The following is a 55,473-nucleotide window of genomic DNA, read 5'->3' on the forward strand; positions in this document are numbered from 1 at the left end:
CGACAGGTCGCAGCGCCCGTCGCGCTCGCCCTCGTCGCGCTGTTTCTTGCTCATGTGCCGTTCCAGCGCCACCAACTCACCCTGCCAGGCGGCAGCGGCGAGCAGGCCGACGTTGCTGGCTGTGCCGTGCCAGTAGGGCGCCTCGTTGTCGCCCTGCAACTGGTTGAAGCGGTCGATGCAGTCGACCCAGCGCTCGAGGGCCGGGCGCAGGAACTCCAGGCGCGGGTTGTTGATCATCAGGCCTTGCATGCTGCGCTCTCCTTGTCATTGTGATCCGGGTCGGCCGAGTGATGGCTATGTGATATCGCTGCTCTGAGTGTGGCACAAGCTGTTGAATCGGCCATTGATCCAGGCCAGATCGGCCCTCGCTCGATTGACGCTCCCGGTGCAACCCTCTAACCTTCGCGGCGTGCTTCAGGTGCCCCGCGAGCTGCGGTTCGGCAGGGTGAAACTGGGAAGCCGGTGGGCGCCAGTAGGCGCGAGTCCGGCGCTGCCCCCGCAACGGTAGATGAGTCGACGGCTACGCAAGGCCACTGGATGTCCATGTCCGGGAAGGCGCGTAGCCAGGGCCTGCGCCCGCTCATGAGCCCGGAGACCGGCCTGTCACTGCCAAACGGCATCACGGAGGGTGATGCGCGGTGCGATGTGGCCCTCGCCATGCCTCCTGCGCGCTCCTCGTCTGCCTGCCTTTTACCTGTCGCCGCCGCTGCGACAGCCTGCGGAGACCCCTGATGAGCGAATCCATCGAACGCGACGAACGTCACCTGGCGCGCATGCAGCGCAAGAAGGCGATCATCGACGAGCGCATCGCCAATTCCCCCAATGAATGCGGCCTGCTGCTGGTGCTGACCGGCAACGGCAAGGGCAAGAGCAGCTCGGCCTTCGGCATGCTTGCCCGCGCCCTTGGCCATGGCATGCAGTGCGGCGTGGTGCAGTTCATCAAAGGCCGCAACAGCACCGGCGAGGAGCTGTTTTTCCGCCGATTTCCCGAGCAGGTGCGTTATCACGTGATGGGCGAGGGTTTTACCTGGGAAACCCAAGACCGCCAGCGCGACACCGCCGCTGCCGAGGCCGCCTGGGCGGTGTCGCGGCAGTTGCTGCAGGACCCCTCTATCCAGTTCGTCGTGCTCGATGAGCTGAACATCGCCCTCAAGCACGGCTACCTGGACCTCGACCAGGTGCTATCGGATATCCAGGCGCGTCCGCCGATGCAGCATGTGATCGTCACGGGGCGCGCTGCCAAGCCGGAGATGATCGAACTGGCTGACACCGTCACCGAGATGGGCATGCTCAAGCACGCCTTCCAGGCCGGTATCCGCGCGCAGAAGGGCGTCGAACTGTGAGTGAGTCGCGCCAGTGTCCCGCCGTGCTGATCGCGGCCCCGGCCTCGGGCCAGGGCAAGACCACGGTCACTGCCGCCCTGGCCCGCCTGCACCGCAACCTCGGGCGCACGGTGCGGGTGTTCAAGTGCGGGCCTGACTTTCTCGACCCGATGATCCTCGAGCGCGCCAGCGGTGCCCCGGTCTACCAGCTCGACCTGTGGATGATCGGCGCCGAGGAGAGTCGCCGCCTGTTGTGGGAAGCGGCGGGCGAGGCCGACCTGATCCTGATCGAGGGCGTGATGGGCCTGTTCGACGGCACGCCGTCGAGCGCCGACCTGGCGCGCCACTTCGGCGTGCCGGTGTTGGCGGTGATCGACGGCACGGCCATGGCCCAGACCTTTGGTGCCTTGGCTCTAGGCCTGGCGCGCTACCAGCCCGACCTGCCGTTCGCCGGGGTGCTGGCCAACCGGGTCGGCAGCCTGCGTCATGCGCAACTGCTCGAAGGCAGCCTGACCGAAGGCCTGCGCTGGTACGGCGGGTTGTCCCGCGAGCGCGGCATCGAACTGCCCAGCCGTCACCTTGGCCTGGTCCAGGCCAGCGAGTTGAACGACCTGGATGCACGCCTGGATGCCGCCGCCGAAGCCCTGGGCGCCAGTTGCGATGCCGCGCTGCCGCCACCGGTCCGTTTTGCCGAGCCTGAGCCTGTGAATGTGACTGCGTCGCTGGCCGGAGCGCGCATCGGTGTGGCCCGCGATGAGGCCTTCGCCTTCACCTATGGCGCCAATCTTGACCTGCTGCGTGGCCTCGGTGCGCACCTGGAATTCTTCTCGCCGGTGCATGACCGCGAGCTACCCGTGGTGGACAGTCTCTACCTGCCCGGCGGCTACCCCGAACTGCATCACCAGGCGCTGGCCGCCAACGCGCCGATGCTGGAAGCGATCCGCGCCCATCATGCCGCCGGCAAGCCGTTGCTGGCCGAGTGCGGCGGCATGCTCTACCTGCTCGACGCGCTGACCGACGTGGCGGGCGAGCGCGCCACGCTGCTGGGCCTGCTGCCGGGCGAGGCGACCATGCAGAAGCGCCTGGCGGCCCTGGCCCTGCAGGCGGTCGAACTACCCGAAGGCACCCTGCGAGGCCACACCTACCACCACTCGCTGACCAGCACGGAGCTTGCGCCGATCGCCCGCGGCCAGAGCCCCAACGGCGGTCGGGGCAACGAGGCGGTCTATCGTCTGGGGCGTCTGACCGCCTCCTACGTGCACTTCTACTTCCCCTCCAACCCTGACGCGGCGGCGGCGCTGCTGCGACCATGAGCCGACACGCCTACAGCGAAGCCGAACGCCAGGCCATCTACCGGGCCATTGGCGAACGCCGCGACATGCGCCATTTTGCCGGGGGCGAGGTGGCCCCCGAGTTGCTCGGACGCCTGCTCGCCGCCGCCCACCAGGCGCCCAGCGTGGGCCTGATGCAGCCGTGGCGGTTCATCCGTATCAGCCAGCGTGCCTTGCGCGAGCGGATCCAGGCGCTGGTGGAGCAGGAGCGGGTGCGCACCGCCGAGGCCCTGGGCGAGCGCTCCGATGAATTCATGAAGCTCAAGGTCGAAGGCATCAACGACTGCGCCGAAGTGCTGGTGGCCGCGTTGATGGACAAGCGCGAGGCGCATGTCTTCGGCCGCCGCACCCTGCCCGAGATGGACTTGGCCTCGCTGGCCTGCGCCATCCAGAACCTGTGGCTGGCGGCACGCGCCGAAGGGTTGGGCATGGGCTGGGTATCGCTGTTCGACCCCGAGGCCCTGGCCGAACTGCTGGGCATGCCCGCGGGCGCCAAGCCCATGGCGGTGCTGTGCCTGGGGCCGGTGACCGAGTTCTATCCGGCGCCGATGCTGGTGCTGGAAGACTGGGCCGAACAGCGGCCCTTGAGCGAGATGCTGTACGAGAACCATTGGGGAGAGCGTCCATGAGCGTGGCCTTGCTGACCGTGGCGGGCGTGGCCCTGGATGCGCTGCTGGGCGAGCCGCGCCGGCGTCATCCGCTGGTGGGCTTCGGCAACTTCGCCTCGCGCCTGGAGCAACGTTTCAACGCCGGTGGGCGCGGCTGGCGCAGCCATGGCGTCACCGCGTGGTTCCTGGCGGTGGTGCCGCTGACCCTGCTGGCGCTGATCCTGTCCTGGCTGCCGTACATCGGCTGGCTGGTGGATGTGCTTGCGCTGTACTGCGCCCTGGGCCTGCGCAGCCTGGGCGAGCATGTGCTGCCGGTGGCCCAGGCCTTGCGCCAGGGGGACCTGGCCGAGGCGCGGCGGCGTGTCGGTTACCTGGTCAGCCGCGAAACCCGCGAGCTGGACGAGCCCGCCGTGGCCCGGGCGGCCACCGAGTCGGTGTTGGAAAACGGCAGCGACGCGGTGTTTGCCGCGCTGTTCTGGTTTGTCGTGGCCGGTGCGCCGGGGGTGGTGCTGTACCGCCTGAGCAATACCCTGGATGCCATGTGGGGCTATCGCAACGAGCGCTTCGAACGCTTCGGCTGGTGCGCGGCGCGCATCGACGATGGGCTGAACTATATTCCCGCCAGGCTGGTGGCGCTGACCTATGCGCTGCTGGGCAAGACCCGCCTGGCCCTGGCCTGCTGGCGCAACCAGGCGCCGCTGTGGGATAGCCCCAACGCCGGCCCGGTGATGGCCGCGGGTGCCGGCGCGCTGGGCGTGGAGCTGGGCGGCCCGGCGGTGTATCACGGCGAGCTGCATGAACGACCGCGCCTGGGTGAAGGGCCGATGGCCGACGCCCAGGCCATCGAGCGCGGCTGGAGCCTGGTGCAGCGCGGCGTGTGGTTGTGGGTGCTGTTGATCTGCGTGGGAGCCTATCTGAATGCTTGAACACGGTGGCCGCCTGCTGCGGGCGGTGAAACAGTACGCCATTCCACGGGAGCAGTGGCTCGACCTGTCCAGCGGTATCGCGCCATGGTCCTATCCGATACCGCCGATTCCGCTGGAGGCCTGGGCCCGTCTGCCGGAGACCGAAGACGGCCTGGAGACGGCGGCGCGAAAGTACTATGGCGCGCAGCCGTTGCTGGCGGTGGCCGGCTCCCAGGCGGCGATCCAGGCCTTGCCGCACCTGCGCCCGAGCGGGCGGGTCGGGGTCCTGTCGCCGTGCTATGCCGAGCATCCGCATGCCTGGGCACGGGCAGGGCACACGTTGGTCGAACTGGACGAGACCGAGGTCGAGGACGTGCTCGACAGCCTTGACGTCCTGGTGCTGGTCAACCCCAACAATCCCACCGGCCGTCGGGTAACCCGCGAACGCCTGCTGGCCTGGCATGCGCGTCTGGCCGAGCGCGGTGGCTGGCTGCTGGTGGACGAAGCCTTCATGGACAATACGCCCGAACACAGCGTGGTCGAGCAGGCCGGGCAACCTGGCCTGATCGTGTTGCGCTCGTTCGGCAAGTTCTTCGGCCTGGCCGGTGTGCGGTTGGGCTTCGTCGTCGCCCAGGCGGATGTGCTGCGACGTCTGGCCGAGGCACTCGGGCCCTGGGCCGTCAGCGGCCCGACCCGAGTGCTGGGGCAGGCCTGTTTCGCCGACGACGCGGCGCACCTGGCGCAGATTGCCCGTTGCGCCCAGGCCAGCCAGCGCCTGGCCTCGTTGCTCGACGGCGCGGGCCTGCCACCCAGTGGCGGCTGCGACCTGTTCCAGTACGTGCGTGATGAGCGCGCCGCGCACCTGCATGACTTTCTCGCCCGCCGCGGCATTCTGGTGCGCCTGTTCGATCAGCCGCCCGCGCTGCGTTTCGGCCTGCCCGCCACGGCCGCTGACGAACAACGCCTGGCCCAGGCCCTGGCGGACTATCAGAAGGAATCGGCATGACCACCCTCATGGTGCAAGGCACCACCTCCGATGCCGGCAAGAGCACGCTGGTGACCGCCCTGTGCCGCTGGCTGCTGCGCCAGGGCATCGCCGTGGTGCCGTTCAAGCCGCAGAACATGGCGCTCAACAGCGCCGTGACCGCCGACGGTGGCGAGATCGGCCGCGCCCAGGCGGTGCAGGCCCAGGCCTGCCGGCTGGCGCCGCACACCGACATGAACCCGGTGCTGCTCAAGCCCAACAGCGACACCGGCGCCCAGGTGATCGTCCATGGCCGCGCGGTGACCAGCATGAACGCCGTCGCCTACCACGACTACAAGGCCATCGCCATGCAGGCGGTGCTGGCGTCCCACGAGCGCCTGAGCGAAGCCTACCCGGTGGTGATGGTCGAAGGCGCCGGCTCCCCGGCGGAGATCAACCTGCGTGCCGGCGACATCGCCAACATGGGCTTCGCCGAGGCGGTCGACTGCCCGGTGATCCTGGTGGCCGACATCAACCGCGGCGGCGTGTTCGCCCACCTGGTCGGCACCCTGGAACTGCTGTCGGCGAGCGAGCAGGCGCGGGTCAAGGGCTTTGTCATCAACCGTTTCCGTGGCGACATTGCCTTGCTGCAACCGGGCCTGGACTGGCTGGAGCAGCGCACCGGCAAGCCGGTGCTGGGCGTGTTGCCCTACATCACCGACCTGCACCTGGAGGCCGAGGACAGGATCGATACCCGCCAGGGGGCGAAGGGCGAGCGCGTGCTCAAGGTGATCGTCCCGGTGCTGCCGCGAATCAGCAACCACACCGACTTCGACCCGCTGCGCCTGCATCCGCAGGTGGACCTGCAGTTCATCGGCCCGGGCCAGCCGATCCCAGCCGCCGACCTGATCATCCTGCCCGGCTCCAAGAGCGTGCGCGGCGACCTGGCGCAACTGCGCGAGCGTGGCTGGGATACCGCCATCGCCCGGCACCTGCGCTACGGCGGCAAGCTCATCGGCATCTGCGGTGGCCTGCAGATGCTCGGCGAGCAGGTGCATGATCCACTGGGCCTGGAAGGGCCCGCCGGCTCCAGTGCGGGCCTCGGCCTGCTGGCCTACAGCACCGTGCTGGAGGCCGAGAAGCAGCTGCGCAACGTGGCCGGCACGCTCGATCTCGAGCAGGTTCCGGTGTCGGGTTACGAGATCCACGCCGGGGTTACCCACGGTCCGGCGCTGGAGCGTCCGGCGGTGCTACTAACCGATGGCCGCGCCGACGGGGCCATCAGCGCCGACGGGCAGATCCTCGCCACCTACCTGCATGGCCTGTTCGAGGGCACCCAGTCGTGCGCCGCGCTGCTGCGCTGGGCGGGTCTGGCCGATGTGCAGGCCATCGACTACGAGGCCCTGCGCGAACGCGATATCGAGCGCCTGGCCGACCTGGTCGAGCAGCACCTGGACACCGCGCGTCTGCGCCAACTGTGTGGAGTCGTCTGACATGCGCAGCCTGATCCTCGGCGGCGCCCGTTCGGGCAAGAGCCGCCTGGCCGAGCAACTGGCCGAGACCAGCGGCCTGCCGGTGACCTATATCGCCACCAGCCAGCCGCTGGATGGCGAGATGAATGAACGCGTGCGTCTGCACCGCGAGCGCCGTCCGGCCCATTGGGGGCTGGTGGAGGAACCCCTGGCGCTGGCTGATGTGCTGTACGCCGAAGCCGCCGAAGGGCGCTGCCTGCTGGTGGACTGCCTGACCCTGTGGCTGACCAATCTGCTGATGCTCGAGGATGACCTGCGCCTGGCGCAGGAGCGCGATGCGCTGCTCGATTGCCTGGAACAGCTGCCGGGCACCCTTGTCCTGGTCAGCAACGAAACCGGCCTGGGCGTGGTGCCCATGGGCGAACTGACCCGTCGCTACGTCGACCTGGCGGGCACGCTGCACCAGGCCGTGGCCGAGCGCTGCCAACGCGTGGTGCTGACTGTCGCTGGTCTCCCTCTCATGCTCAAAGGACCTGCCCTATGACCCAGATGTGGTGGCGTGACGCCTGCCAACCCCTCGACACCGCCGCCATGGACCAGGCCCGCGCTCGTCAGCAGCAGCTGACCAAACCGGCCGGCTCCCTCGGCCAACTCGAAGGCCTGGCGATACGCCTGGCCGGCCTGCAAGGGCGCGAGCGTCCCAGACTGGAGCGGATCGCCATCACGATCTTCGCCGGCGACCATGGCGTGGTGGAGGAGGGCATCTCTGCCTACCCGCAGGCGGTGACCGGACAGATGCTGCGCAATTTCGTCGGCGGTGGCGCGGCGATCAGCGTGCTGGCGCGCCAGCTGGACGCAGACCTTGAGGTGGTCGACCTCGGTACCATCGACCCGACGCTGCAACTGCCCGGTGTCCATCACCTGAGTCTTGGGCCTGGCACGGCCAATTTCGCCTGTCAGCCGGCGATGAGCGATGCGCAACTGGCTGCGGCGCTGCAGGCCGGACGCGACAGCGCCCTGCGTGCACTCGACAACGGCGCCCAGCTGTTCATCGGCGGGGAAATGGGCATCGGCAACACCACCGCGGCGGCGGCGCTGGCCAGCACGTTGCTGGGCTGCCCGGCGCGTGAGCTGAGCGGCCCGGGCACCGGCCTGGACAGCGCCGGCGTGCGGCACAAGGCCGAAGTGATCGAGCGCGCCCTGGTGCTGCACGGTCTGCGCGCCGACCAGCCGTTGCAGGCGCTGGCCTGTGTCGGCGGCTTTGAGATCGCCGCGCTGGCCGGCGCCTACTTGGCGTGCGCCCAGCATGGCGTGGCTGTACTGGTCGATGGTTTCATCTGCAGTGTCGCCGCCCTGGTGGCGGTACGCCTCAATCCACAGTGCCGCCCCTGGCTGCTGTTCGCCCACCAGGGCGCCGAGCCGGGGCACAAGGCCTTGCTGGCGGCCCTGGAAGCCGAGCCGCTGCTGACCCTGGGCTTGCGCCTGGGCGAGGGCAGCGGTGCGGCGCTGGCGGTGCCGCTGATCCGCCTGGCCTGCGCGCTGCATGGGCAAATGGCAACCTTCGCCGAGGCGGCGGTGGCGGATCGCCCGGCATGATCCTCGACCTGCTGCGCCACGGCGAGACGGAAAAAGGGGGTGGCTTGCGCGGCAGCCTCGACGACGCCTTGACCGAGACTGGCTGGGCGCAGATGCGCCAGGCCGTCACCGACGTCGGCCCCTGGGACGTGCTGGTCAGTTCGCCGCTGCAGCGCTGCGCGGCGTTCGCCGATGAGCTGGGCGCGCGCCTGAACCTGCCGGTGCTGCGCGAGGCTGGTGTGCGCGAGCTGCACTTCGGTGAGTGGGAAGGGCAAAGCGCTGCGCAGATCATGCAGGTCGACGCCGATGCCCTGGGGCAGTTCTGGAATGATCCGTATACCTTCACCCCGCCGGGCGGCGAACCGGTGCTGGCCTTTGCCGAACGGGTGCTGGCGGCGGTCGAGGGTTTGCGCCGTGTGCATGCAGGCAAGCGCGTGCTGCTGGTCACCCATGGTGGGGTGATGCGTCTTCTCCTGGCACGGGCACGTGGCTTGCCGCGTGAGCAATTGCTGCAGGTCGAGGTCGGGCACGGCGCGCTGGTGCGACTGATGCTGGATCACGACGGGCAAATGCGCGAGGTAGGTTGAGATGCTGCCGTTCTGGATCGCACTGCAGTTCCTCAGTAGCTTGCCGGTCCGCTTGCCGGGCATGCCGGAGCCCCGCGAGATGGGGCGCTCGCTGCTGTGCTATCCGCTGGTGGGGCTGCTGTTTGGCCTGTTGCTGTGGCTGGCCAGCCATCTGCTGCAAGGCACTGCGGCGCCCTTGCACGCGGCCTTGTTGCTGGCGCTGTGGGTGCTGCTCAGCGGCGGGCTGCACCTGGACGGCCTGGCCGACAGCGCTGATGCGTGGCTGGGGGGCTTCGGTGATCGCGAACGCACCTTGCAGATCATGAAGGACCCGCGTAGCGGGCCGATTGCCGTGGTCACGCTGGTGCTGGTATTGCTGCTGAAGTTCTGCGCCCTCTGGGTGCTGGTCGAGCGGGGCGCTGACGGCCTGTTGGTGTTGGCTCCGGTGGTGGGGCGGGCGGCGATGCTCGGGTTGTTTCTCGGCACGCCCTACGTGCGCGCGGGCGGGCTGGGCGCGGCCTTGGCCGAACACCTGCCCCGGCGCGGTGCGGGCTGGGTATTGCTGGGCTGTACGCTGGTCGGCCTGGCGCTGGGAGGCTGGGCGGTGTTGTGGCCGCTGCTGGCGGCGTTGCTCGTATTCGTGTGGCTGCGTCTGCTGATGTGCCGTCGGTTGGGCGGAACCACAGGGGATACGGCTGGGGCGTTGCTGGAACTGCTGGAACTGACGGTGGTGGTTACCCTGGCGCTGTTAGTCTAGCAGCCCTTGGGTTTGTGTCGCTTCCACAGGGGGCAGGATGTGCCCTGCATGGATCTCGGAAACCAATTCCACGTATTGCGCTTATCCTCGTTCGCTCCTCAAAACCACCAGGAGCCCCTGCCATGCACCCCTGGATGCTCGCCAGTCTGCTGGCCACCAGCAACTGCATTGGGCCTTCTACAGCTTCCGTGAGGACAGTTGGGATGGCATGGATTACGAGCTGGGTTCGGCCAAGGTGCCGTGGCGCTATTGGCAAGCCATCGAGAACGCCGCGCCGGCCCCCTTGCCGCGCAAGGCCACGGCTGAGTTCGAGCCGATCCGCCAGCGCCTGCTACCCAAACCGACACCGTGAAGTTTCTTGCAACATCCATAATGCGGGTATATACACGTATCCATGCTGACCAGTGAATGCATCTGTACCCATTTGCGTCGCGCCGCCCGTGGGGTGAGCCGACATTACGACGAGGCCCTTGCCGGCTTCGGCATCAATGTCGCCCAGTTTTCCCTGCTGCGCCAGGTGCAGCGCCTCGACCGTCCCAGCATCACCTGCCTGGCCGAGGCCATGGGCCTGGAGCGCAGTACCTTGGGCCGCAATCTCAAGGTGCTCGAGGCCGACGGCCTGGTGCGTCTTGCCGACGGCGACGACCAGCGCAATCGCGTGGTGCTGCTGAGCGAAGCGGGCAGGGCGTGCCTGGACGCCGCCTACCCGGCTTGGCAGCAGGCCCAGAGGCAGTTGGTGGAACGGCTGGGCGAAAGCCAGCGTGACGAGTTGGTGCGCTTGCTGGAGCAGCTTGCCTGAACGACTACGATAGAAAGCGGGTATATACCCGCATAAACCTTGCGATGGGCTGGAGACAACGACAATGACTTCCCTTTGGCGGAGCAGCGGTTGGGTACTTCTGGGGGCGGCGCTGATCCTGGCGCTGTCGCTGGGGGTGCGACATGGTTTCGGCCTGTTCCTGGCGCCGATGAGCGCCGAGTTCGGCTGGGGCCGTGAGGTGTTCGCCTTCGCCATCGCCTTGCAGAACCTGATCTGGGGCCTGGCCCAGCCGTTTACCGGCGCCCTGGCCGACCGCCTGGGCGCGGCCAAGGTGGTGGTGATCGGCGGCATCCTCTACACCGCTGGCCTGGTGATGATGGGCATGGCCGACTCGGCCTGGTCGCTGTCGCTGAGCGCCGGCCTGCTGATCGGCATCGGCCTGTCCGGCACCTCGTTCTCGGTGATCCTTGGGGTGGTCGGGCGCGCCGTGCCGCCGGAAAAGCGCAGCATGGCCATGGGTATCGCCAGCGCCGCCGGCTCCTTTGGCCAGTTCGCCATGCTTCCCGGCACCTTGGGCCTTATCCAGTGGCTGGGTTGGTCGGCGGCCTTGCTGGTGCTGGGCCTGATGGTGGCGTTGATCGTGCCGTTCGTAGGCCTGTTGCGTGATAACCCGCTGCCTAGCCATGGCGCCGAACAGAGCCTTGGCCAGGCGCTGCGCGAAGCTTGCTCGCACTCCGGCTTCTGCTTGCTGGCGCTAGGCTTCTTCGTCTGCGGCTTCCAGGTAGTGTTCATCGGCGTGCACCTGCCGGCCTACCTGGTCGACCAGCACTTGCCGGCGATCACCGGCACCACCGTGCTGGCGCTGGTCGGCCTGTTCAATATCGTCGGCACCTATACCGCCGGCTGGCTCGGCGGGCGCATGTCCAAGCCGCGCCTGCTGACCGGCTTGTACCTGCTGCGCGCCGTGGTCATCGTGCTGTTCCTCTGGGCGCCGGTGACCCAGTTCAGTGCCTACTTGTTCGGTATTGCCATGGGCCTGCTGTGGCTGTCCACGGTGCCGCTGACCAACGGCACCGTTGCCACGCTGTTCGGCGTGCGCAACCTGTCGATGCTCGGCGGTATCGTGTTCCTGTTCCACCAGCTGGGCGCGTTCCTCGGCGGCTGGCTGGGTGGGGTGGTCTATGACCAGACCGGCAGCTATGACCTGGTGTGGCAGATCTCGATCCTGCTCAGCCTGCTGGCCGCGGCCCTTAACTGGCCGGTGCGCGAGCGCCCGGTCGCCCGCCTGCAGGCCCAGGCCGCGTGAACGGCCTGCTCGGGCGTGGCTTGCTGCTGATCGCCGCGATACTGGTGCTGGCGCTGGTGTGGTGGGGCTGGCACAAGGGCGGGCTGGCGTTGATGCAGTTGGGCATGAGCCTGTGTTAAGCGCTACCCTGCACAATCAAGGAATCATGTGCAGGAGACCGCTATCATGCATGCCCGCTGGCTAACCCTCCCTTTGCTGGCCCTGGCCGCAGCCACTTCGAGCTGGGCAGCCGATTGTCCGGCGTTGCTCCAGGGCAGCCTGCCGGAGCTGCGCGGCAAGGAGCAGATTGACCTGTGCCAGCGTTTCGCCGGCAAGCCGCTGGTGGTGATCAACACCGCCAGCTACTGCGGCTTCGCCCCGCAGTTCGAAGGCCTCGAAGCTACCTATAAGGACTACCGCGAACAGGGCCTGGAAATGCTCGGCGTGCCGTCCAACGACTTCAAGCAGGAAGACGCCGACAGCGACAAGACCGCCAAGGTCTGCTATGCCAACTACGGCGTGACCTTCACCATGACCAAGGCCCAGCCGGTGCGCGGCAAGGACGCGATCCCGCTGTTCGTCGAGCTGGCCCGGCAGAGCAGCGCGCCGAAGTGGAACTTCTACAAGTATGTGGTGGACCGCAAGGGCAAGGTGATCGGCAACTTTTCCAGCCTGACCAAGCCTGATGATCCGGCGTTCAGGGCGGCGATCGACAAGGCGATTGCTTCGCAGCCTTGAGGACCATGAGCGGCCTATCCGAACTGGTATATAGGCCAGTTTCGGCAGGAGGATGTTGATGGCTTCACTGAGCCAGTAATTGCCCGGATACGCGCCTGCTGGTTAGCCAACTGGTGAAGCTGCAATTATTTTTGCCCAGCTACGAAGTGACATTGTCTAGCTAGTAGATAAGCGCCTCGCTTACTCAGGGTGCACAGTCAGCGCAACCAGTCGAATGACTACGGGTCGCACCATCAATACACAGAAGAACGCTACGGGCATCGCCAGCTGGTACGCCTTGAGTACGTTGTGCAGGTAGTCGGCAGAGACCCCGCCATTGGCGGCGGTAATCACGAAGCACATCAACAATGCCATGATCGCTGACATGTAGAACGCGAACACATAGGGTGTGGCGCCTGCGCGCAATTTGCGACGATTCCGGATCGAGGACAATTCGTTCATGGGGGCCTCTGTTCGAATGAATGAGCGTGCAGGTTAACAAGGGCTGTACGCGACGCTGTAGACGCTGTTCACTGAGTTCTTTATAAAGAGAAACTTACGAATCAGCCAGGCATCCCATGGACCTGCTCAACGCCATCCGCAGTTTCATCAAGGTCGTCGAAGCCGGCAGCATTGCCGGCGGTGCTCGCAATCTGGGTCTCAGCCCCGCAGCCGTTAGCCAGAACCTGGCGCGGCTGGAGACGCATCTGCAGGTGCGCTTGCTGACCCGCACCACTCGCAGCATGGCCCTGACGCCGCCCGGCAGCCTGTACTACGAGCGCGTACGGCATATCGAGCGTGATCTTGCCCAGGCCGAGCTTGCGGTCACCACGCCGGACAGCGAGCCTCAGGGGCGCTTGTGCATTGCCTCGACATCGGCCTTCGGACGGCACGTGCTGGCGCCGCTCATCCCGGCATTTAGCGCCCGTTATCCGCTGCTTTCGATAGAGTTGGTGATGGCTGATCGCAAGGTCAATCACGCCCGCGAAGACGTGGATGTGAGCCTGCGCATCACGCCGCAGCTGGAAGACCACTTGTTGGCTAGGCATATAGCCCGTATTCCTTTCATCTGCTGCGCAGCACCCGGCTACCTGGCCAGGGCCGGTTTGCCGGCCACACCAGAGGCTTTGCACGATCACAGTTGTTTAGTGTTCCGCTACCCGGTGGATGGCCGATTCCTGCCCTGGGGATTCATGCGTGACGGTATGCGCTTCGAGGCCCGCTTCGGTCGGGTGCTGATCAGTGATGATATCGACGCATTAACCCAGATGGCGCTGAATGATGGTGGTATTACCCGCCTGGCCGAGTTCGTCGTGCGCCCGCACCTGGATGCCGGCCGGCTGGTGCCGCTGTTTGAATTCGGCGACAGCGGGCAGGCCTATGCCCAGACCGAGCCGATGGATATATACCTGTGCCTGGCTGACCGCTTTGCACTGACGACCAAGGTGCGAGTGTTCATGGAATACCTGCAGCAGTGCCTGGGCCAGCAGTGGTGCGCACAGGCATGAAAAAACCGCCACGAGGGCGGTTCTTCATGCTGCGACAGTGACTCAGAAGCGATAGGTCAGCGAAGCACCGACGCCGTGAGCGCTGTTTTCGTACTTGGCCTGGTAAGTACCCTTGGTCGGGCTTGCCAGGTTGACCTTGGTGTCTTCCTCCCACAAGTAGGAGTAGGCCACGTCGATGGTCATGTCGTCGTTGGGGCTCCAGCCGGCACCCAGGCTGAAGATCTTGCGATCGCCCGTGGGGATGCGCGGCGAACGGTCCTGGTTGTTGGTTGGCGACTGGTCGACCGAGAAGCCGGTACGCAGTGTCCACTGCTTGTTCACCTTGTAGGACGCACCAACCGCGCCTGCCCAGGTGTCATGCCAGTTTTGTTCCTCGGTGATGGTGCCGAATTGCCCACGCAGCGCCGCTGGGACTTCGTTGTCGACGGTGATGTCCTTCAGGCGGCTCCAGCGCGTGAAGGTGGTACCTGCGTACAGGGTCCACTGGTCGTCGAGCTCATGGGTGACCGAGAAGTCCACCGACTCAGGGGTCTTGATCTTCAACTCGGCATCGAACTTACTGCCACTGTACGGGCCGATCAGGACGCTGTTGACCTTGGTGTTGCCTTCGAGCTTGTAGTCCACCATCGAGTGGTAGGTCAGGCCGAGGCGGGTGTGGTCGGTGGCCTGGACCAGGATGCCGATGTTGTAGCCGACCGCGGTATCGTCGCCCTTGATTTTCACTTCGCCATCGTTACGGCCAGGGGTGAAGCGGTTGACGATGTTCGAACCCAGCTCGCCCTTGATACGGTTGATTGTCGGGCCGAAGCCTATCGACACCTTGTCGTTGAATGCATAGCTGATGGTGGGCTGGAAGGTCACCACTTCGACATGGCTCTTCTTGCCCCAGTAGCGTGCGGCATCGCCGCTGCCGTAGTCGGTCACCAGGCCAAAGGGTACATAGACGCCGAAACCGAGAGCCCAGTGGTCATCGATCGGCTTGACGTAGTAGCCCATCGGCACGCCGACGGTCGGGACCATGTTGCCGTCGGTTTCCCCCCCGAAGTTGCTGCCACGGCCTGAAATATCGGACTTGGCGAAGATGGCTGCGCCACCCACGGTGACTTCCTGACGTTTGAGGCGTGACATGCCTGCCGGGTTTCCGTAAACGGTGCTGGCATCATCGGCAGAGGAAGAACGCCCCGCAAAACCTGTTCCCATGCCGCTGACACTTTGTTCGTTCAGCGCGAAACCGCTGGCGAGCAAGTGGCTGGAAGCGAAGGCAACGGCAATACCGAGAGAGGTTTTGAGCAATACTTTTTTCATTATTAGAAACTCCTTGGGATCTCCGAGGCGGAAAGCTACCAATAAATTCCACTCCACGCTATAGGCTAGAACGCAGGAGATAGAGCGGTTTTGTAGGACAATCCGACCAAAATTCCGTTTTTTTGGGTGTAGGACGCGTTGGCTCAGGAGGCTGGGGTGAGCATTGGCTCGATACAGTGGTGCCAGGCGTGGGTGAAGTCCCGCAGGCGCCCTTGGGGCTGGAAGGTCTGCCGCCAAATCCGTGCCAGGCCCAGCAGATCGTCGGCCGCCGGCAAGGGCAGGGCTTGCTCTTCGATCAGCATCCAGGCGATGGCGGTGGCGTAGCGCAGGTTGACGGTGAGTTCGAGGTGCGGGCCGCCGAGGAAGGCGTGCTGGCTGGCCAGGCCGCGCACCAGGCTGGCCAGTTCGGGGTCGCGGGCAAGGTATTCGTCCCACAGGCAACGGTGACGATTCCCACCGATCCGGTAAAGCCCATGGCCACGTCGGTCATGCAGGGCGGCCCCCAGCGCAGACTGGCTCGCGGCAACGCCCAGTAACAAAGCTTCGGCGCTGTCGCTGTGGCGACCCAGGTAGATCAGGGTCGGCCGAATCACATATCGACTCAACTCGTTCGCAGCGATGCCCATGATGCCCTCTGCTGAAAAGGGCCGACGGGCGCTGGAGCTTGGCAGCTGGTGAGTGATCAGGCCCGCCGGAAGCGGCAGATGCCGCTCGAGTTGAAGTGTAGTGTGATAACAGTGGTGTAAAAGGCTGTTTTTAAATCGATTGCAGCCCGAAGGCGCAGGGCATATGCCCATTGGCGATTAGGCCAATTACCTTCAGGCTGGGTTTTGCATGGCGTATTCATGGCGTGAATTACCCGCCATTCATTCATGCGGTCAGCGACTGGCGGGTGCGCTCGATCACCGCTTGCAGCGGTTCTGCCCGGTTGTACTGCTCCGGATAGAGGCGCTCGCTGTGGCAGGCGATGCCATGCTCGTCGACCAGGGTGAAGCTAAAGCTGCCCTTGCGTGGGGCAACGATGAGGCACTTCAATGGGGCGAAGGCCTGGGAAAGGGTGCCGAAGGCAACCTGGATTTGTTGATGGTTACTCATATTGTTGGATGTTCCTGCGTAAGACACGGTGTTTGATCCGTGCACAATAGAAACGTTCCAGTGACGTCTTTATTAAGGAGACGCAGAACCTGACTGGAACAGGGCAGCCAGAGGGGCGCATGCAATAAGTGGGCGCTGGGCTGACTGGTAGGTACGACAGAAGGCAGGCAGCACACCGACACCAGGGTTCTGGGCGTCGGGGAAGATCCTGATCAATCTGAAACGTGATTCGTGCTGGGCAAGGTTTGCCGAGTGAATCATCGAATGGGCCGGTCCCGATGGGGCAGTGCTTGCTCGTTACCGAGCACTTGGGCTGCAGGGACTGAGTGGCCAGAATGACTTCAGCTGGGTACTAACGGGGCGCAACCCTACACGAACTTTTCGGGGTTGGCAAGTTTTTGGCTTTTCTAGCGGTAAGCCGATAATTATGTCGTCAATCGCGCCTGGTGTGAAGAGGGTGAAATGTTCAGCCAACCACCCTCCCGTACTGATTCCGTGCACCGCGATGCCATTTGTTGGTGCGGTTGTACACACTCAGTTGAACAGTTGTAACCCTCTTGCAACGTCCTGTGGACGGCTCGCCAATGACTTGACTGGGGGCTTAAGTCAATGAAAAAAAACACTAATTTTTGCTGGTGAAAAAATCGTCAGTTTGACTGAAAGCCCCATTTCACAGGGGTTTGCGAGCTACCTCAAGGGGTTGTCCACCGAGTTATCCACAGGTTCTGTGGATTGTCCCGGGCGCTTGCTCTAGGACGGGCGTGCCAGCTGTTTCATCCATTGTCCGACAATCGGTGGGTAGTGGTGGCATCGGCATTTTCCTTGGGAAAACGTCAAGAAAAAATCGTGGAAAAAAATGGCGATCAGCCGAAAGTCGCCCAGGTCAGTCCACAAAAAAAGGAGTAGAGTGGCGCGCCTCTCGAATCACCCTTGCTGTAGGTCATGAAGCTTCGCGGTAAACACCTCGCCAGTCCTGATGCCTCGCCATCGCTGCCTTCCTCCAAGCGTTTTTCCCTGAAAGTGGCCCTGTGGCTGCTCGACAGCCCGCGCCTGGGGGACAAGCCCAGCGTCAAGCACCTGGCCGGGCGCATGCTCAAGCAGCCGGCGCGCCAGGGCGTGGTGGTGGCCCAGAGCCGCCTGGGGCAGATGCTCTGCCGCGACTGCGGCAATGCCCGCGACCGGCGCATCGGTCATGAACTGCTGCGCCAGGCGGCCCGCGCCGGTGATCGCCGGGCCCAACTGGAGTATGGCCGGTTGTGCCAGGCCCAGGAGCCGGAGCAGTCCCGCTATTGGCTGGAGCTGGCGGCGGGGCAGGGCTCGCAGGAGGCGCGGCGGTTGTTGCGCCAGTGGTTCGGTAGTTAACCGGAGCAGCTGTGTATAACCATTTGTTGGGGGGCGCATGGCTGAGGTGCTCTCTTGCTGGGTACTGACCACCCAACCCTGTCACCAGGCTGATAAGCTGCGCAGCATTCGTCAATGTTCGATCGGGGTAGGCATGACAGTGGATCTGACCAGCATTTTGCTGGGCTTGGTGGCGGGCGCCGTGCCCTGCCTGGGCTGGGTCATGCAGGTTCAGCGCGGACAGGGGGCGCGCAAGGCCGAGCAGGCCTTGCTCGAAGAGCGCCTGAATGCCGCCCAGTTGACCCAGGCCGGCCTGCTGGCCCAGCTGGAGGCCAGTCGCGACGAGATCAGCGACCTCAGCGAGGCCAACACCATCAAGCAGACCCAGCTGGCCGCCCAGGGCAGGGAACTGGAGCTGCTGCAGATCGACCGCGACAACGCCCGTGATGCCGCCCATGCCTGGCACCTGGAGCGCGCCAACCGCGAGGCCGAGCTGCGCCGTCTCGAGGCCCAGGCTGCACGCCTGGAAGCCGAGCTGCGTGAACAGCAGGAGAGCCATCAGCAACGCCTCGAAGACCTGCAGGAAGCCCGCGACACCCTGCGCGCGCAGTTCGCCGACCTTGCCACCAAGATCTTCGACGAGCGCGAGCAACGCTTCGCCCAGACCAGCCAGCAGCACCTGGGCCAGTTGCTCGACCCGCTCAAGGAGCGTATCCAGGCGTTCGAGAAGCGCGTCGAGGAAAGCTACCAGCAGGAGGCCCGCGAGCGTTTCTCCCTGGGCAAGGAACTCGAGCGCCTGCAGCAGCTCAACCTGCGCCTGTCCGACGAGGCCACCAACCTTACCCAGGCGCTCAAGGGCCAGAAGACCCAGGGCAACTGGGGCGAACTGATCCTGGAGCGGGTGCTGGAGCACGCGGGCCTCGAAAAGGGCCGCGAATACCAGACCCAGGTCAGCCTGCGCAGCGCCGATGGCGAGCGCTTCCAGCCCGATGTGCTGATCATGCTGCCGGGCGACAAGCAGGTGGTGGTGGATGCCAAGGTCAGCCTGACGGCCTACCAGCAGTTCGTCGGCAACAACGACGAAGCCGCGCTCAAACAGCACGTACAGTCGCTGCGCAATCACGTCAAGGGCTTGTCCAGCAAGGATTACAGCCGCCTTGAGGGCTTGCACAGCCTCGACTTCGTGCTGCTGTTCGTGCCCATCGAGGCGGCTTTCTCGGCGGCACTGCAGGCCGAGCCCAACCTGTTCCAGGAGGCCTTTGACCGACAGATCGTGATCGTCAGCCCGACCACCTTGCTCGCCACCCTGCGGGTGATCGACAGCCTGTGGAAGCAGGAACGCCAGGGGCAGAACGCCCGCGAGATCGCCGAGCGCGCCGGCTGGCTGTACGACAAGTTTGTGCTCTTCATTCAGGACCTGGACGAGCTCGGCGCACGCCTTGCCCAGGTGGACAAGGCCTACGCCGCGGCACGCAACAAGCTGTGCGAGGGGCGCGGCAACCTGGTCAGCCGCAGCGAGCAGCTCAAGCTGCTCGGCGCCCGGGCCAGCAAGAGCCTGCCGGCTGAGTTGATTGAGCGCGCCCTAAACGATGAGGCGCTTACTGAACCAGGCTCAGATGCCGATTGAGCAGGGCGCGCAGGGCTGCCGGCTTGACCGGCTTGGCCAGGTAGTCGAGGCCTGCGGCATGCACCAGGGCGATGGTCTCGTTGCGCCCGTCGGCGCTGATCACCACCCCGGGCACCGGCTCGCCCAGGCGTGTTCGTAGCCAGCCCATCAGCCCGGTACCGGTCTCGCCGTCATCCAGGTGGTAGTCCACCAGCGCCAGGTGCGGGCGCAGGCCCTTGCCGAGCAGGGCCTCGCATTCGGCCTGGTTGCGCGCGGTCCACACCTGACAACCCCAACGGCTGAGCAGGCTGTTCATGCCGATCAGGATGCTGTCCTCGTTGTCCACGCACAATACCTGCAGCCCGGCCAGCGGCTGCCCGGCCTGCTCCACGGGGGCGGGCGTCGCGGGCGCTGGGCTGTGGGCGATGGGCACGCTGACGCGGAACACGCTGCCCTTGCCCGGCCAGGAGCGTACCTCCAGCGGATGCCCGAGCACCCGGCACACGCCGTCGGCGATCGCCAGGCCCAGGCCCAGGCCTTTCTCGGCGCGGGTCTGGTGGCTGTCCAGGCGCTTGAACTCCTGGAAGATCACCTGCAGCTTGTCGTCGGCGATGCCCGGGCCACGGTCCCACACCTCCAGCCACAGGCGTCCACTTTGTCGCCGCGCACCCAGCAGCAGCGGGCTCTTGCCGTAGCGCAGGGCGTTGGTGAGGAAGTTCTGCAGCACCCGGCGCAGCAGTTTCATGTCGCTGTCCACCCGCAGGCGGCTGCCGCGCAGGCGGAACTCCAGGCCCTTCTCGGCGGCCAGCACCTTGAACTCGGCGCCGAGGGTGTCAAACAGCTCGTTGAGGGCGAAGGGCTTGATGTCGGGGGTGACCTTGCCGTTCTCCAGTCGCGAGATATCGAGCAGGTCGCTGATCAGCTCCTCGGCCGAGCGCAGCGAGCTGTCCATGTGCTGCACCAGTTGCCGGGCCTCGTCGTTCATGGCCTCGGCTTGCTGCGACAGAGCGGCGGAGAACAGCCGGGCAGCGTTGAGCGGCTGCATCAGGTCGTGGCTGACGGCGGCGAGGAAGCGGGTCTTGGACTGGCTGACCGCCTCGGCGCGGCTCTTGGCCTCGGTCAACGCCTGGTTGAGCTGCGACAGCTCGTGGGTGCGCTCGGCGACGCGTTGCTCCAGGCCCTCGTTGGAGTCGCGCAGGGCCTGTTCGGCCTCGCGGAACGGGGTGATGTCGGTAAAGCTCATGACGAAGCCGCCGCCAGGCATCGGGTTGCCGATCAGCTCGATCACCCGGCCATTGGGGAACAGCCGCTCGGAGGAGTGGGCCCGGCCCTGGCGCATCCAGTGCAGGCGCCGCGCCACATGCACCTGGGCCTCGCCCGGCCCGCACAGACCGCGCTCGGCGTTGTAGCGGATGATGTCGGCGATCGGCCGGCCGACGCTGATCAACCCGTCGGGGTAGTTGAACAGCTCCAGGTAGCGGCGGTTCCAGGCCACCAGGCGCAGGTTCTGGTCGACCACGCTGATACCCTGATTGATGTTCTCGATGGCGCCCTGCAGCAGCGCGCGGTTGAACTGCAGCACCTCGCTGGCTTCGTCGGCGATGCGCACCACATCCTCAAGCTGCATGTCGCGGCCTTCGATGGCGGCCTTGACCACGGCGCGGGTCGAGGAGGTGCCGAGCACGCCGGCCAGCAGCCGTTCGGTGTGCTCGATCCAGTCACCATCGGCGTTCTGATTGGGGTTGAAGCCCTTGCCCTGGCGGTAGGCGAAGCGGATGAAGCTTTGCCGGGCGCGCTCCTCGCCGACGAAGCGCGCGGCGAGCTTGAGCAGGTCGTCGATCTGCACCGCCAGCAGGGGTTTGCTGGAGGGGCGGGCGCTGGTCTGCTGGCCGATGAAGCGCCCAGCCTGCCAGTGCTCGGAAACCCGTGTGCGGGACAGGATCGAAACCCAGGCGAACAGGGTGAAGTTGCCCGCCAGCGACAGCACCACGCCCTGGGTGAGCGGGGTGATCGGCAGGTTGAGCGGGTTGCCGTGCAGCCAGGCCAGCCCCGGGAACAGCTGCAGCGACCAGCCCAGGCTGTGGGCGGCGATCGGCAGCACCAGGGTGTAGAACCACAGGAAGATGCCGGCGGCCAGGCCCGCGAACACGCCGCGGCGGTTGGCCTGCTTCCAGTACAGCGCGCCGAGCATCGCCGGGGTCAGCTGGGTCACCGCGGCGAAGGCGATCTGGCCGATGGTCGCCAGGCTCGCGGTGGAGCCAAGCAGCCGGTAGCTGACGTAGGCCAGCAGCAGGATGACGACGATGGTCACCCGGCGCACCGAGAGCATCCAGTGGCGGAACACCTCGAACGGCCGCTCGGCGTTGTTGCGCCGCAGCAGCCAGGGCAGCAGCATGTCGTTGGAGACCATGGTCGACAGCGCCACGGCCTCGACGATGACCATGCCGGTGGCCGCCGAGGCGCCGCCGATGAACGCCAGCAGAGCCAGGCTCGGGTGGGCCTCGGCCAGCGGCAGGCTGATCACGAACGAATCGGAAATCACCGTGCCCGGCAGCAGCATCTGCCCGGCCAGGGCGATGGGCACCACGAACAGCGCGGCCAGGGCCAGGTACAGCGGGAACACCCAGCGGGCCAGGCGCATGTCCTGGGGCTCGATGTTTTCCACCACGGTGACGTGGAACTGCCGGGGCAGGCAGATGATCGCCATCATCGCCACGGCGGTCTGCACCACCATCGACGGCCAGTTGATGGTCTCTTCCCAGTAGTCGCTCAGGTGCACCGACTGCCGCGCCTGGGTGAACAGGTCGTCGAAGCCGTCATACAGGTTGAACACCACGAAGACGCCCACGGCAAGGAAGGCCAGCAGCTTGACGAGCGATTCGAAGGCAATCGCCAGGACCATGCCGCGGTGGTGTTCGGTGACGTCCAGGCTACGGGTGCCGAAGACAATGGCGAACAGCGCCAGCACCAGCGATACCACCAGCGCGGTGTCCTGCACCCGGCTGCCGGTGGCATCGGCGTTGGCGCCGATCAACAGGTTCACCCCCAGCACGATGCCCTTGAGCTGCAGGGCGATGTACGGCAGCACCCCGACCAGGCAGATCAGTGCCACCACCACCGCCAGGGTCTGCGACTTGCCATAGCGGGCGGCGATGAAGTCGGCGATCGAGGTGATGTTCTGCTGCTTGCTGATCAGCACCATCTTCTGCAGTACCCAGGGGGCGAAGATCAGCAACAGCACCGGCCCCAGGTAGATGGGCAGGAACGCCCAGAGCTGCTCGGCGGCCTGGCCGACCGCGCCGAAGAAGGTCCAACTGGTGCAGTACACCGCCAGCGACAGGCTGTACACCCAGGCGCGCAGGCGCGGCGGCAACGGCGTGCTGCGGCGGTCGCCATAGAAGGCGATGGCGAACATGATGGCCATGTAGGCCAGGGCGACCACGGCGATCAGCCCGCTGGACAACGACATGCAAACTCCGGAGCAAAAAAGAAAACGCGGTCCCGATCAATCAGTCTGGCACGCAGGGCGCGGTTCGTCAGCGCCGACGATGGTCGCAGTGGCAGGACGTCGCAGGGCCCGCGATCGGCCGGTATTGCCAACTAAGGCCGGCGGGCGGTGCGTGTTCCCAGCCAGTAGAACACCGCCGCCAGCATCACCGACCCGATCAACAGATAGAACACCGTCACCGGCACCACATGCCCCAGTGCCAGGCCTACCAGGATCGGCCCGAGCCCAGCGCCCAGGTTGGAGAGGTTCTGCGCGCCATAATAAACCCCGCGCAGATGCTCCGGCGCAATCAGGTCGATGAACATGAACTCGGCCGGAATCACGATGATCTCGCCCAGGGTGAACACCAGCATGGCCAGGCACCACGCCGGCGCCGAAGCAGCCACGGAGAACCCCAGCAACCCGGCAGCGAACATGGCCATGCCAGCCATCAGCCAGGGCATCAGGTGCTGACGGGTGATGCGTCGGCCGATCAGGTATTGCAGGCCGATCACTCCCAGGGCATTGGTGGTTACCAGGTAGCCGGCCAGGCGCGCCACCTCGGCGGGATCGTTCAGGGTCACCACCAGGTACTGCGAAAGGTAGGCGGTGAACTGGCCGAACACCACGGCACTGAGCACGCCGCCCAGGGTGAAGCACACCAGGCGCCGGTCGCGCAGCATGCCCAGGGCGACCTGGGCGAAGCCCGCTGCCGGCCGGTCATCGCGCAGGCTCAGCAAGCTGCGTTCGCCAAGGCGGTAATAGACCAGGCTCAGGCCGAGGCCGATCAGGGCCGAAACCACGAACGGCAGGTGGTCGTCCGCCTCGATCAGCAGCACCCCAAGCATCGGCCCCGCGGCCCAGGCGATGTTGTTGAAGGTGTACTTGATGGCGAATACTTCGCCGCGTCGGTTCTCTGCCAGCAAGGCGCAGAACCCGGCCTTGGCGGCAATGTCGACCACGGTCTGGGCCAGGTAGGCCACCACCAGGAAGCAGAAGAACAGCGCAGCCGAAGTGCTGGCCACGATGCCGACGAAGGCCAGGGCGAACACCGAGGTGCAGGCGACGATCAGCGTATGACTGCGCAGGGTGTCGACCAGGTGTCCGCCATAGAGGCTGAGCATTGATGCCAGGAGCATCGCGCCGCCGACCAGCAGGCCGGTCTGGCCGACCGACAGGCCCAGGTGCGTTGACAGGTACACCACCAGATAGGGCAGGGTGATCGCCCGGGCCATGGTCAAGGTGAAGGTGGTGAACAACAGCAGGCGAACCGCAGCGGGGTAGCCTTTAAGGGCGCGGAGCATCGACCGATCCTTGTCATTGTCAGCGGTCAAGCATATGCCAGGTGCCGGCCTGGCTGCTATATCTTTAAAATCGATAACAGATAGAGAAATTACCCGTTATATAGATATTCTTTGCAGGCATAAGATATCTCTACCTTACACAAGGCCAGGAGACACCTTATGCCATGCATCCAGACCCGCGCGCCTTCCTGGCGCCCGTTCAGCCAATTGGCCCACCCCCGCGAAGTGATCCGCCAGTTCACCCCCAACTGGTTCGCCGCGACCATGGGTACCGGCGTGCTGGCCCTGGCCTTTCATCAAGTCCAGGTGCCGGGGTTGGACAGCGTGGCCGAGGGCCTTTGGTGGCTGACCATCGGCCTGTTTACCCTGTTCTGCGTCCTGTACGGCGCCCGTTGGGTAATGTTCTTCGATGAGGCGCGGCGGATTTTCGCGCACTCCACCGTGTCGATGTTCTTCGGCACCATCCCCATGGGGCTGGCCACCATCCTCAACGGCGCCCTGGTGTTCGGCATGGCGCGCTGGGGTGAGGCCGTGGTGCCGTGGGTTGAAATGCTTTGGTGGCTGGACGTGGGCCTGGCGCTGCTGTGCGGCGTGGCCATTCCCTACCTGATGTTCACCCGCCAGGAGCACAGCATCGACCAGATGACCGCGGTGTGGTTGCTGCCGGTGGTGGCTGCTGAAGTCGCCGCCGCCAGCGGCGGGCTGCTGGCGCCGCACCTGGTGGATATGCACCGGCAATTCCTGGTGGTAATCACCAGCTATGTGATGTGGGCGGTGTCGTTGCCGGTAGCGTTCAGCATCCTCACCATCCTGATGCTGCGCATGGCCCTGCATAAACTGCCGCCGGCGAACATGGCCGCTTCCAGTTGGCTGGCGCTAGGCCCGATCGGTACCGGTGCTTTGGGCATGCTGGTGCTCGGCGGCGATGCCCCTGCAGTGTTCGCCGCCAATGGCCTCGGCGGCCTCGGCGAGGTGGCACACGGGTTGGGCCTGGTGGCCGGCATCGTGCTGTGGGGCGCGGGGTTGTGGTGGTTGCTGACAGCGGTGCTGATCACCTTGCGCTACATGCGCCAGGGCATGCCGTTCAACCTGGGCTGGTGGGGGTTCACCTTCCCGCTGGGGGTGTACTGCCTGGCCACGTTGAAACTGGCTGCCTGGCTGGAGTTGGGCTTCTTCACTGTGTTCGGCCAGGTGCTGGTGGTGGCGCTGGCGCTGCTCTGGCTGCTGGTGGCCAGCCGGACCCTGCGCGGGGCCTGGCGCGGCGAGCTGTTTGTGTCGCCATGCATCGCGCAGTCTTGAGGGTGATCCAGTAGGGGCGGCTTGCCCGCTCCTACAAGTTCCTTGTGCCTATGGACATTCCCGTGCAGATTTGTGGCTTATCACGCTGTACGTGCCTCCAATGACAAAGCCCAACCAGGTACAAGGACGATGAGTCACCCCTCGCAATTCACCCTGCTCGGCAAACGGCGCTTCCTGCCGTTCTTCATCACCCAGTCGCTGGGCGCCTTCAACGACAACCTGTTCAAGCAGTCGCTGATCCTGGCGATCCTCTACAAGCTGAGCCTGGAAGGCGACCGCTCGATCTGGGTCAACCTCTGCGCCTTGCTGTTCATCCTGCCGTTCTTCCTGTTCTCGGCGCTGGCCGGGCAGTTCGGCGAGAAGTTCGCCAAGGACCGGTTGATCCGCGTGATCAAGCTGGCCGAGATCGTCATCATGGCCATCGGCGCGACCGGTTTCGTCACCCATCATCTGGAGTTGATGCTGGTGGCGCTGTTCGCCATGGGCACCCACTCGGCGCTGTTCGGCCCGGTGAAGTACTCGATCCTGCCCCAGGCCCTGCGCGAGGAGGAACTGGTGGGCGGCAACGGCCTGGTGGAGATGGGCACTTTCCTGGCGATCCTGGCCGGGACCATCGGCGCCGGGATGCTGATGTCCTCCAGCCAGTACGCGGTGCTGGCCGCCGCCGGGGTGGTGGGCACTGCGGTGCTGGGCTACCTGGCCAGTCGCTGGATCCCCCGCGCCGCCGCCGCCGCGCCGCAGATGAAGCTGGACTGGAACATCTTCAAGCAGTCCTGGCTGACCCTGCGCCTGGGCCTTGGCCAGACCCCGGCGGTGTCGCGCTCGATTGTCGGCAACTCGTGGTTCTGGTTCGTCGGTGCCATCTACCTCACGCAGATCCCGGCCTACGCCAAGGACTGGCTGCACGGCGACGAGACCGTGGTGACTCTGGTGCTAACCCTGTTCTCGGTGGGCATCGCCGTCGGTTCGCTGCTGTGCGAGCGCCTGAGCGGACGCAAGGTGGAGATCGGCCTGGTGCCGTTCGGCTCGTTCGGCCTGACCCTGTTCGGCCTGCTCTGGTGGTGGCATTCGGGGGATGTGCCGGTCGGCGTCGTGCCCCATGACTGGCTGGCGTTGCTGGGCATTAGCCAAGCCTGGTGGATCATGCTGTCGATCGTTGGCCTGGGCATCTTCGGCGGCTTCTACATCGTGCCACTGTACGCGCTGATCCAGGCACGCACGCCGGAAGACCAGCGGGCCCGGGTGATTGCCGCCAACAACATCCTCAACGCGCTGTTCATGGTGGTGTCGGCGATCATCACCATCGTCCTGCTGAGCCTGGCCAAGCTGAGCATCCCGCAGCTGTTCCTGGTGGTGTCTTTGCTCAATATCGCGGTCAACGCCTACATCTTCCGCATCGTGCCGGAATTCACCATGCGCTTCCTGATCTGGCTGCTCAGCCACTCGATGTACCGGGTCGAGCACCGCGAGCTGCAGCGCATTCCCGATGAGGGCGCGGCGCTGCTGGTGTGCAACCATGTGTCGTTCGTCGATGCGCTGTTGATCGGTGGGGCGATCCGCCGGCCGATCCGTTTCGTCATGTACTACAAGATCTACAATTTGCCGGTGCTCAATTTCGTGTTCCGCACCGCCGGCGCCATCCCCATCGCCGGGCGTGGCGAGGACGAGGCCACCTACGAGCGCGCCTTCGCCCGTATCGCCCAGTACCTGGCCGACGGCGAGCTGGTGTGTATCTTCCCCGAAGGCAAGCTGAGTTCGGACGGTGAGATCGATGTGTTCAAGGGCGGGGTGAACCGCATCCTGCAGGAGACGCCGGTGCCGGTGATTCCGCTGGCGTTGCAGGGGCTGTGGGGCAGTTTCTTCAGTCGCGACCCGAACAAGGGTTTCTTCAAGCGCCTGTGGTCGCGGGTGACCCTGGTGGCCGGCGCCGCTATCCCGGTGGAGGCGGCGCAGCCCGAGGCGCTGCGCGAGCAGGTGAGCCTGCTGCGCGGCGACGTTCGCTAAGGGAAACGGAGGGAGGTCAGCTGGCGCTGACCTTCAGGCCGACCAGGCCGGTGATGATCAGGGCGACACTGGCCAGGCGGATGAGCGCCATGGATTCGCCGAACAGGATGATCCCGGCGATCACCGTGCCGACCGCGCCGACACCGGTCCAGATGGCATAGGCGGTGCCCAGCGGCAGTTCCTTCATGGCCAGGCCCAGCAGGCCGAGGCTGATGACCATGGCGCCGACGGTGAGAATGGTCGGCAGGGGGCGGGTGAAGCCGTCGGTGTACTTGAGGCCGACAGCCCAGCCGACTTCGAACAGGCCGGCGAAGAACAGGATGATCCAGGACATGGTAAGTCTCCATCGATTCAATGATGGGGCCGTCCCCGGTATGTTCACGCACAGCGTCGTGAGGCCGTCCTCACAGTGCGCACTATACTGCACATTTGCCGCGGGCGAGGCAAGCGTGACGGATCAATGGTGCTTGTACCGGCCATCGTCACTGGCTGGCCGGTACGCATGTACACCTACGTCAAGACCAGCTCAGGATGGGCCAGCCATTGGTCTGCGCATGCTCGCGCAGCACCTGGTCCGGGTTCACCACGTGCGGGTGATCGACCTTCAGCAGCAGCGGCAGGTCGTTGCGTGAATCCGAGTAGAAACTCGCGCCCTCCAGGTTTTCCTGTTCCTGGTCCAGCCACTCCAGCAGGCGGGTGATCTTGCCTTCGCGGTAGGTGAGCACGCCGTGGGTCTTGCCGGTGAACACGCCGTTGACCGCCTCCAGCTCGATGGCCAGGTACTCGTCGACGCCCAGGCGCGCCGCGATCGGTCCGACCAGGTGGGTGCCGCTGGCCGAAATGATCAGGATCCGGTCGCCGCGCTTGCGGTGTTCGGCGATGCAACGGCAGGCGTCGCCGTAGATGATCGGCTCGATCACATCTTCCACCCAGGGCTCGACCAGGTGCTCGACCTCTTCCAGGGTACGCCCGGCGATGGGCTCCAGGCTGAAGGCCATGTAGTCCTCCATCGCCAGGTGGCCCTTGCCGTAGGCTTCCATCAGCTCGTGGTCGCGCTTGAGGAAAGCCTTGCCGTCCACCCAGCCCAGCCGGGCCATCTGCTCGCTCCAAAGCGACGCGCAGTCGCCGTGGATCAGGGTTTCGTCCAGATCGAAGATTGCCAGTGCCATGCGTTGATGCTCCTTAGGCCACTTCCCGTAGCGCCGTGGGGTCGATCGACAAGGATACCCGCTGCCCGTCCGCGTGCAGGTCGGCCGCGCAGCGGTTGAGCACGTCGACCACCAGCTCGACGTCGCGCACCCGCACCCGATAACGGATGACGTTGCCCAGCAGGCTGTGGCTGAGGATCTCGCCGTCCAGTTCGCCGTTCAGGCCCAGGGTGATGGATTCCGGGCGGATCGCCAGGCGACCGTTGACCGGGCGTCGCAGCAGGCGGCTGGCGCTGTCGGCGTCGAGCAGGTTGTAGTTGCCGATGAAGCCCGCGGCGAACAGGTCCACGGGCGCGGTGTAGAGGGTCTCGGCATCGCCGCTCTGGACGATGCGGCCCTGGTTCATCAGGACGATGCGGTCCGACATGGTCAGCGCCTCTTCCTGGTCGTGGGTGACGAAGATGGTGGTCAGCCCCAGCTCGCGCTGGATGGCGCGGATCTGCTCGCGCAGGTGCTTGCGGATGCGCGCATCCAGTGCCGACAGCGGCTCGTCGAGCAGCAGCAGGCGCGGGCGGGTGACCAGCGAGCGGGCCAGGGCCACGCGTTGGCACTGGCCGCCGGACAGCTGGTGCGGGTAGCGCCCGGCGAAGCTGCCCAGCTCCACCAGGTCGAGTACTTCGCGCACCCGCGCCTGGCTCTCGTCGGCCTTGACCTTCTGCATGCGCAGGCCGAAGGCGACGTTCTGTTCCACGGTCATGTTGGGGAACAGCGCGTAGCTCTGGAACACCATGCCGATGCCACGCTTCTGCGGGCTCAACGGCACGATGTCCTGGCCGTCGAGCAGGATCCGCCCGCTGTCCACCGGGGTCAGCCCGGCGATGCAGCGCAGCAGGGTGGACTTGCCGCAGCCGGAGGGGCCGAGCAGGGTGACGAACTCGCCGCGCTCGATCTGGCAGTCGATGTTCTCGAACACCGGGCTGCCGGCGTAGCTCTTTTGCAGTTTCTGTACGCTGACGAAGCTCATGTCAGGTCTTGTCCTTGTTCAGGCGGTTGGCGACCCAGGTCAGCACCAGCACGAAGGCGAAGTAGGAGATGACCAGCGCGCTGTTGAAGTGGCCGCTGCTGTTGCGCATGTTGTTCAGGTACACCTGCAGGGTCTCGTAGCGGGTGCCCACCAGCAGGTTGGCGAACACGAACTCGCCGAACAGGAACGAGAACGACAGCAGCAGCGCCACCATCAGGCCCTTGCGCAGGTTGGGCAGCACCACCAGGAACGCCGCCTGCCAGGTGCTGGCGCCGAGCAGCTGGGCGGCGTCCATCAGGTCGCGCAGGTTGATGGCCTGCAGGTTGTTGGTGATGGCTCGATACATGAACGGCAGGGCGATGGTGAAGTAGCAGCCGATCAGGATCCACGGCGTGCCGACCATGGCCATCGGCCCGCTGCCGTACAACTGCAGCAGACCCACCGACGACACCACCGGCGGCACGGCGAACGGCAGCAGGATGAGGACGTTCATCAGCGCGTCGAGCTTGGGGAAGTGGTAGTGCACCACGAACAGCAACGGCAGGATCAGCAGCACCGAGAGCAGCAGCGCGCCGACGCATACCAGCAGCGACTGGCCGAAGGCGGCGAGAAAGCGCGGCTCGCTCCACAGTGCGACGTACCACTTGAAGGTCAGCCCGCTGGGCAGCAGGGTCGCCGACCAACTGGTGGCCAACGAGTAGAGCAGGGTGCCGGCCAGCGGCAGCAGCAGGATCAGGAACAGCAGGTACACCACCACGCGGTGGTAGAGCCCGCCAGCGTTGTTTTCAGCGCGCATGGTAGCTCCTCTTGAGCAGCCATTGATGGACCACCGTGACCACGGTCATCAGGCCCACCAGCACCATCGCCAGGGCGCTGGCCAGGTTCGGGTCGAGGCTGATGTCGCCGGCCACCAGGCCCGCGATGCGGATCGGCAGCACGTTGAAGTTGCCGGTGGTCAGGGCGTAGACAGTGGCGTAGGCGCCGAGGGCGTTGGCCAGCAGGATGACGAAGGTGCCGAGCAGCGCCGGGGTCAGCACCGGCAGGCCGATATGCCGCCAGAACTGCCAGTGGCTGGCGCCGAGCAGTGCGGCGGACTCGCGCCAGTCCTCGCGCAGGGCGTCGAAGGCCGGGTAGAGCAGCAGCACGCCCAGGGGGATCTGGAAGTAGGTGTACACCAGGATCAGGCCGGTCTTGGAGTAGATGCTGAAGTCGCCGAGCAGGCCCATCTGCTTGAGCAGCAGCGTCAGTGCGCCATTGAAACCGAGCAGGATGATGAAGGCGAACGCCAGGGGCACGCCGGCGAAATTGCTGGTCATGTTGGCGAAGGCGCTGACGAAGTCGCGCAGTTTCGAGTCGACCTGGCGCAGTGAATAGGCGCCCAGGGTGGCGATGACGATGCCGAACAGGCTCGACCAGAAGCTGATCTCCAGGCTGCGTTGCAACGCCTGCAGGTAGAACTTCGAGGCGAAGATCTTGCTGAAGTTGGCCAGGCCCCAGCCGCTTTCGCCCTGCAGGCTGTTGAGGGCGACCCAGGCCAGCGGCGCGACCTGGAAGATGATGAAGAACACGGCGAACGGCAGCAGGCAGAGCAGGGCCAGGTAGCGGCCGCGATGGCTTGCATTCACTTGAGCAGCTCCCGGCAGACCGGTTTGTCGTGGGCGGCGCCGAGCAGCTCGCAGATCGTGCCGCACAGCTCGGTCTGCAACGGCTTGGCCGCGGGATCGAGGCTGAACGCCTCGCCGAACACGAACAGCGGCACTTCGCGTTCCTCGGCCAGCAGGCCGTTGTGCGAGCGGTCGTTGTTCATGCCGTGGTCGGCGGTGACCAGCACCTGGTAGCCCTCTTCGAGCCAGCGCGGCAGGTAGTCGGCCAGCAGGATGTCGGCGCTGCGGGCGGCGTTGCGGTACTGGCTGCTGTCCAGGCCGTGGCGGTGGCCGGCGTCGTCGATGTTCATCGGGTGCACCAGCAGGAAGTTCGGCGCATGGCGGCGGCGCAGGTATTCGGCGTCGGCCAGCAGGTGCGAGTCGGGGTAGTGGTCTGCGTAGTAGAACAGGCCGTGCTGGATCGGCAGCTTCGGCGCGTGGGTATGGCGGTCGCGCAGGGGGTCGAAGGGTGAGCGGTTGTACAGCTCGCTCATCCAGTGATAGGCCGCGGCGGCAGTGCCCAGGCCGGCCTCGCGGGCGTAGTGGAACACGCTGCGCTGGTTGGACAGGCGGTTGACGTTGTTATGGACGATGCCGCTGTCGATCGGCGGCACGCCGGTGAGGATGCATTCGTACAGCGGTCGCGACAGTGACGGCAGCTCGCACTCCACCCGGTACAGCGCGGCGCGGTCGGCCTCGACGTAGGCGTGCAGGTGGCCCATGGCATGGTGCGCGACCTGGTGGTTGAGGCCGTCGAGCAGGACCAGGATGACGTTGTGGTTCATTTATGACTCCGAAAAAGCGGGGAGGGCTTTGCCCTCCTTTCGCGACGCAAGGCCGCTCCCACAGAGGTAGTGCAAACCTCTGGGGCGACGTGGGCCCTGTGGGAGCGGCCTTGCGTCGCGATGGGCTGCGCAGCTGCCCCGGGTTGGCCCAGCCTTACTCCATCTCGATGATCACCTGCTCCTGCCACTTCTGCGGCAGGGCCTTGGAGGTCGCTTCCCAGGCTTCGGCGTTCTTGATCGGCTGGGCGGCCTTGTACTGCTCGTTGGGCAGCAGCTTGGCCTGCACGTCCGCTGGCAGCTTCAGGTGCTCGGCGCGGATTGGCCGGGCGTGACCGATGGCCAGGTTGGTCTGCCCGGCATCGCTGAAGATGTACTCACGGGCAAGCTTGGCCGCGTTCGGGTGCTTGGCGTATTTGTTGATGATGGTGGTGTAGCCGGAGGTGATCGAGCCGTCCGATGGGATCAGCACCTCGAAGCGTTTCGGGTCGATCTGGTCGCGGTAGCTCAGGCCGTTGAAGTCCCATACCACGCCGACTTCCACCTCGCCCTTCTCGAGGGTCTGGATGGTCGGGTTGGCCAGCGACAGGCGCTTCTGCTGGGCCAGCTTGGTGAACAGCTGCAGGCCCGGCTCGATGTTGCTCTCGTCGCCCTTGTAGGCGATGGCGGCGGCGAGCACGCCGTTGGCGGCCTGGGCGGCGGTGCCGACGTCACCGATGGCGACCTTGTACTTGCCCTTTTCCAGGTCGTGCCAGGTGGTCGGGCGTTCGCCTTCCTTGACCAGGTCCTTGTTGATGATGAAGGCGATGGTGCCGGTGTAGGCCAGCGCCCAGTGGCCGTCCTGATCCTTGGCCCACGCCGGCACCTGGTCCCAGGTGCTCGGCTTGTAGGGCTGGGTGACGCCCTTGGCGACCGCGATCGGACCGAAGGCGGCGCCGACGTCGCCGATGTCGGCGCTGGCGTTGTCCTTCTCGGCGTCGAACTTGGCGATCTCCTGGGCTGAGCTCATGTCGGTGTCGCTGTGCTTGAGGCCGTATTTTTTCGCCAGGTCGTCCCAGGTGCCTTTCCAGTTGGCCCAGGCATCGGGCATGCCCACGCTGTTGACGGTGCCTTCCTTGCGGGCGGCGTCTTCAAGGGCCTTGAGGTCCTGGGCCATGGCCGAGGTGCAAAAAGCGATGGCCGAACCGAGCAGTGACGCCATGAACAACTTTTTCATCCGAAGCTCCTTTGGTGGGTGCCTTGCATTCGTTGTTATGAACAGAAGCGGTGCTTGCGAACCCCTGGTCTAGGTCAGCAAACCTTGAGCCAAGGTAGGCCTGTTGCGTGACAGTTTGATGTAAGAAGAAGGAGTGGGTGGCAGGCCGATGGCTCTCGGGATACAGCGTAGACCACATCGAAAGCCTTGAATCGCGTGGCCTGGCCCGGATCTGGCAAGTCCCTGGGCGAGACTTTGTCACAGGATGTTCATCAGCCTTGCCTAGGCTTGTAGCCATCGCCACATGCCCCTTTATGGGGCTGGACTAGTCCAGATAGGTAACCTTTGATGCAAGCGACGCCACCGCGCGCGGTAACAGCCATCTGCCATGCCCTGCAGGAGCAGATCGAACACGGCCTGCTGGCCCCCGGCGGCAAGCTGCCGGCCGAGCGTCGGCTCAGCGAAGTGTTCGACACCACGCGCATCACCCTGCGCGAGGCACTGGTGCAGCTGGAGGCCCAAGGGCTGATCTACCGCGAGGAGCGCCGTGGCTGGTTCGTCGCGCCCGAGCGTCTGACCTACGACCTGATCGAGCGCAGCCACTTCCATGCGATGGTGCGCGACCAGGGGCGGGTGCCGAGCACCGAGTTGCTGTCGGCACGCCTGCAACCGGCCTCGGCGGCGATCTGCGCGCGCCTGCGCCTGCCGGCGTTGTCCAGCGTGGTGCGGATCTGCCGTTTGCGGCGCATCGATGGGCGGGCGGTGCTGTACGCCGAGCACTATCTCAACCCGCGCTACTTCCCGGGGATCCTCGAGCTGGACCTGGCCCGGTCGCTGACCGAGATCTATGCGCGGGAGTACGCCATTCACTATGGGCAGGTGTGCTTCGAGATCCTGCCGACCGCGTTGCCAGTGGCGGCGGCAGGGGCGCTGAAGGTCTCGACGGGCAGCCCGGGCTTGCACATCACCCGGGTCAACAGCGACCAGCATGGGCATCTGATCGACTGTGACCTGGAATACTGGCGGCACGATGCGATCCGCATCCGCGCCGAGGCGGGTTAGGGGCGCGAAGCGGCCCTAACTGCTAGCGCCTCCGGTCTCAGCCATGCCGCCACCGCCAGCCGTCACCACCTGCACTGACAGCCGTGGCGTCGCCAGGTCCAGACCGGCTTCATCGAGCTGCCGCTTCAAGGCCAGGTTGAACGCCCGCGACACCTCCCACTGCTTGATCGGCGCGGTCTTGAACCGCGCCCGCAGGATCGCCGAGCCCGACTCGAAGCTCTCCACCCCCTGCAACTCCAGCGGCGACCAGATGTTGCGGCGCATCAGCGGGTCGTTGCGCAGCTTCTGGCCCACTTCGCGGACCAGCGTGATGGCCTGGTCGATGTTCATGCTGTGCGGGATGGCCACGCGGAAGATCGCGTAGCCGAACTCCCGCGAGTAGTTCTTGATGCTCTTGATCTCGCTGAACGGGATGGTGTGCACGATGCCGTCGATGTCCCGCAGGCGCACGGTACGGATGGTCAGGCCTTCGACCGTGCCCAGGTGGCCGCCGACGTCGACGTAGTCGTCGATGGCCAGCGAGTCCTCGATGATGATGAACAGCCCGGTGATCAGGTCGGCCACCAGCGACTGGGCGCCGAAACCGATGGCCAGGCCGATGACGCCGGCACCGGCCAGCAGCGGGGTGACGTTCATGCCCATGTTGGCCAGGGCGACGATCACCGCGATGATGAAGATCACCACGAACATCACGTTGCGGATCAAGGGCATCATGGTCTGTGCCCGGGCGTTGGCCAGTCCGCGGCGCGAGCGCACCAGGGCATGGTGCACGGCGGTGTCGGCGAGGATCCACACCAGCCAAGCGACGATCAGCGTGCCGGCCAGGCCCAGCAGGCGCAGGCTCACTTCATGGCCGTCGCCCTCGGCGAAGCTGATCATCGAGCGGCCCCAGACGCGCAGGCCCAGCTCGATGAACACCAGCCAGATGAACAGGTGCACCAGCACGTAGCCGAAGTTGCGCAGGCGTTCGGTGTAGACCGCCTGGCGCTTGTTGGCGCGCCGGGGTTTGGCGGCGTGGCGCCGCACCAGACCGTTGAGCACCATGCACACCACTACCAGCACCGTGCACATCAGCGACTGGCGCAGGGCAGTGCTGGTGTCGCCGGCGGAAACGAAGGTGGCGAACAGCGAGATCGCCACCAGGATCAGCGCCGGGAGGTACCAGAAACTGCCGAGCAGCTCGATGGTGTCGCTCAGGGTGCGCCGGGTCAGGCGTCGGGACAGGGGCTGGTTGCGGATCAGGTGGGCGATCGGGCGGCGAAAGCGCAGGATGAACAGCCCGGTGCACAGCGCCGCGACGACATTGGCCAGGGTGGCCAGGGCGTGGGCCAGGTGGCTGCCCAGGGCAGTGGTCAGGCGTGGGTCGCTCATCGCCTCGCCGAACGCGGCGAAGCTGCCGATCAGCCACAGCGGGCGGAACGCCTGGTGCCGCAGGATATGCAGGGCGCGGTGGCGATGCGGGCCGTCGAGCAGCGAGAAAGCGATCACGCAGATCGCCGAGAACAGTGTGCCGACCACCAGTGCGTAGGCCAGCACCATGGCCATCGACTTGCCCAGCGAGGAGGGCAGGGCGAAGCTCAGGTACACGGTGAACACCAGCGCCACCAGCCACGGTCCCAGCTTGCGCAGGGCGAAGCGCACCAGGTCCCAGGTACGCGGGTGCTGGGGCAGTTCCTCGGTCAGGCCGAAGCGCAGGCGCACGCGGTGGCCGATCCAGTTGAAGGTGTAGGCCAGCAGGCTCCAGACCAGGATCACCCCGGCAAAGCCGAACAGGATCGCCGGCCACTGGTGCACCGGCACCACCAGCGCGGCCAACTCATCCTGCGCCTGGTCGATTTCCAGCGACCAGCGCTTGAACGGACTGGCATCGCCGCTGAACTGCTGCTCGAAATCGTGCAGGGCGCCACCGATCAGGCCGAGCACGCCCTGTTCGACCGTGGGTTGCGATTGTTTGCTGGCGTCGCGCAGCTTCTTCAGGTCGGCCAGCAGCTTGGCCCGTTGCTGGTCGTTCTCCAGGCTCTTGATCACCTCGTCCAGCGACTTGCCCAGCGGTTCGCTGGCTTCGGGCTGGGCGGGTGTGCTGGAACCGAGCAGGCCCGGCAGGCCGGCGGCGTGCACCGGGGTGATGAACAGCAGGAACAGCAGCGTGATGCAACGCAGGAGGGCTGGCACCGGAAACTCTACCTCAGGTCAAACGTTTGCCCGAGTGTAGTGGTTTACGACGGCAGTTTCTCGAGGATCTTCCAGCAGGTAAGGCCGAAAATGCCGAGGGTGCCGATCCACATCATCAACACGCCGACATTGCGCTCGCGCAGGCTGAAGCCGATGGTCAGCAGCATCAGGAACAGGAACACCGGCACGAACAGGGACAGGAACGGCGATGACATGAACAGCATCCTTCTGTTTTGGGGGCCATGTATCAAGCATAGCGCTTTGCAAGCGAGGCGGATTGACCGGGGGCAGGCGGTGGGCAAGGCGCGTCGGCACACCGCCGCTCCCACGGGGCCGCGTGGGAGCGGGTTGGCCGTCAGGGCAGTTCGCGGCTGCGGTAGAAGGCGCTGAGCACCTTCACCAGGTGCGCCAGGTCATGGCTGCCGCACAGTTCGCGAATCGAGTGCATGGCGAAGGTCGGCAGGCCGATGTCGACCGTGCGCACGCCCAGGTGGCTGGCGGTGATCGGGCCGATGGTCGAGCCGCAGCCCATGTCACTGCGCACCACGAAGCTCTGCACCGGCACTTCCTCGGCCATGCACAGGTGGCGGAAGAACCCAGCGGTTTCGCTGTTGGTGGCGTAGCGCTGGTTGTTGTTGACCTTGATCACCGGGCCGGCGTTGAGCTTGGGCCCGTGGTTGCCGTCGTGCTTGTCGGCGTAGTTGGGGTGCACGCCGTGGGCGTTGTCGGCCGAGACCATCAGCGAGCGCTGGATGGTGCGCACGTAGTCGTCGCCTTCGGGCAGCAGGCGTTGCAGGGTCTGCTCGAGCATGGGGCCGTCGGCGCCGCAGGCCGAGCAGGAGCCGACTTCCTCGTGGTCGTTGCACACCAGCACGCAGGTCTCGTCGCTGTCGGCACCCAGCAAGGCCTGCAGGCCGGCATAGCACGACAGCAGGTTGTCCAGGCGGGCGGCGGCGATGAAGTCGCCGTTCAGGCCGATCAACGCGGCGTCCTGGGTGTCGTAGAAGCTCAGCTCGTAGTCGAGCACCACGTCGGCGTTGAGGTCGTGCTCGCGGGCCAGTTGCTCGGTGAGCAGGGCGCGGAAGTCGACGCGCTCGTCGCCGGCCACCTGGGCCAGGATCGGCGGCAGCTCGGTCTGCGGGTTGATCTGCCAGCCTTCGTTGGCGGTGCGGTTGAGGTGGATCGCCAGGTTGGGGATTACGGCGATCGGCAGCTTGAAGTCGATCAGCTGGCTCTCCACCTTGCCATCACGGCGGAAGGTGACCCGGCCGGCCAGCGACAGGTCGCGGTCGAACCAAGGGGCAAGCAGGGCGCCGCCGTACACTTCCACGCCCAGTTGCAGGAAGCCCTGGCGTTGCAGCTCGGGCTGCGGCTTGACCCGCAGGCACGGGCTGTCGGTGTGGGCGCCGACCATGCGGATGCCGCCCAGCAGCGGCGAGAGCTTGCCGAGCTTGATGGCGATGATCGAGGAATCGTTGCGGGTCACGTAGTAGCGACCACCGGGCACGGTGGCCCAGCTGTCGCGTTCGTCCAGACGCTGGTAGCCGGCGGCCTCGAGGCGCTGCGCGAGGCTGGCGGTGGCATGGAACGGCGTCGGGGAGGCCTTGAGGAATTCGATCAGGCCGGCATTCAGGGCATCGCGCATAAGTCACTCCAGACAGCAGTGGCGCGAGTTTAGCGTAACTGCTCGAAAATTTGTGCCGGCCCTGTTGCTGGCACTATACGGCTCGAGTAATCAGAACGGCGCCGGACACTCGAACTTCAGGCGTTCGCCAGATACCGGGTGGGTGAAGCTCAGCATCGACGCATGCAGGCACAGCCGCTCATGGGCCGCCAGCGCCTCGGGGTTGGCGTACAACCGGTCGCCCAGCAGCGGGTGGCCGATCGACAGCATGTGCACGCGCAACTGGTGCGAGCGCCCGGTGATCGGTGTCAGCTCGACCCGGCAATGATCGGCGCAGCGTTCTACGATGCGCCAGAAGGTCAGGGCGTGCTTGCCCTGTTCATGGTCGACCACATGGCGCGGCTTGGTCGGCGGGTCATAGCGCAGCGGCAGGTCGATGCTGCCGCTGTCCAGGGTCGGTTGGCCCCAGCACAGCGCGGTATAGGCCTTTTCGGTCTCGCGGTCGTGGAACTGGCGCGACAGCTCGCGGTGGCTGTCTGCGTCGCGGGCGAGCAGGATGATCCCCGAGGTTTCCCAGTCCAGGCGGTGGACGATCAGGGCATCCGGGTAGCCGTTTTCCTGCAGGCGGGTGATCAGGCAGTCCTTGTTGTCCTCGGCGCGGCCCGGCACCGACAACAGCAGGGTCGGCTTGTTGATCACCAGGATGGCGGCGTCTTCGTGAAGGATCTGGATGTTCGACAGCGGCATGTTCAGGTGTTCTCTGCAAAGCATTGTGGGAGCGGGCTTGCCCCGCGACGGCCATTGGAGGCAATCGCGGGGCAAGCCCGCTCCCACAAGGTAACCCTGAGCTACTGAAAGATCAGCGCTCGGGCAGGGTGATGTTCAGCTCCAGGATCGAGCAGCTGCCCTGGTTCTCCAGCGCCACCTGCACATCGTCGTTGCCGATGTTGACGTACTTGCGGATCACCTCGACCAGCTCCTTCTGCAGGGCGGGCAGGTAGTCCGGGGTGCTGCGCTGGCCGCGCTCGTGCGCCACGATGATCTGTAGACGCTCTTTCGCTACCGACGCGCTGGTCTGTTTCTGTCTGCCACGAAAGAAGTCAAAAAGGTTCATGGTTTACTTGCCTCCAAACAGACGCGCGAAGAATCCTTGCTTCTGCACGTCGATGAACCGCAGGGGCTTCTCTTTGCCCAGCAGACGGTCGACGGTGTCACTGTACGCCTGGCCGGCATCGCTCTGGTCGTCAAGGATGACCGGGATGCCCTGGTTGGAGGCCTTGAGAACGGCTTGCGACTCGGGAATCACACCCTTGAGCTTGATCGCCAGGATCTCTTCGACGTCGGCGATGCTGAGCATTTCGCCCTTCTCGACGCGCTCGGGGTGGTAACGGGTGATCAGCAGGTGTTCCTTGATCGGCTCCTCGCCGTTCTCGGAGCGGCGCGACTTGCTCGACAGGATGCCCAGCATGCGGTCGGAGTCGCGTACCGAGGACACCTCGGGGTTGGTCACGACGATGGCTTCGTCGGCGAAGTACATTGCCAGGTGCGCGCCTTTCTCGATACCGGCCGGCGAGTCGCAGATGACGTAGTCGAAGGTTTCCTTCAGCTCCATCAGGACCTTTTCCACGCCTTCCTGGGTCAGGGCGTCCTTGTCGCGGGTCTGGCTGGCGGCCAGCACGAACAGGTTCTCCAGGCGCTTGTCCTTGATCAGGGCCTGCTGCAGGTTGGCCTCGCCGTTGACCACGTTGACGAAGTCGTACACCACGCGGCGCTCGCAGCCCATGATCAGGTCGAGGTTACGCAGGCCGACGTCGAAGTCGACGATGACAGTCTTGTAGCCGCGCAGTGCGAGGCCGGTACCGATGGCGGCGCTGGTGGTGGTCTTGCCCACACCCCCCTTGCCGGAAGTGACGACGAGAATCTTGGCCAAGGTGTTTCACCCCTAAATAAACGGGACGCGTGTCCCTGCAAATACAAAAAACGGCAACGGGAAAAAAGTTGCGCTAAAAATGCCGGCAAGTATCCGTTAAAGACGGGTGATGTTCAACACGTCGCCGGACAGGCTGACCTGCACGCCCGAGCCCCACAGCGGGTCGCGGCGCAGGTCTTCGCACACTTTGTACTGGCCGGCGATGGAGACCATTTCCGCGGTCATCTGCTGGCAGAAGATGCGCGCCTTGGTGTTGCCCTTGATACCGGCCAGGGCGCGGCCGCGCATGGCGCCGTACACATGGATGTTGCCATCGGCGAGAAGTTCCGCGCCGGGGCTGACCGAGCCTGTCACCACCAGGTCGCCGCCCTGGGCGTAGATCTGCTGGCCGCCGCGCACCGGCGAGGTGATGATGCGGGTCGGGCGCACCTCGGGTTCGGCCGGCGCCGGTGGCGGAGCTGGCGCGGGTTCGGGCTTCTTCGCTTCCGGTTCGGGCTCGAGCGGGCGTTCACGGGCACCCGACGGCGGCAGCACCGGCAGGTCGATGGCGATCGCCGCGGCGATGTCCTCGATGCGGCTGGCGCGGATCGCCAGGGTGCGCAGGCCATGGTGACGGCACACGCGCATCAGCCCGGGCAGGTCGATGGCGCCCGAGTCATGGGGCAGCTTGTCCAGGGCCAGCACCAGCGGGGTGTTGCTGAAGAAATTCGGCGCCTGCGCCACCTTCGCCGCCAGCTGGCGGTCGAGGGATTCGAGGTCGTTGCGCGCCAGTTCCAGCACGGTGATGGCAAGCATGCTGCCCTTGAGCTGGAACACGGGGGCGTTGTCGGGTGTCTGGTTGGGGCTCATGGTCTGCATAGACGGCTTGTTGCGAAAAAAGTGCCCTGACTTATAGCGATAAGACCGATTGCCCGCAACCGATGTAGAATGCCGGGCTCATGTCTTGCCGGAAGCTTCAATGGAACGCCCGCGTTTTCGATCCTCTTTCCTCCACCCGCGATTCTGGGGGCTGTGGCTGGGCCTGGGCCTGCTGTGGCTGGTCGCCCAACTGCCGTACCGTGCCCTGCTGGGCCTGGGCCGCGCCCTGGGCGCGGTGATGTACCGGGTAGCCGGCGAGCGCCGGCGCATTGCCGCGCGCAACCTCGAGCTGTGTTTCCCCGAACTGTCCGGCGACGAACGGCAATATCTGCTCAAGGAAAACTTCGCCTCCACCGGCATCGCCTTCTTCGAGATGGCCATGAGCTGGTGGTGGCCAAAGGCCCGGCTGGCGCGCCTGGCCCACATCGAGGGCATCGAGCACCTGCAGACCGCCCAGCGCGAAGGCGAGGGTGCCATCCTCATGGCCGTGCACTTTACCACCCTGGAGATCGGCGCCGCGCTGCTGGGGCAGGCCCACACCATCGACGGCATGTACCGCGAGCACGGCAACCCGGTGTTCGACTTCGTCCAGCGCCGCGGTCGCGAGCGCCACAACCTCGATTCACTGGCCGTGGAGCGCGACGACGTGCGCGGCATGCTCAAGCTGCTGCGCAAGGGCCGGGCGATCTGGTACGCGCCGGACCAGGACTATGGCATCAAGCAGAGTATCTTCGTGCCGCTGTTCGGCATTCCCGCGGCCACCGTCACCGCCACCACCAAGTTCGCCCGGCTGGGCAAGGCCCGGGTGATTCCGTTCACCCAGCGGCGCCTGGAGGACGGCAGCGGCTATCGTCTGGTGGTGCATCCGCCGCTCGCTGACTTCCCCGGCGAAACCGAGGAGGCCGACTGCCTGCGCATCAACCAGTGGGTAGAGGGCGTGCTGCGCGAGTGCCCGGAGCAGTACCTGTGGGCGCACCGGCGCTTCAAGTCGCGGCCCGAGGGCGAGCCACGGCTGTACGACAAGAAGAAAAAATGACACTGGGGCCGCGTGGTAGCGGGCTGGCCCCGCGATAGGGCGGTCACTGGCAAGCACTGATTCCAGGGAGGAGCAATGACCTCAACCACCGGCCTGATCCTCTCCGGCGGCGGTGCCCGCGCGGCCTACCAGGTCGGCGTGCTGGCCGGCATCGCCGAGCTGCTGCCCCCTGGGGCGGCCAATCCCTTCCCGGTGATCGTCGGTACCTCCGCTGGCGCGATCAATGCCGTCAAGCTGGCCAGCGGGGCTACCCGCTTCGCCGAATCGGTGCAGCACCTGACCGCCTTCTGGCAGAACTTTCGCAGCCACCTGGTGCTGCGCAGCGACTGGCCCGGGGTGATCCGCCAGGCCAGCCGCTTCGTCGGCCACAACCTGCTGGGGCTCGGCGGCCAGGTGCCGGTGGCGCTGCTCGACAGTCGCCCGCTGCGCCGCCTGCTGCATGAGCACCTGGACCTGGACGGCATCGCCCACTCCCTGGCGGCCAATCAGTTGCGCGCCATTGCCGTGACCGCCTTTGGCTACGAGTCCGGCCAGGCGGTGACCTTCTACCAGGGGCGCGACACCATCGAGCCCTGGCTGCGCCACCGGCGCATCGGCATGCCCACGCCGTTGACCATCGACCACCTGCTGGCCAGCTCGGCGATCCCGCTGTTGTTCGCGCCGGTGCGCCTGGGCGATGAGTTCTTCGGAGATGGCGCGGTGCGCCAGTCGGCGCCGATCAGCCCGGCCCTGCACCTGGGCGCCAGCCGCGTGCTGGTGGTCGGCGTCAGTGGCAACCCCCAGCGCCCGGCGCCGCCCTTGCCCACCCAGCGCGTGTTCAGCGGCCAGCAGCCGAGCCTGGCGCAGATCGGCGGGCATATGCTCAACAGCACGTTCATCGACAGTCTCGAGGACGATATCGAGTTGCTGCAGCGGCTCAACCATCTCAGCCACCTGATGCCGGCGCACCTGGACGCCCGGCGCCTGGGGCTGGCGCCGATCGAGGTGCTGGTGGTGGCGCCCAGCCAGCCGCTGGACGAGATCGCCGCCCGTCATCGGCGCGAGCTGCCAGCGGCGCTGAGGCTTTTCCTGCGTGGGCCTGGCGCTACCAAGACCAGCGGTGCGGGGGTGCTGAGCTACCTGCTGTTCGAGGCGAGCTATTGCAGCGAACTGATCGAGTTGGGGCGCAAGGATGCGTTGGCCAAGAAACGGGAGCTGTGTCAGTTCCTCGGACTGCCTGGCTGAACACTCCTGTGGGAGCGGCCTTGCGTCGCGATAGGGCTGCGAAGCAGCCCCAGGATGTGTGCCCGGTTCAAGATTGCCGGGGCCGCTTTGCGGCCCTTTCCGACCGGTCCGACGCCTCGGCAAGGCCGCTCCCACAGCGCTTATTCGGCGATCTGCAACTTGCGCGCCTGGGTATACACATACCGTAGCTTCTCGTATTCGAACGGCGAGTTGGTCTGCCCGTAGCGGAAGTTGGTGCTGTAGCGCTTGTCCACCGCCCGCAGCACGGTGAGCTCCGGGTGGTCGCTGGCGGTGTCGGGCACGTTCAGGTAGTTGATCTCCTTCTCCCCCACGTAGTCGACCACCAGTCCGGTGGTATCGCGCAGGTTCGATGGCCCGAGGATCGGCAGCATCAGGTATGGCCCGTCCGGTACCCCGTAGAAGCCCAAGGTTTGGCCGAAGTCCTCGCTCTGCCGGGGCAGCCCCATCTTGGTCGCCGGGTCCCACAGGCCGCCGACACCGATGATGGTGTTGAACATCAGCCGCGCGGTGATTTCTGCTGAACGCTTGGGCTTGAGCTGCAGCACGCTGTTGAACAGGTTGGGCACGTCGCCCAGGTTGTTGAAGAAGTTGCTCACCCCGGTGCGCACGAAGCTGGGAGTGACGTAGCGGTAGCCATCGACCACCGGCAGGAACACCCACTGGTCGAAGCGGTAGTTGAAGTGGTAGATGCGCCGGTTCAGCGACTCCAGCGGGTCGTAGATGTTCAGCGCGGCCAGGGTCGAGCGTTCGAACTCGCGCTGGTCCAGGCCGGGGTTGAACTTGAGTTCGCGCAGCGGATCGACGAAGCCGTCGGCCTCCACGGTCAGGGTTTCGGTCTTGTCGGCCTCGACCACGCTGGCACGCGGCGCGACTTCCTCGGCCAGGGCGCAGCCGCTGGCGAGCAGGGCGGTGACGAGCAGCAGTCTGTTAACCACGGAAGAACTCCAGCATGGCGTCGCTGTTGACGCGGTAGTTGAGGTTGCCGCAATGGCCGCCATGGGGGTAGAGCGTCAGCCGTTCGCCGAACACCCGGCGCAGGAAACCGATGTCGCCGGGGCCGAGGATCACGTCGTCGGCGTTATGCATCACGGCGATCTTGGGGCTGGCGCGCAGGTAGTCCTCCAGCGCGTACAGGCTTACCTGGTCGACCAGTTGCAGCAGGCTGTTGCCGTCGGTGCGCGCCCGCCACATGGGGATCACCTGCTCGGTCAGATAGCAGTCGAAGTCGCATTGCAGCGCCCGTTTGAAGAACGGCTCCAGGCTGCTGCCCTCGGTAATCGGGAACTTAGGCGGAATGATCAGGCCACGGCGGTTGATCAGGTCGGAGGTGAAGGCAATGTCGGCGGCCGAGAAGCGGAACGAAGTGCCGATGAGCATGGCCATCTGTTCATTGGACAGGTGTTGGCGCGACTTCTGGAAGTCATACAGCAGCGCTTCGTTGAGGTCGATGTAGCCCTTGTCCTGGAAGTAACGGGTCAGTTTCTCCAGCATCAACTCATAGAAGGTGGTGCTGCGGTCGATGCCCTTGACCCGGGTCTGCACCAGCTTGTCCAGGTTGGTGATCGAGGTGTACAGGTTGACCGGCGGGTTGAGCAGCAGCACGCGCTTGAAGTTGAAGCTCTGGCGGGTTTCGTCGAGCTTGCTGACGAACGCCGCGTCCAGCGCCCCGAGGCTGTAGCCGGTGAGGTAGTACTCGCTGACCGGCAGGCGTGCCTGCTGGGCGCGCACCGCCTGCATGACCCGGTACAGGTCCTTGGCGTCCTCGCTGGTCACCCCGGGAGTGGCGAAGCGCGAAGCGGCGCTCATGAAGTCCCAGCTGGTCGGCGATGACAGCTGCACCACGTGGTAGCCGGCCTGGTAGAACAGTTTCTTCAGGTACTCGTTGATGCTGCTGGAGTAGGGCGCGCCGGTACCGGCGATCAAGAAGATCAACGGCGCCTCGTGGTCCTGCTTGGCCAGGCGGTAGCGCAGTTTCTTCACCGACCAGAAGTTGTCGGGCAGGGTGAACTCGCGCTCCGGGCGCAGGGTAAGGCTGTAGTCGGCCTGGTCGATATCGTCGTCGCTGGGCAGCGTCGGGCGCTGTTCAGGCGGCGTGGTGGCGATGGTCGCCTCGAACGGGTTGGTCAACGGATAGCCGTAGCTCGCCGCGTCGATATCCCGCGCCGATGCGGCCGCAGCCAGGAGCAGGCCGCCGAGCAGGGCGGCGAGGCGCAAAGATCGAAGCATGTAGTCCCCCAAGGAAAACGCAAGGTCGTGCAATATGCAGGCTAGGACCACGGCGTGTTGGACAAAGTTGCCCGTTGCCCTGTCGTTCGTCGCACAAGATGTTGCCGCGCCGGACAACATTTGTCTTGTGCAACATAGCTGCAGGGCCATGATTTTGCCTTGTCGCGGCCCGTGGGCGATCATGCAATGCTTAGATTACCGCTATTGGAGATCCGCATGGCGCGTTGGTGGCCGGTCGTTGCCCTGTTGCTGTTCCTGCCCTTGTGGCTGGCCGCCAGTTATGGCGTGCGTTATGGGCTCATGGAGGATGCCCGGTGGGTCGGGCTGTGCAGCGTGCCGGGAGAGGTTTGGCAATGCCAGGCGCGTTCGCTGCTGGGCTTGGGGATACATTTCCAGGCCATTGCCTGGGGGGCATTGGGGTTGGCGTTGCTCAGCCAACTGACGTCTGGCCGAGGCGGGTGGTGGCTGGCGGCGCTGGCGCTGCTGTTCGGGATTCCGGCACTGGTGCTCTATACCGCGAGCATCGCAGTGTTTGCCGTGGTATTGGCGGGATTGCGGCTGGTCCGGCAAGCCGGCTCTCACAGGGCATGACGCCTGGCCTGTGGGAGCCGGCTTGCCGGCGAATCGAGGACGAAGTCCTCGCAATCGGTTCACGCCAAGCGCAGTTTGAGGCTTCGCCATAACGCGCCAGCCATCAACACGCTGACCACCGCCCAGCCCCATGCCTGTCGATTCGCCAACCCTTCCTGGAACAACTGCGGTGCCACTCCAGCGCCCACGATAAAGGCCAGCAACGCCACCTCCGCCCGCCGCGCCGGCACCGGTCGCAGCAGATAGACCACCGCCGGCAACAGCAACGCCGCGCTGGGAAAGCTGCGATAACGCGGGTCGAACACCATCGCCAGCATGCTCACTGCCGCGGCGAATCCCGCCGCCAGCAACCAGGTGCCCGCGTGCGCCTCGAGCCAGGTGAACAGCCGCTGGCGCCAGCCGTCTGGACGAGCCAGGGCCAGTGCGCCGTGGGCCAGCACCAACAGGTTCAAGCCAGCCAGGGCACCCGCCCACAGCCACTCCCCGACAAAGCGGGCATTGGTGCGCATCAGTTCCCCCCACAGCCCCAGGCTGCCGGCACCCAGGGCCGCCAGCAACGGCAGCAGCAGGGCGGCACGGCGGCTTGCCGGGCGCCCGGCCAGGGTCAGGGTCGCCAGCATCAGCAACACGCTGGCCAGCAACCACTGCGGCCACAACGCCAGGTTGCTCACCGGCCCTTCGAGCACGCCCTTGTCCTGGCGGTCGGCATCGTATAGCCCCCAGTAGCCGCCCACGGCGCCTTCGCTGGCACGTTTCCAGGGCTGGTCGAATGCCTCGATCAGGTTGTAGCGCCAGCCGTTGGCTTCGGCCAAGGCGACGAAGCCGCGGATGAAACGCGCCTCGTTGACCCGGCTCGGCTCGGCGGTTTCGCGCTGGCGTCCTTCGCTGGGCCAGCCGGTCTCGCCGATCAGGACGTCCTTGGGCGCGAAGCGGTTGCCGAATACCTGGCGCACCTCGGCCACATGGGCCAGCGCCGCATCGATGCCACGCGGGTCGTCTTCCCAGTAGGGCAACAGGTGGATGGTGAGGAAGTCCACCGCCGGTGCGATCTGCGGGTGTTGCAGCCAGAATTCCCAGACGTCGGCGTAGGTCACCGGCACCTTGACCTGGCTTTTCACTTTCTCGATCAGCCCGGCCAGGCGCTCGCCGGTGACTTCCTTGCGCAGCAGCGCCTCGTTGCCGACGATCACCGCGCTGACCACGTCGGGGTTGGCATTGGCCGCGGCGATAAGCCGTTCGACTTCCTTGTCGGTGTCCACCGGGTTGGCGTTGACCCAGGCGCCGAGCATCACCTTCAGGCCATGCTTGCGGGCCAGCGCCGGGATTGCCTCAAGGCCGGTCATCGAATAGGTGCGGATGCACTGGAATCGCTCGCTCAGCAACGCCAGGTCGGCGTCCATGCGCGCCGGGCGTAGGCGAAACGGCTGGTCGAACGGCGACTGGTCCTTGTCGAAGGGGGTGTAGGACGCGCACTGCAGCTTGTGCGTCGGGCTCGCTGCATCAGGCAGGTGCACCGGCTTGCCGAGGCCGTACCAGAGCGCCCACAGGCCGCCAAGGGCGAGCAGGCAGGCGAGCAGGTACGCAGGCAGGAGCAGTCGGGTGTTACTGGGCATCGGGCAGTCCGTCGTCAAGCACAAAGGGCTAGATGATAGCCGCAAATGACCGGCGCCAAGCCTTTGGCATGCAAGGATCGCGCAGGTCGATCGAGTGCCATGGCGTTAATGGCACAGTGCTGTCGCTGATCGTTCGCTGGAGGTCGCTGACAGAGCAGGTCGTGCGCGGGGGCAGGTCGATGATGCTCTCTCCAAGACCTGACGAGGGATGCTTTGATGGCGACTTTTACAAGAGTACGACGTTTCCTGAGTGTGGGCGCCGCCCTGGTATTGACCATGAGCACTGCGCAGGCCATGGCCAAGGAAGTGAGCATCGGTTACGTGGATGGCTGGTCGGACAGCGTGGCCACGACCAACGTGGCCGCCGAAGTGATCAGGCAGAAACTCGGCTATGACGTGAAGCTGCAGGCCGTGGCCACCGGGATCATGTGGCAGGGCGTGGCCACCGGCAAGCTCGATGCCATGCTTTCGGCCTGGCTGCCGGTGACCCATGGCGAGTACTGGGCCAAGAACAAGGACAACGTCGTCGACTACGGACCGAACTTCAAGGATGCCAAGATCGGCCTGATCGTCCCCGAGTACGTCAAGGCCAACAGCATCGCCGACCTCAAGACCGATGCCAGCTTCAAGAACAAGATCGTCGGCATCGATGCCGGCTCCGGGGTCATGCTCAAGACCGAGCAGGCCATCAAGGACTACGACCTGACCGGCTACAAACTGACGGCCAGTTCCGGCGCGGCGATGACCGCCGAGCTGGGCCGCTCCTACGCCAAGCAGCAGTCCATCGCCGTGACCGGCTGGGTACCGCACTGGATGTTCGCCAAGTGGAAGCTCAAGTTCCTCGAGGATCCCAAGGGCGTGTACGGCGCCGCCGAGACGGTCAACAGCATCGGCAGCAAGGAGCTGGCGAGCAAGGCGCCGGAAGTGGCCGAGTTCCTGAAGAGGTTCCAGTGGCAGTCCAAGGACGAGATCGGCGAAGTGATGTTGGCGATTCAGGAAGGCGCCAAGCCGGAGGCCGCGGCCAAGGACTGGCTGGCCAAGCATCCGGAGCGGGTCAAGGAGTGGACCGGCAAGTGATGGCTTGAGATGGGGCTGCCGTGCAGCCCTTTCGCCGGCAAGCCGGCTCCCGCAGTGTCGGCGCAGATCCCCTGTCGGAGCCGGCTTGCCGGCGAAAAGGGCGCGCAGCGTCCCCAGGATTTGTTACCGATCTTGCAAAACACCGTTGCATCTAAGACTAAGGTCGTCTGGTTGGCGTCCAGCGGCAGCATAAAGTTGGAGTCGGGTTCTCCCTACTCTGTGCTGCTAGGACAAAAACAATGAACGACAGCATTTACCAATCGATACAGAACAGTCCGCGCTTCAAGGAACTGGTCACCAAGCGTGAGCGCTTCGCCTGGATTCTCTCGGCGATCATGCTCGGCCTGTACTGCGCCTTCATCCTCCTCATCGCCTATGGCCCGCACGTGCTGGGCGCCAAGCTCAGCCCCGATTCGTCCATCACCTGGGGCATTCCCCTGGGCGTCGGCCTGATTGTCTCGGCCTTCGTGCTCACCGCGCTCTACGTGCGTCGCGCCAACGGCGAGTTCGATGAACTGAACAAGGCCATTCTCGAGGAGGCCAAGCAATGATCCGTCACGCCAAAGCCCTGGCCGTCCTGGCCTGCGGTGCCTTCGCACCCGCCGTGTGGGCCGCCGATGCCCTGACCGGCGAGGTGCAGAAACAGCCGCTGAACGTCTCGGCGATCGCCATGTTCGTGGCTTTCGTCGCCTTCACCCTGGGCATTACCTACTGGGCCTCCAAACGCAACAAGTCGGCGGCCGACTATTACGCCGCCGGCGGCAAGATCACTGGCTTCCAGAACGGCCTGGCGATCGCCGGCGACTATATGTCGGCGGCCTCGTTCCTGGGTATTTCCGCGCTGGTGTTCACCTCGGGCTACGACGGTCTGATCTACTCCATCGGCTTCCTCGTCGGCTGGCCGATCATCCTGTTCCTGATCGCCGAGCGCCTGCGCAACCTGGGCAAGTACACCTTTGCCGACGTGGCCTCGTATCGTCTCGGGCAGAAGGAAATCCGCACCCTGTCGGCCTCGGGCTCGCTGGTGGTGGTGGCGTTCTACCTGATCGCGCAGATGGTCGGTGCCGGCAAGCTCATTGAGCTGCTGTTCGGCCTGGACTACCACGTGGCGGTGATCCTGGTGGGCATCCTGATGTGCCTGTACGTGCTGTTCGGCGGCATGCTCGCCACCACCTGGGTGCAGATCATCAAGGCGGTGCTGCTGCTGTCCGGTGCCAGCTTCATGGCGCTGATGGTGATGAAACACGTGGGCTTCGACTTCAACACCCTGTTCTCCGAAGCGATCAAGGTGCATGCCAAGGGCGAGGCGATCATGAGCCCGGGCGGCCTGGTCAAGGACCCGATCTCGGCGTTCTCGCTGGGCTTGGCGCTGATGTTTGGCACCGCGGGCCTGCCGCACATCCTGATGCGCTTCTTCACCGTCAGCGACGCCAAGGAAGCGCGCAAGTCGGTGCTCTACGCCACCGGTTTCATCGGCTACTTCTACATCCTGACCTTCATCATCGGCTTCGGCGCGATCCTGCTCGTCAGCACCAATCCCGACTTCAAGGACGCCGCCGGCGCCCTGATCGGCGGCAACAACATGGCGGCGGTGCACTTGGCCGATGCCGTGGGTGGCAGCGTGTTCCTCGGCTTCATCTCGGCAGTGGCCTTCGCCACCATCCTGGCGGTGGTCGCCGGCCTGACCCTGGCCGGTGCCTCGGCGGTGTCCCATGACCTGTACGCCAGCGTCTGGCGCAAGGGCAAGGCCAACGACAAAGACGAGATCCGCGTGTCGAAGATCACCACCATCGCCCTGGGCGTGCTGGCGATTGGTCTGGGCATCCTGTTCGAGAAGCAGAACATCGCCTTCATGGTCGGCCTGGCCTTCTCCATCGCCGCCAGCTGCAACTTCCCGGTGCTGCTGCTCTCGATGTATTGGAAGAAGCTGACCACCCGCGGCGCCATGATCGGTGGCTGGATGGGCCTGATCAGCGCGGTGGGCCTGATGATTCTCGGCCCGACCATCTGGGTGCAGATCCTCGGTCACGAGAAAGCCATCTACCCGTACGAGTACCCGGCGCTGTTCTCGATGATCATCGCTTTCGCCGGCATCTGGTTCTTCTCGGTTACCGACAAGTCCAAGGCTGCCGAGAACGAGCGCGCGCTGTTCTTCCCACAGTTCGTCCGCTCGCAGACCGGCCTGGGAGCCAGTGGCGCGGTATCGCACTGATACCTTGAGCTGAACACACAATGCCCCGGCCTATGCCGGGGCATTGTGCTTTCAGAGTTGTCGCATTACCTGCCGCTAGGAAATTTCTTAGGCCCGCTCGGAACGGTCTTAGTCATCGCCGCGACGTGTTCGCCAATACTTCTCCTCACCCGCTGGCCGCGCGCCGGCAGGCATTGACCAATTTAAGGAGATCAGATTCGTGAACCGCACGTTACTCGCCCTTCCCCTGGCCATGTTCTTCGCAGGCTCCGCTTTTGCGGTGGACCCGATCGAGAAGCAGGTACAGGTGACCGCCCAGGTGCCGACCGACGCTTTCTTCGTCGAGCCGGTAGGCGGCAACTGGATGAACGACCCGCAGGAAATGGCCTGGAACTCGTATCAGGCCAAGCTCGATCCGATCCGCAAGCAATTGCAGGTCAAGAGCACTGTGGGCCCGATCACCGCCTATCTGGTTTCGCCGGCGGTCATCGCCAGCGGCACCGAAAACATCGGCCTCGACGTCAAGGTCGGCGACACCGTGCTGCAGACCACCCCGGCCGAAGTCGTCAGCGCCACCCAGGCGGCACCGGGCGCGATCATCGGCTTCGAGGTGGCGGCCCAGCCCGCGCCGGCGAGCGGTTATGTGCCTGGCAATTACCAGGGCCTGGTGAGCATGATCTTCGAAACCGCCGCACCCTGAGCCTTCTCTCTTCGTTCATCCGTTGTTCCCCCTGACCCTCGGCTCCCGCCGAGGGACGGGTGGGTATTGCCTGCAAGCGACACCTCATGACCAATCATTCCATCCTGGCGGCCATGGGCCGCTGCTTGCTGTTGCCGGCCTGGCTGGCCGTCCACGCGCCCGCTAGCCAGGCCGCCGGCAATGCACTTGGTGCCGTCGATGGCCTGCCGCGCGAGTTCGAAGCGCATTTTTTTGATGTGCCGCTGGCGGTCCGGGTCGACCTTGATGGGCGCTACCTGGGTGATGCCATGGTGGTGCTCAGTCGCGATCAGCGCGTGCAGCTGCTGGAGTTCACCGATACCCTCGACAGCCGTGAACCGGAAAGCCTGCGCCGCCGCTGGCACGAGCGCCTGTTTGACGGCCGTCCTTTGGGGGACTGCCGCGGTGATTGCCCCGACGGCCTGCGCGCGGTGCACTACAGCCTAGTGAACTCGCAGCTGTCACTATTGACCGACCAGGCCGAGATCGCTGAGGTCAGTGAACGTTTTTACCGCCAGCCGGAGCAGGGCAGCTATGGGCTGCTACTACGCAACCAGCTCAACCTGGTCAATGACGGCCATGCCACCAGTGGTCGTTATGCATTGCAGGGCCAGGGCAGCGTCGGCAATTGGACCACCTTGGCCGATGGCCAGCTTGACCGGGGTAGCGACAGCCGCCAGGGCACGCGCCACCGGGTCGACCAGCTGTATGCCGAGCGCCTGGTAGAAAACCAGTTTTATCGGCTGGGCTACTTCACCCCCAGTGCCCAGGGGGTGACCCGCCAGCCGCGGTTGATGGGAAGCACGGCCGATACCACCTTCGGCTTGATGCTGGGCAGCAGCGACAGCCTGGCCATCGATACTGGCGCACCCAGCACCACGCCGATCTACGTTACCCCTAATCGTCCCGCCGTCGCCGAGGTCTATCGCAATGGCGTGCTGATCAACAGTCAACCGGTGCAGCCTGGTTTGCAGACCCTCGACACCAAGGTCCTGCCCGGGGGCATCTACGAAGTCGAGGTACGGCTGGTCGAAGACGGCCAGGAAACCTCGCGCAGTCAGGAGTTCATCTACAAACCCAGTAACTGGCGCAGCACCGATGCGCCCTGGCGCTACAACCTTTACCTGGGGCGCCAGAGCACATTGCTGAGCAACTGGGAGCGTGATACCGACGACAGCATCGCCGCTGGCGTGCTGGCCAACTACATGTTGCATCCGCGGGCGATCCTGGGTATGTCGGCGCAACGGGTTGATGACGCCATGCAGTATGGCACCTCGCTGGACTGGGATATGCGTGAGCGTTTCAAGCTGTACGCCAACCTGTTCCAGACGCAAGGGCAGGGCAACGGCTACGACATCCAGCTGATCCATGCCTATGACAGCGGTTCGTTGGTTGCCAGCCACAGCCGAACCTGGCTGGCGCGCCCTGACTGGCGCCGCCTCGATGATAGAGCGCGGCGGCCATTCCAGGCGCGCCAGACACAGTCGTCCCTGTCGCTGAACCATCGCCTCGATCCGCGCAATACCGTCAGCATGCGGCTTTCGCAGTCTGAAGACGTCAATGCCGGCACCGGTCTCGACCTGGGGTGGGCTTACTATGGTCGGCTGCTGGGCTCCGATGCCAACTGGCGGTTGTCGCTGTTCGATCGTCCAGGAACGGCAGCCACCGGCGAATCTCGCAGCCGCGGCGTCAACTTGAGCCTGAGCATGAGTCTGGGTGGCGGCAGTGGTCGGCGTGTGTCCGCCAGTGTCGGTAGCCGCACCTCGCGCGACGGCGGGCGCGATCTCAACGCCTCGCTGGCCTACCAGCAAGATATCGATATCGGCCCGCTGCGCAGCGTCGGCGCAACGCTCAGTGCGGACCGCTACGGCGCAGGGCTTGGCGGCGATACCCAGTTCGAGAGTCAGGTCGTGCACGGCGATGCCTATGTCCAGCGTTCGTCCTACAGCGGCGACTTCACCGGTGGCCTGAATCTGCAGAGCATGTTGGCCGTGGGAGCAGGCAAGGCGGCCATGAGTGGTCAGTACCTGCCGCACCAGGCCGGGCTGATCGTTGATGTCGAGACCGATATCGAGGGGTTGAAGCTGCGCGCCGACGACCGCCATGGCGGTTCCGCCAACCTGCAGCCTGGGCGCAACCTGATCCCGGTTGCAGCCTACAAGGCCGGGCATGTGCAGTTCGATTTTGAGGGCAGCGCGGTCACCGCAGCCGTTATCCAGCCCGCGAGCCTGGACTATCACCTCAACCGTGGCGGCATCGAATACCGTGAACTGCGGGTGTTTCGCACTGTTACCGTGCTTGGGCGCCTGTTTGACGAGCATGGCAAGCCGATGCGCGGCGCCCAGTTGATCAACCACGCCAGCCGCAGTGTCACCGAAACCGATGGCTTCTTTGCGGTCGAGATGAGCGAGTTGAACCCTACCTTGGAGATTCGCCAGCAGGGGCAGGCGGTATGCCTGCTGAGTCTGGACGTGAGCACGTTGGCGCGGGAGGACGATGTGCTGCTGGCTGGCGACCAACGCTGTGTGCCTGGGGTGGCGCAGGTCGAGGCGGTTGCACGCAACGGGCAGGGTTAAGCCGTTCAGTAAGGTGCAGCTCGGATGATCCCTGCTCAGGGCAAAGGCCTACTGCCGTTTAGGGCGTTTCAGATGGCCATGCGGGAAGGTTCCCGCAGGTTCGGCCATGGCCACGCAGCCACTCCCCATCAATACTTTCCCGTCAATGACGCACGGAGTTCGCATCATGAATATTTTCCGCCTGCTGGCCTCGACACTGCTGGCGCTGCCTCTGGTCGCCAGTGCCGCTCCCGAGCTCAATGTCGGCGCGCTTTATGACTACGTCGACGGTGACAAGAGCACCTTGCTCAAGCGGGTACGCAACAGCGGCGACACCACTGCGTTCGTCAAGGTCAGCGTCGCTGAACTGGTGTATGACGCAACTGGTGTTGCCCGTGAAATTGCCACCGATGGGCTGCCACTGGAACAGCGCGGCTTGATCGCCAGCCCGGCGCGGCTGATCATCCCCGCCCAAGGCATGCAGGCGGTACGCCTGCTTTATCGTGGCTCACGGGAGCAGGAGCGCTATTTCCGTCTGCGCTTCGTACCGGTGCTTCCGGAGTCGGGCGATGGTTTCATGGTGGATGACCAGGAGGCGGAAAAGTACCGTGACAGCCTCAAGGCCGGGGTCAATCTGCTGGCCGGATATGGCTCGCTGTTGTTCGTCCGGCCTGCCGAGACACGCTATCAGACCCACATACGGCGCGCAGGCGGGCAACTGACTGTCGTGAACCAGGGTAACGCCACGGTTGTGCTCGATCATTTTCGCCTGTGCCAAGCCGCAGGGCAGGGATGTGCGCCCGCCACCAAACACCACGTCCTGCCGGGTCGCACCCGGCAGTTCGACGGGGAGACCGGCAAGGTGCATCAGTTCGAGTTAATTGAGGGCGGTAATACCAAGGCAATGGTGGTGGAGGGATGATCGTGTTTTTTTCATCCATCAGACAGCGAGGGTGGGCACGCTGGGGCTGCGCGATAGTACTGTGCGGGGTCATGCCAGTGGCCAGCGCATTGGACGTGACTATCAGCGCAGAGTACCGGGGTGGCGGATCAGGTCGCTTCGAAAACACAACGCCTCCGGGTGGGGTGTGCAGGTACTGGCCCGCCACGTGCCGAGGGGCCACGACGGTCGACTTGCCGATTACCTTCACGAAAAAAGCGGTACAGGAGGCGGCGGATCCGCGCGACGAGTTCTTCCTGCAGCTTCCCGGGCGGCGTGAGGTGGACGTCTACCACGATGAAACCGGTGAGCCACGGCGAATGGCCTTCGAGTGGACGTTGTTCAGCGTGGTTGCGAAGAGCGCAAGGCTCGATCGCAATCCAACGTATAACCGGATACTCGGAGGATGTGTTTCCGGTGGTGGATCGTCCGGCAGTTGGGGAGACGGCAGGGCGCGGGTGCTTTGGCGTCTAAGTGATTCGCTCACGCCTGGCGCTTGCTGGTCGCGTAGCATCTATGCTCCCGCAGGCACCGTGATGCAGGCTGACGTTGAAGAACTCAGTGTGGGTTTCAACCTGAACATACCGCCACCTTACCGGCTCAAGGCCGGCAAGTACCGGGGCTCGACCACC

General features: G+C 65.2%; 54 protein-coding genes, 1 pseudogene and 1 riboswitch (2 of these 56 only partly in view). Of the genes and pseudogenes, 31 read left to right on the plus strand and 24 right to left on the minus strand.

From position 1 onward, the window contains the following. Positions 1-249, minus strand: the 5' portion of a protein-coding gene (locus AC25M7_RS06395) for a hypothetical protein (RefSeq protein ID WP_028690904.1). Its footprint begins 330 nt before the window's first position; only the first 249 of its 579 coding nucleotides appear in the window; its start codon is at positions 247-249; its stop codon lies beyond the left edge, outside the window. Between the two features lie 150 nt (positions 250-399). Beyond that, positions 400-618: riboswitch (cobalamin riboswitch) on the plus strand. A 113-nt stretch (positions 619-731) separates the two neighbouring features. On the opposite strand from AC25M7_RS06395, the gene cobO reads away from it, so the two are divergent. From cobO to AC25M7_RS06470, 15 genes and pseudogenes are all read left to right on the plus strand, one after another. After that, complete coding sequence (cobO, locus tag AC25M7_RS06400) at positions 732-1,343, plus strand: cob(I)yrinic acid a,c-diamide adenosyltransferase (RefSeq protein ID WP_486970856.1); 612 nt, start codon at positions 732-734, stop codon at positions 1,341-1,343. Continuing rightward, a complete protein-coding gene (locus AC25M7_RS06405) occupies positions 1,340-2,635 on the plus strand; it encodes a cobyrinic acid a,c-diamide synthase CobB (protein WP_028690902.1) in 1,296 nt (431 codons plus the stop codon). The genes cobO and AC25M7_RS06405 overlap by 4 nt, the downstream gene beginning before the upstream one ends. Beyond that, complete coding sequence (gene bluB, locus AC25M7_RS06410; protein ID WP_028690901.1) at positions 2,632-3,282, plus strand: 5,6-dimethylbenzimidazole synthase; 651 nt, start codon at positions 2,632-2,634, stop codon at positions 3,280-3,282. The genes AC25M7_RS06405 and bluB overlap by 4 nt, the downstream gene beginning before the upstream one ends. Next, the gene (gene cbiB, locus AC25M7_RS06415) at positions 3,279-4,187 is read left to right on the plus strand and encodes an adenosylcobinamide-phosphate synthase CbiB (protein WP_062363768.1); all 909 of its coding nucleotides are present in this window, start codon (positions 3,279-3,281) and stop codon (positions 4,185-4,187) included. The genes bluB and cbiB overlap by 4 nt, the downstream gene beginning before the upstream one ends. After that, positions 4,180-5,172 (plus strand): threonine-phosphate decarboxylase CobD, encoded by a 993-nt coding sequence (gene cobD / locus AC25M7_RS06420; RefSeq protein ID WP_088851798.1) that lies wholly within the window; start codon positions 4,180-4,182, stop codon positions 5,170-5,172. The genes cbiB and cobD overlap by 8 nt, the downstream gene beginning before the upstream one ends. Beyond that, the gene (locus tag AC25M7_RS06425; protein ID WP_486970857.1) at positions 5,169-6,623 is read left to right on the plus strand and encodes a cobyric acid synthase; all 1,455 of its coding nucleotides are present in this window, start codon (positions 5,169-5,171) and stop codon (positions 6,621-6,623) included. The genes cobD and AC25M7_RS06425 overlap by 4 nt, the downstream gene beginning before the upstream one ends. A gap of 1 nt (position 6,624) precedes the next feature. Beyond that, the gene (gene cobU, locus AC25M7_RS06430; protein ID WP_028690897.1) at positions 6,625-7,146 is read left to right on the plus strand and encodes a bifunctional adenosylcobinamide kinase/adenosylcobinamide-phosphate guanylyltransferase; all 522 of its coding nucleotides are present in this window, start codon (positions 6,625-6,627) and stop codon (positions 7,144-7,146) included. Next, positions 7,143-8,198, plus strand: coding sequence for a nicotinate-nucleotide--dimethylbenzimidazole phosphoribosyltransferase (cobT, locus tag AC25M7_RS06435; RefSeq protein ID WP_088851800.1), 1,056 nt, complete (start codon positions 7,143-7,145; stop codon positions 8,196-8,198). Before cobU ends, cobT begins: the two co-directional genes overlap by 4 nt. Next, on the plus strand, positions 8,195-8,764 hold the full coding sequence (gene cobC, locus AC25M7_RS06440; RefSeq protein WP_069017441.1) for an alpha-ribazole phosphatase family protein: 570 nt from the start codon (positions 8,195-8,197) through the stop codon (positions 8,762-8,764). Before cobT ends, cobC begins: the two co-directional genes overlap by 4 nt. A gap of 1 nt (position 8,765) precedes the next feature. Beyond that, the gene (locus tag AC25M7_RS06445; RefSeq protein ID WP_028690894.1) at positions 8,766-9,500 is read left to right on the plus strand and encodes an adenosylcobinamide-GDP ribazoletransferase; all 735 of its coding nucleotides are present in this window, start codon (positions 8,766-8,768) and stop codon (positions 9,498-9,500) included. Between the two features lie 160 nt (positions 9,501-9,660). Next, positions 9,661-9,852: pseudogene (locus AC25M7_RS06450) on the plus strand (glycosyl hydrolase); the annotation flags it as partial. 42 nt (positions 9,853-9,894) lie between these two features. Beyond that, on the plus strand, positions 9,895-10,299 hold the full coding sequence (locus tag AC25M7_RS06455; RefSeq protein ID WP_069017443.1) for a MarR family winged helix-turn-helix transcriptional regulator: 405 nt from the start codon (positions 9,895-9,897) through the stop codon (positions 10,297-10,299). Between the two features lie 64 nt (positions 10,300-10,363). Then, positions 10,364-11,566 (plus strand): MFS transporter, encoded by a 1,203-nt coding sequence (locus tag AC25M7_RS06460; protein WP_486970858.1) that lies wholly within the window; start codon positions 10,364-10,366, stop codon positions 11,564-11,566. Further along, complete coding sequence (locus tag AC25M7_RS06465) at positions 11,563-11,685, plus strand: hypothetical protein (protein ID WP_256582037.1); 123 nt, start codon at positions 11,563-11,565, stop codon at positions 11,683-11,685. Before AC25M7_RS06460 ends, AC25M7_RS06465 begins: the two co-directional genes overlap by 4 nt. 46 nt (positions 11,686-11,731) lie before the next feature. After that, positions 11,732-12,283 (plus strand): glutathione peroxidase, encoded by a 552-nt coding sequence (locus AC25M7_RS06470; protein WP_028690890.1) that lies wholly within the window; start codon positions 11,732-11,734, stop codon positions 12,281-12,283. Between the two features lie 180 nt (positions 12,284-12,463). Here AC25M7_RS06470 and AC25M7_RS06475 read toward each other — a convergent pair whose 3' ends face one another. After that, the gene (locus AC25M7_RS06475) at positions 12,464-12,724 is read right to left on the minus strand and encodes a DUF2798 domain-containing protein (RefSeq protein ID WP_186596711.1); all 261 of its coding nucleotides are present in this window, start codon (positions 12,722-12,724) and stop codon (positions 12,464-12,466) included. 116 nt (positions 12,725-12,840) lie between these two features. On the opposite strand from AC25M7_RS06475, the gene AC25M7_RS06480 reads away from it, so the two are divergent. Then, entirely contained in the window at positions 12,841-13,770 is a 930-nt protein-coding gene (locus AC25M7_RS06480) for a LysR family transcriptional regulator (RefSeq protein ID WP_062361425.1), read from the plus strand. Positions 13,771-13,812: 42 nt separating this feature from the next. Here the strand turns inward: AC25M7_RS06480 and AC25M7_RS06485 are convergent, their stop codons facing one another. From AC25M7_RS06485 to AC25M7_RS06495, 3 genes are all read right to left on the minus strand, one after another. Then, positions 13,813-15,075: an OmpP1/FadL family transporter gene (locus tag AC25M7_RS06485; RefSeq protein WP_486970859.1), complete on the minus strand. Its 1,263-nt coding sequence runs from the start codon at positions 15,073-15,075 to the stop codon at positions 13,813-13,815. 143 nt (positions 15,076-15,218) lie between these two features. Then, positions 15,219-15,701 carry a hypothetical protein gene (locus AC25M7_RS06490; RefSeq protein WP_069017445.1) on the minus strand — a complete coding sequence of 161 codons (483 nt, stop codon included), beginning with the start codon at positions 15,699-15,701 and terminating at the stop codon, positions 15,219-15,221. 244 nt (positions 15,702-15,945) lie between these two features. Beyond that, positions 15,946-16,170: a hypothetical protein gene (locus AC25M7_RS06495; RefSeq protein WP_028690885.1), complete on the minus strand. Its 225-nt coding sequence runs from the start codon at positions 16,168-16,170 to the stop codon at positions 15,946-15,948. 942 nt (positions 16,171-17,112) lie between these two features. Between AC25M7_RS06495 and AC25M7_RS06500 the strand changes: the two genes are divergently transcribed. Together AC25M7_RS06500 and AC25M7_RS06505 are read left to right on the plus strand one after the other, a co-directional pair. After that, positions 17,113-17,532, plus strand: coding sequence for a tetratricopeptide repeat protein (locus tag AC25M7_RS06500; protein WP_069017446.1), 420 nt, complete (start codon positions 17,113-17,115; stop codon positions 17,530-17,532). 247 nt (positions 17,533-17,779) lie between these two features. Continuing rightward, positions 17,780-19,138 carry a DNA recombination protein RmuC gene (locus AC25M7_RS06505; protein WP_175406197.1) on the plus strand — a complete coding sequence of 453 codons (1,359 nt, stop codon included), beginning with the start codon at positions 17,780-17,782 and terminating at the stop codon, positions 19,136-19,138. Here the strand turns inward: AC25M7_RS06505 and AC25M7_RS06510 are convergent. Continuing rightward, positions 19,110-22,586: a hybrid sensor histidine kinase/response regulator gene (locus AC25M7_RS06510; RefSeq protein ID WP_486970860.1), complete on the minus strand. Its 3,477-nt coding sequence runs from the start codon at positions 22,584-22,586 to the stop codon at positions 19,110-19,112. The two genes, AC25M7_RS06505 and AC25M7_RS06510, sit on opposite strands and share 29 nt — an antisense overlap. Positions 22,587-22,717: 131 nt before the next feature. After that, positions 22,718-23,908 carry an MFS transporter gene (locus AC25M7_RS06515; protein ID WP_028690881.1) on the minus strand — a complete coding sequence of 397 codons (1,191 nt, stop codon included), beginning with the start codon at positions 23,906-23,908 and terminating at the stop codon, positions 22,718-22,720. A gap of 159 nt (positions 23,909-24,067) precedes the next feature. On the opposite strand from AC25M7_RS06515, the gene AC25M7_RS06520 reads away from it, so the two are divergent. Together AC25M7_RS06520 and AC25M7_RS06525 are read left to right on the plus strand one after the other, a co-directional pair. Beyond that, entirely contained in the window at positions 24,068-25,207 is a 1,140-nt protein-coding gene (locus AC25M7_RS06520; RefSeq protein ID WP_213883225.1) for a TDT family transporter, read from the plus strand. A 129-nt stretch (positions 25,208-25,336) separates the two neighbouring features. Further along, positions 25,337-27,211 (plus strand): MFS transporter, encoded by a 1,875-nt coding sequence (locus AC25M7_RS06525; RefSeq protein WP_088851802.1) that lies wholly within the window; start codon positions 25,337-25,339, stop codon positions 27,209-27,211. 16 nt (positions 27,212-27,227) lie between these two features. On the opposite strand, the gene sugE is transcribed toward AC25M7_RS06525, so the two are convergent. From sugE to AC25M7_RS06560, 7 genes are all read right to left on the minus strand, one after another. Beyond that, positions 27,228-27,545 carry a quaternary ammonium compound efflux SMR transporter SugE gene (gene sugE / locus AC25M7_RS06530; RefSeq protein WP_028690878.1) on the minus strand — a complete coding sequence of 106 codons (318 nt, stop codon included), beginning with the start codon at positions 27,543-27,545 and terminating at the stop codon, positions 27,228-27,230. A gap of 181 nt (positions 27,546-27,726) precedes the next feature. After that, positions 27,727-28,380, minus strand: coding sequence for an HAD family hydrolase (locus AC25M7_RS06535; RefSeq protein WP_486970861.1), 654 nt, complete (start codon positions 28,378-28,380; stop codon positions 27,727-27,729). A 13-nt stretch (positions 28,381-28,393) separates the two neighbouring features. Continuing rightward, the gene (locus AC25M7_RS06540; RefSeq protein ID WP_069017450.1) at positions 28,394-29,383 is read right to left on the minus strand and encodes an ABC transporter ATP-binding protein; all 990 of its coding nucleotides are present in this window, start codon (positions 29,381-29,383) and stop codon (positions 28,394-28,396) included. A 1-nt stretch (position 29,384) separates the two neighbouring features. Beyond that, a complete protein-coding gene (locus AC25M7_RS06545; protein ID WP_062361447.1) occupies positions 29,385-30,179 on the minus strand; it encodes an ABC transporter permease in 795 nt (264 codons plus the stop codon). Further along, positions 30,169-31,008: an ABC transporter permease gene (locus AC25M7_RS06550; protein WP_062361450.1), complete on the minus strand. Its 840-nt coding sequence runs from the start codon at positions 31,006-31,008 to the stop codon at positions 30,169-30,171. Before AC25M7_RS06550 ends, AC25M7_RS06545 begins: the two co-directional genes overlap by 11 nt. After that, positions 31,005-31,811, minus strand: coding sequence for an alkaline phosphatase family protein (locus AC25M7_RS06555; protein WP_028690873.1), 807 nt, complete (start codon positions 31,809-31,811; stop codon positions 31,005-31,007). The genes AC25M7_RS06550 and AC25M7_RS06555 overlap by 4 nt, the downstream gene beginning before the upstream one ends. Before the next feature lie 154 nt (positions 31,812-31,965). After that, entirely contained in the window at positions 31,966-33,024 is a 1,059-nt protein-coding gene (locus tag AC25M7_RS06560; protein WP_062361452.1) for an ABC transporter substrate-binding protein, read from the minus strand. Between the two features lie 327 nt (positions 33,025-33,351). On the opposite strand from AC25M7_RS06560, the gene AC25M7_RS06565 reads away from it, so the two are divergent. After that, positions 33,352-34,065: a UTRA domain-containing protein gene (locus AC25M7_RS06565; protein ID WP_069017451.1), complete on the plus strand. Its 714-nt coding sequence runs from the start codon at positions 33,352-33,354 to the stop codon at positions 34,063-34,065. 15 nt (positions 34,066-34,080) lie between these two features. Here AC25M7_RS06565 and AC25M7_RS06570 read toward each other — a convergent pair whose 3' ends face one another. From AC25M7_RS06570 to minC, 7 genes are all read right to left on the minus strand, one after another. Continuing rightward, the gene (locus AC25M7_RS06570) at positions 34,081-36,237 is read right to left on the minus strand and encodes a mechanosensitive ion channel family protein (RefSeq protein WP_088851806.1); all 2,157 of its coding nucleotides are present in this window, start codon (positions 36,235-36,237) and stop codon (positions 34,081-34,083) included. A gap of 44 nt (positions 36,238-36,281) precedes the next feature. Then, complete coding sequence (locus tag AC25M7_RS06575; protein WP_167388396.1) at positions 36,282-36,452, minus strand: hypothetical protein; 171 nt, start codon at positions 36,450-36,452, stop codon at positions 36,282-36,284. A gap of 140 nt (positions 36,453-36,592) precedes the next feature. Beyond that, positions 36,593-37,882 carry a M18 family aminopeptidase gene (locus AC25M7_RS06580; protein ID WP_028690868.1) on the minus strand — a complete coding sequence of 430 codons (1,290 nt, stop codon included), beginning with the start codon at positions 37,880-37,882 and terminating at the stop codon, positions 36,593-36,595. Positions 37,883-37,972: 90 nt separating this feature from the next. After that, complete coding sequence (locus AC25M7_RS06585) at positions 37,973-38,608, minus strand: RluA family pseudouridine synthase (RefSeq protein WP_028690867.1); 636 nt, start codon at positions 38,606-38,608, stop codon at positions 37,973-37,975. Between the two features lie 112 nt (positions 38,609-38,720). Beyond that, positions 38,721-38,975 (minus strand): cell division topological specificity factor MinE, encoded by a 255-nt coding sequence (gene minE, locus AC25M7_RS06590; protein ID WP_011532731.1) that lies wholly within the window; start codon positions 38,973-38,975, stop codon positions 38,721-38,723. Positions 38,976-38,978: 3 nt separating this feature from the next. Then, a complete protein-coding gene (minD, locus tag AC25M7_RS06595; RefSeq protein WP_028690866.1) occupies positions 38,979-39,791 on the minus strand; it encodes a septum site-determining protein MinD in 813 nt (270 codons plus the stop codon). A gap of 96 nt (positions 39,792-39,887) precedes the next feature. Continuing rightward, positions 39,888-40,649, minus strand: a complete 762-nt coding sequence (gene minC, locus AC25M7_RS06600; protein ID WP_028690865.1) for a septum site-determining protein MinC — start codon at positions 40,647-40,649, stop codon at positions 39,888-39,890. Between the two features lie 100 nt (positions 40,650-40,749). Between minC and AC25M7_RS06605 the strand changes: the two genes are divergently transcribed. Continuing rightward, the gene (locus AC25M7_RS06605; RefSeq protein WP_088851807.1) at positions 40,750-41,685 is read left to right on the plus strand and encodes a lipid A biosynthesis lauroyl acyltransferase; all 936 of its coding nucleotides are present in this window, start codon (positions 40,750-40,752) and stop codon (positions 41,683-41,685) included. A gap of 75 nt (positions 41,686-41,760) precedes the next feature. Further along, positions 41,761-42,909: a patatin-like phospholipase family protein gene (locus tag AC25M7_RS06610; RefSeq protein ID WP_088851808.1), complete on the plus strand. Its 1,149-nt coding sequence runs from the start codon at positions 41,761-41,763 to the stop codon at positions 42,907-42,909. A 140-nt stretch (positions 42,910-43,049) separates the two neighbouring features. Here AC25M7_RS06610 and AC25M7_RS06615 read toward each other — a convergent pair whose 3' ends face one another. Then, positions 43,050-43,865: an MlaA family lipoprotein gene (locus AC25M7_RS06615; protein ID WP_028690862.1), complete on the minus strand. Its 816-nt coding sequence runs from the start codon at positions 43,863-43,865 to the stop codon at positions 43,050-43,052. Beyond that, positions 43,858-45,156: an alpha/beta fold hydrolase family protein gene (locus tag AC25M7_RS06620; RefSeq protein WP_028690861.1), complete on the minus strand. Its 1,299-nt coding sequence runs from the start codon at positions 45,154-45,156 to the stop codon at positions 43,858-43,860. The genes AC25M7_RS06615 and AC25M7_RS06620 overlap by 8 nt, the downstream gene beginning before the upstream one ends. Before the next feature lie 216 nt (positions 45,157-45,372). On the opposite strand from AC25M7_RS06620, the gene AC25M7_RS06625 reads away from it, so the two are divergent. Further along, positions 45,373-45,747: a hypothetical protein gene (locus AC25M7_RS06625; protein ID WP_062361469.1), complete on the plus strand. Its 375-nt coding sequence runs from the start codon at positions 45,373-45,375 to the stop codon at positions 45,745-45,747. A gap of 59 nt (positions 45,748-45,806) precedes the next feature. Here the strand turns inward: AC25M7_RS06625 and AC25M7_RS06630 are convergent, their stop codons facing one another. Next, positions 45,807-47,360 carry a glycoside hydrolase family 17 protein gene (locus AC25M7_RS06630; protein ID WP_069017453.1) on the minus strand — a complete coding sequence of 518 codons (1,554 nt, stop codon included), beginning with the start codon at positions 47,358-47,360 and terminating at the stop codon, positions 45,807-45,809. 216 nt (positions 47,361-47,576) lie between these two features. Here AC25M7_RS06630 and AC25M7_RS06635 point away from each other — a divergent pair, with 216 nt between their 5' ends. The 7 genes from AC25M7_RS06635 to AC25M7_RS06665 all read left to right on the plus strand — a co-directional run. Beyond that, positions 47,577-48,437, plus strand: a complete 861-nt coding sequence (locus AC25M7_RS06635) for a glycine betaine ABC transporter substrate-binding protein (protein ID WP_028690858.1) — start codon at positions 47,577-47,579, stop codon at positions 48,435-48,437. 239 nt (positions 48,438-48,676) lie between these two features. After that, positions 48,677-48,988, plus strand: coding sequence for a DUF485 domain-containing protein (locus AC25M7_RS06640; RefSeq protein ID WP_028690856.1), 312 nt, complete (start codon positions 48,677-48,679; stop codon positions 48,986-48,988). Beyond that, entirely contained in the window at positions 48,985-50,649 is a 1,665-nt protein-coding gene (locus AC25M7_RS06645; RefSeq protein WP_028690855.1) for a cation acetate symporter, read from the plus strand. Before AC25M7_RS06640 ends, AC25M7_RS06645 begins: the two co-directional genes overlap by 4 nt. 199 nt (positions 50,650-50,848) lie before the next feature. After that, positions 50,849-51,328, plus strand: coding sequence for a CS1 type fimbrial major subunit (locus tag AC25M7_RS06650; protein ID WP_028690854.1), 480 nt, complete (start codon positions 50,849-50,851; stop codon positions 51,326-51,328). An 86-nt stretch (positions 51,329-51,414) separates the two neighbouring features. Continuing rightward, positions 51,415-53,922, plus strand: coding sequence for a TcfC E-set like domain-containing protein (locus AC25M7_RS06655; RefSeq protein WP_486970862.1), 2,508 nt, complete (start codon positions 51,415-51,417; stop codon positions 53,920-53,922). A 166-nt stretch (positions 53,923-54,088) separates the two neighbouring features. Then, complete coding sequence (locus tag AC25M7_RS06660) at positions 54,089-54,823, plus strand: fimbrial biogenesis chaperone (RefSeq protein ID WP_062361480.1); 735 nt, start codon at positions 54,089-54,091, stop codon at positions 54,821-54,823. Between the two features lie 212 nt (positions 54,824-55,035). Next, positions 55,036-55,473: the 5' portion of a hypothetical protein gene (locus AC25M7_RS06665; protein ID WP_178080953.1), read on the plus strand. The gene runs 555 nt beyond the window's last position; only the first 438 of its 993 coding nucleotides appear in the window; its start codon is at positions 55,036-55,038; its stop codon lies off the right edge, out of view.

Source organism: Pseudomonas sp. P106(2024), assembly GCF_057480815.1.

What these genes read in the sequence shown, in the direction of transcription:
- cobO (WP_486970856.1), top strand. Translation starts at nt 732, where the DNA reads ATGAGCGAATCCATCGAACGCGACGAACGTCACCTGGCGCGCATGCAG.
- bluB (WP_028690901.1), top strand. Translation starts at nt 2,632, where the DNA reads ATGAGCCGACACGCCTACAGCGAAGCCGAACGCCAGGCCATCTACCGG.
- cbiB (WP_062363768.1), top strand. Translation starts at nt 3,279, where the DNA reads ATGAGCGTGGCCTTGCTGACCGTGGCGGGCGTGGCCCTGGATGCGCTG.
- cobD (WP_088851798.1), top strand. Translation starts at nt 4,180, where the DNA reads ATGCTTGAACACGGTGGCCGCCTGCTGCGGGCGGTGAAACAGTACGCC.
- AC25M7_RS06425 (WP_486970857.1), top strand. Translation starts at nt 5,169, where the DNA reads ATGACCACCCTCATGGTGCAAGGCACCACCTCCGATGCCGGCAAGAGC.
- cobU (WP_028690897.1), top strand. Translation starts at nt 6,625, where the DNA reads ATGCGCAGCCTGATCCTCGGCGGCGCCCGTTCGGGCAAGAGCCGCCTG.
- cobT (WP_088851800.1), top strand. Translation starts at nt 7,143, where the DNA reads ATGACCCAGATGTGGTGGCGTGACGCCTGCCAACCCCTCGACACCGCC.
- cobC (WP_069017441.1), top strand. Translation starts at nt 8,195, where the DNA reads ATGATCCTCGACCTGCTGCGCCACGGCGAGACGGAAAAAGGGGGTGGC.
- AC25M7_RS06445 (WP_028690894.1), top strand. Translation starts at nt 8,766, where the DNA reads ATGCTGCCGTTCTGGATCGCACTGCAGTTCCTCAGTAGCTTGCCGGTC.
- AC25M7_RS06455 (WP_069017443.1), top strand. Translation starts at nt 9,895, where the DNA reads ATGCTGACCAGTGAATGCATCTGTACCCATTTGCGTCGCGCCGCCCGT.
- AC25M7_RS06460 (WP_486970858.1), top strand. Translation starts at nt 10,364, where the DNA reads ATGACTTCCCTTTGGCGGAGCAGCGGTTGGGTACTTCTGGGGGCGGCG.
- AC25M7_RS06470 (WP_028690890.1), top strand. Translation starts at nt 11,732, where the DNA reads ATGCATGCCCGCTGGCTAACCCTCCCTTTGCTGGCCCTGGCCGCAGCC.
- AC25M7_RS06475 (WP_186596711.1), bottom strand. Translation starts at nt 12,724, where the DNA reads ATGAACGAATTGTCCTCGATCCGGAATCGTCGCAAATTGCGCGCAGGC.
- AC25M7_RS06480 (WP_062361425.1), top strand. Translation starts at nt 12,841, where the DNA reads ATGGACCTGCTCAACGCCATCCGCAGTTTCATCAAGGTCGTCGAAGCC.
- AC25M7_RS06485 (WP_486970859.1), bottom strand. Translation starts at nt 15,075, where the DNA reads ATGAAAAAAGTATTGCTCAAAACCTCTCTCGGTATTGCCGTTGCCTTC.
- AC25M7_RS06490 (WP_069017445.1), bottom strand. Translation starts at nt 15,701, where the DNA reads ATGGGCATCGCTGCGAACGAGTTGAGTCGATATGTGATTCGGCCGACC.
- AC25M7_RS06495 (WP_028690885.1), bottom strand. Translation starts at nt 16,170, where the DNA reads ATGAGTAACCATCAACAAATCCAGGTTGCCTTCGGCACCCTTTCCCAG.
- AC25M7_RS06500 (WP_069017446.1), top strand. Translation starts at nt 17,113, where the DNA reads ATGAAGCTTCGCGGTAAACACCTCGCCAGTCCTGATGCCTCGCCATCG.
- AC25M7_RS06510 (WP_486970860.1), bottom strand. Translation starts at nt 22,586, where the DNA reads ATGTCGTTGTCCAGCGGGCTGATCGCCGTGGTCGCCCTGGCCTACATG.
- AC25M7_RS06515 (WP_028690881.1), bottom strand. Translation starts at nt 23,908, where the DNA reads ATGCTCCGCGCCCTTAAAGGCTACCCCGCTGCGGTTCGCCTGCTGTTG.
- AC25M7_RS06520 (WP_213883225.1), top strand. Translation starts at nt 24,068, where the DNA reads ATGCCATGCATCCAGACCCGCGCGCCTTCCTGGCGCCCGTTCAGCCAA.
- AC25M7_RS06525 (WP_088851802.1), top strand. Translation starts at nt 25,337, where the DNA reads ATGAGTCACCCCTCGCAATTCACCCTGCTCGGCAAACGGCGCTTCCTG.
- sugE (WP_028690878.1), bottom strand. Translation starts at nt 27,545, where the DNA reads ATGTCCTGGATCATCCTGTTCTTCGCCGGCCTGTTCGAAGTCGGCTGG.
- AC25M7_RS06535 (WP_486970861.1), bottom strand. Translation starts at nt 28,380, where the DNA reads ATGGCACTGGCAATCTTCGATCTGGACGAAACCCTGATCCACGGCGAC.
- AC25M7_RS06540 (WP_069017450.1), bottom strand. Translation starts at nt 29,383, where the DNA reads ATGAGCTTCGTCAGCGTACAGAAACTGCAAAAGAGCTACGCCGGCAGC.
- AC25M7_RS06545 (WP_062361447.1), bottom strand. Translation starts at nt 30,179, where the DNA reads ATGCGCGCTGAAAACAACGCTGGCGGGCTCTACCACCGCGTGGTGGTG.
- AC25M7_RS06555 (WP_028690873.1), bottom strand. Translation starts at nt 31,811, where the DNA reads ATGAACCACAACGTCATCCTGGTCCTGCTCGACGGCCTCAACCACCAG.
- AC25M7_RS06560 (WP_062361452.1), bottom strand. Translation starts at nt 33,024, where the DNA reads ATGAAAAAGTTGTTCATGGCGTCACTGCTCGGTTCGGCCATCGCTTTT.
- AC25M7_RS06565 (WP_069017451.1), top strand. Translation starts at nt 33,352, where the DNA reads ATGCAAGCGACGCCACCGCGCGCGGTAACAGCCATCTGCCATGCCCTG.
- AC25M7_RS06575 (WP_167388396.1), bottom strand. Translation starts at nt 36,452, where the DNA reads ATGTCATCGCCGTTCCTGTCCCTGTTCGTGCCGGTGTTCCTGTTCCTG.
- AC25M7_RS06580 (WP_028690868.1), bottom strand. Translation starts at nt 37,882, where the DNA reads ATGCGCGATGCCCTGAATGCCGGCCTGATCGAATTCCTCAAGGCCTCC.
- AC25M7_RS06585 (WP_028690867.1), bottom strand. Translation starts at nt 38,608, where the DNA reads ATGCCGCTGTCGAACATCCAGATCCTTCACGAAGACGCCGCCATCCTG.
- minE (WP_011532731.1), bottom strand. Translation starts at nt 38,975, where the DNA reads ATGAACCTTTTTGACTTCTTTCGTGGCAGACAGAAACAGACCAGCGCG.
- minC (WP_028690865.1), bottom strand. Translation starts at nt 40,649, where the DNA reads ATGCAGACCATGAGCCCCAACCAGACACCCGACAACGCCCCCGTGTTC.
- AC25M7_RS06605 (WP_088851807.1), top strand. Translation starts at nt 40,750, where the DNA reads ATGGAACGCCCGCGTTTTCGATCCTCTTTCCTCCACCCGCGATTCTGG.
- AC25M7_RS06610 (WP_088851808.1), top strand. Translation starts at nt 41,761, where the DNA reads ATGACCTCAACCACCGGCCTGATCCTCTCCGGCGGCGGTGCCCGCGCG.
- AC25M7_RS06620 (WP_028690861.1), bottom strand. Translation starts at nt 45,156, where the DNA reads ATGCTTCGATCTTTGCGCCTCGCCGCCCTGCTCGGCGGCCTGCTCCTG.
- AC25M7_RS06625 (WP_062361469.1), top strand. Translation starts at nt 45,373, where the DNA reads ATGGCGCGTTGGTGGCCGGTCGTTGCCCTGTTGCTGTTCCTGCCCTTG.
- AC25M7_RS06630 (WP_069017453.1), bottom strand. Translation starts at nt 47,360, where the DNA reads ATGCCCAGTAACACCCGACTGCTCCTGCCTGCGTACCTGCTCGCCTGC.
- AC25M7_RS06635 (WP_028690858.1), top strand. Translation starts at nt 47,577, where the DNA reads ATGGCGACTTTTACAAGAGTACGACGTTTCCTGAGTGTGGGCGCCGCC.
- AC25M7_RS06640 (WP_028690856.1), top strand. Translation starts at nt 48,677, where the DNA reads ATGAACGACAGCATTTACCAATCGATACAGAACAGTCCGCGCTTCAAG.
- AC25M7_RS06645 (WP_028690855.1), top strand. Translation starts at nt 48,985, where the DNA reads ATGATCCGTCACGCCAAAGCCCTGGCCGTCCTGGCCTGCGGTGCCTTC.
- AC25M7_RS06655 (WP_486970862.1), top strand. Translation starts at nt 51,415, where the DNA reads ATGACCAATCATTCCATCCTGGCGGCCATGGGCCGCTGCTTGCTGTTG.
- AC25M7_RS06660 (WP_062361480.1), top strand. Translation starts at nt 54,089, where the DNA reads ATGAATATTTTCCGCCTGCTGGCCTCGACACTGCTGGCGCTGCCTCTG.